General features: G+C 38.0%; 41 protein-coding genes, 7 tRNA genes, 1 rRNA gene and 1 pseudogene. 44 read left to right on the top strand and 6 right to left on the bottom strand.

The features are described from left to right. The first annotated feature begins 47 nt into the window (after window positions 1–47). The 9 genes from rrf to rocF all read left to right on the top strand — a co-directional run bounded on the left by rrf (window position 48) and on the right by rocF (window position 1,929). A 5S ribosomal RNA gene (rrf, locus tag AC1DRF_RS02135) occupies window positions 48–163 on the top strand. Between the two features lie 115 nt (window positions 164–278). Continuing rightward, window positions 279–354, top strand: a tRNA-Val gene (locus AC1DRF_RS02130). A 4-nt stretch (window positions 355–358) separates the two neighbouring features. After that, window positions 359–434 (top strand) — tRNA-Thr (locus AC1DRF_RS02125). 8 nt (window positions 435–442) lie between these two features. Beyond that, window positions 443–526 (top strand) — tRNA-Tyr (locus AC1DRF_RS02120). Window positions 527–533: 7 nt separating this feature from the next. Continuing rightward, a tRNA-Gln gene (locus tag AC1DRF_RS02115) sits at window positions 534–608 on the top strand. A gap of 4 nt (window positions 609–612) precedes the next feature. Further along, window positions 613–685 (top strand) — tRNA-Lys (locus tag AC1DRF_RS02110). Between the two features lie 9 nt (window positions 686–694). After that, window positions 695–769: transfer RNA gene (locus AC1DRF_RS02105), tRNA-Gly, on the top strand. A 21-nt stretch (window positions 770–790) separates the two neighbouring features. After that, window positions 791–866, top strand: a tRNA-Ala gene (locus AC1DRF_RS02100). 163 nt (window positions 867–1,029) lie between these two features. Next, window positions 1,030–1,929 carry an arginase gene (rocF, locus tag AC1DRF_RS02095; protein ID WP_121946293.1) on the top strand — a complete coding sequence of 300 codons (900 nt, stop codon included), beginning with the start codon at window positions 1,030–1,032 and terminating at the stop codon, window positions 1,927–1,929. An 82-nt stretch (window positions 1,930–2,011) separates the two neighbouring features. Here rocF and AC1DRF_RS02090 read toward each other — a convergent pair whose 3' ends face one another. Further along, window positions 2,012–2,182: an aspartyl-phosphate phosphatase Spo0E family protein gene (locus tag AC1DRF_RS02090; protein WP_223260213.1), complete on the bottom strand. Its 171-nt coding sequence runs from the start codon at window positions 2,180–2,182 to the stop codon at window positions 2,012–2,014. Between the two features lie 155 nt (window positions 2,183–2,337). Between AC1DRF_RS02090 and sigW the strand changes: the two genes are divergently transcribed. From sigW to AC1DRF_RS02030, 12 genes are all read left to right on the top strand, one after another. Beyond that, entirely contained in the window at window positions 2,338–2,901 is a 564-nt protein-coding gene (gene sigW / locus AC1DRF_RS02085) for an RNA polymerase sigma factor SigW (RefSeq protein WP_013054969.1), read from the top strand. A gap of 14 nt (window positions 2,902–2,915) precedes the next feature. Then, entirely contained in the window at window positions 2,916–3,521 is a 606-nt protein-coding gene (locus tag AC1DRF_RS02080; RefSeq protein ID WP_013081391.1) for an anti-sigma factor family protein, read from the top strand. Window positions 3,522–3,713: 192 nt separating this feature from the next. Then, a complete protein-coding gene (gene cdaA / locus AC1DRF_RS02075) occupies window positions 3,714–4,535 on the top strand; it encodes a diadenylate cyclase CdaA (protein ID WP_013054971.1) in 822 nt (273 codons plus the stop codon). Further along, window positions 4,528–6,081 (top strand): CdaR family protein, encoded by a 1,554-nt coding sequence (locus tag AC1DRF_RS02070; RefSeq protein ID WP_427077039.1) that lies wholly within the window; start codon window positions 4,528–4,530, stop codon window positions 6,079–6,081. The genes cdaA and AC1DRF_RS02070 overlap by 8 nt, the downstream gene beginning before the upstream one ends. A gap of 28 nt (window positions 6,082–6,109) precedes the next feature. Beyond that, complete coding sequence (glmM, locus tag AC1DRF_RS02065; protein ID WP_013054973.1) at window positions 6,110–7,456, top strand: phosphoglucosamine mutase; 1,347 nt, start codon at window positions 6,110–6,112, stop codon at window positions 7,454–7,456. A 430-nt stretch (window positions 7,457–7,886) separates the two neighbouring features. Continuing rightward, window positions 7,887–9,689: a glutamine--fructose-6-phosphate transaminase (isomerizing) gene (gene glmS / locus AC1DRF_RS02060; RefSeq protein ID WP_043977775.1), complete on the top strand. Its 1,803-nt coding sequence runs from the start codon at window positions 7,887–7,889 to the stop codon at window positions 9,687–9,689. Between the two features lie 861 nt (window positions 9,690–10,550). Next, window positions 10,551–11,267, top strand: a complete 717-nt coding sequence (locus AC1DRF_RS02055; protein WP_013054976.1) for a YebC/PmpR family DNA-binding transcriptional regulator — start codon at window positions 10,551–10,553, stop codon at window positions 11,265–11,267. A 158-nt stretch (window positions 11,268–11,425) separates the two neighbouring features. Beyond that, entirely contained in the window at window positions 11,426–12,535 is a 1,110-nt protein-coding gene (locus AC1DRF_RS02050; protein ID WP_477740287.1) for an SH3 domain-containing protein, read from the top strand. A gap of 160 nt (window positions 12,536–12,695) precedes the next feature. Then, window positions 12,696–14,588: a PTS mannitol transporter subunit IICBA gene (locus AC1DRF_RS02045; RefSeq protein WP_427077036.1), complete on the top strand. Its 1,893-nt coding sequence runs from the start codon at window positions 12,696–12,698 to the stop codon at window positions 14,586–14,588. Window positions 14,589–14,648: 60 nt separating this feature from the next. Further along, a complete protein-coding gene (locus AC1DRF_RS02040; RefSeq protein WP_477740286.1) occupies window positions 14,649–16,739 on the top strand; it encodes a BglG family transcription antiterminator in 2,091 nt (696 codons plus the stop codon). A gap of 5 nt (window positions 16,740–16,744) precedes the next feature. Next, window positions 16,745–17,887 (top strand): mannitol-1-phosphate 5-dehydrogenase, encoded by a 1,143-nt coding sequence (locus tag AC1DRF_RS02035; protein ID WP_427077034.1) that lies wholly within the window; start codon window positions 16,745–16,747, stop codon window positions 17,885–17,887. A gap of 89 nt (window positions 17,888–17,976) precedes the next feature. After that, a complete protein-coding gene (locus tag AC1DRF_RS02030; RefSeq protein ID WP_427077033.1) occupies window positions 17,977–18,462 on the top strand; it encodes a VOC family protein in 486 nt (161 codons plus the stop codon). A gap of 37 nt (window positions 18,463–18,499) precedes the next feature. Here the strand turns inward: AC1DRF_RS02030 and AC1DRF_RS02025 are convergent. Continuing rightward, a pseudogene (locus AC1DRF_RS02025) lies at window positions 18,500–19,007 on the bottom strand (L,D-transpeptidase). 253 nt (window positions 19,008–19,260) lie between these two features. On the opposite strand from AC1DRF_RS02025, the gene mscL reads away from it, so the two are divergent. The 10 genes from mscL to AC1DRF_RS01975 all read left to right on the top strand — a co-directional run bounded on the left by mscL (window position 19,261) and on the right by AC1DRF_RS01975 (window position 29,840). Beyond that, the gene (gene mscL, locus AC1DRF_RS02020) at window positions 19,261–19,656 is read left to right on the top strand and encodes a large conductance mechanosensitive channel protein MscL (RefSeq protein WP_477740285.1); all 396 of its coding nucleotides are present in this window, start codon (window positions 19,261–19,263) and stop codon (window positions 19,654–19,656) included. A gap of 195 nt (window positions 19,657–19,851) precedes the next feature. Then, on the top strand, window positions 19,852–21,921 hold the full coding sequence (locus AC1DRF_RS02015) for a sulfatase-like hydrolase/transferase (RefSeq protein WP_477740284.1): 2,070 nt from the start codon (window positions 19,852–19,854) through the stop codon (window positions 21,919–21,921). Window positions 21,922–22,117: 196 nt separating this feature from the next. Then, window positions 22,118–22,660 (top strand): helix-turn-helix domain-containing protein, encoded by a 543-nt coding sequence (locus AC1DRF_RS02010; RefSeq protein ID WP_013054985.1) that lies wholly within the window; start codon window positions 22,118–22,120, stop codon window positions 22,658–22,660. Window positions 22,661–22,680: 20 nt separating this feature from the next. Continuing rightward, window positions 22,681–23,790: an ABC transporter ATP-binding protein gene (locus AC1DRF_RS02005; RefSeq protein WP_028410433.1), complete on the top strand. Its 1,110-nt coding sequence runs from the start codon at window positions 22,681–22,683 to the stop codon at window positions 23,788–23,790. After that, window positions 23,780–24,580: an ABC transporter permease gene (locus AC1DRF_RS02000; RefSeq protein WP_016762745.1), complete on the top strand. Its 801-nt coding sequence runs from the start codon at window positions 23,780–23,782 to the stop codon at window positions 24,578–24,580. The genes AC1DRF_RS02005 and AC1DRF_RS02000 overlap by 11 nt, the downstream gene beginning before the upstream one ends. 1 nt (window position 24,581) lies before the next feature. Then, window positions 24,582–25,388, top strand: coding sequence for an ABC transporter permease (locus AC1DRF_RS01995; protein WP_043977800.1), 807 nt, complete (start codon window positions 24,582–24,584; stop codon window positions 25,386–25,388). Continuing rightward, entirely contained in the window at window positions 25,385–26,458 is a 1,074-nt protein-coding gene (locus AC1DRF_RS01990; protein ID WP_230185237.1) for an ABC transporter substrate-binding protein, read from the top strand. The genes AC1DRF_RS01995 and AC1DRF_RS01990 overlap by 4 nt, the downstream gene beginning before the upstream one ends. 218 nt (window positions 26,459–26,676) lie before the next feature. Beyond that, window positions 26,677–27,789, top strand: a complete 1,113-nt coding sequence (locus AC1DRF_RS01985; RefSeq protein WP_230185236.1) for an acyltransferase — start codon at window positions 26,677–26,679, stop codon at window positions 27,787–27,789. Between the two features lie 145 nt (window positions 27,790–27,934). Further along, on the top strand, window positions 27,935–28,612 hold the full coding sequence (locus AC1DRF_RS01980) for a response regulator transcription factor (RefSeq protein WP_013054991.1): 678 nt from the start codon (window positions 27,935–27,937) through the stop codon (window positions 28,610–28,612). Next, window positions 28,605–29,840 carry a sensor histidine kinase gene (locus AC1DRF_RS01975; protein WP_477740283.1) on the top strand — a complete coding sequence of 412 codons (1,236 nt, stop codon included), beginning with the start codon at window positions 28,605–28,607 and terminating at the stop codon, window positions 29,838–29,840. Before AC1DRF_RS01980 ends, AC1DRF_RS01975 begins: the two co-directional genes overlap by 8 nt. A 16-nt stretch (window positions 29,841–29,856) precedes the next feature. On the opposite strand, the gene AC1DRF_RS01970 is transcribed toward AC1DRF_RS01975, so the two are convergent. From AC1DRF_RS01970 to AC1DRF_RS01960, 3 genes are read right to left on the bottom strand one after another with little or no spacing between them, the layout of a single operon-like run. Next, on the bottom strand, window positions 29,857–30,744 hold the full coding sequence (locus AC1DRF_RS01970; protein WP_043977811.1) for an RnfABCDGE type electron transport complex subunit D: 888 nt from the start codon (window positions 30,742–30,744) through the stop codon (window positions 29,857–29,859). Continuing rightward, a complete protein-coding gene (locus tag AC1DRF_RS01965; RefSeq protein ID WP_477740282.1) occupies window positions 30,728–31,657 on the bottom strand; it encodes an FAD:protein FMN transferase in 930 nt (309 codons plus the stop codon). The genes AC1DRF_RS01970 and AC1DRF_RS01965 overlap by 17 nt, the downstream gene beginning before the upstream one ends. A gap of 14 nt (window positions 31,658–31,671) precedes the next feature. Beyond that, window positions 31,672–32,184, bottom strand: a complete 513-nt coding sequence (locus AC1DRF_RS01960) for an FMN-binding protein (protein WP_043977815.1) — start codon at window positions 32,182–32,184, stop codon at window positions 31,672–31,674. Between the two features lie 293 nt (window positions 32,185–32,477). Here AC1DRF_RS01960 and AC1DRF_RS01955 point away from each other — a divergent pair, with 293 nt between their 5' ends. The 4 genes from AC1DRF_RS01955 (at window position 32,478) to uvsE (ending at window position 37,814) form a co-directional block, all read left to right on the top strand. Further along, window positions 32,478–33,560 (top strand): D-alanine--D-alanine ligase, encoded by a 1,083-nt coding sequence (locus tag AC1DRF_RS01955; protein ID WP_013054995.1) that lies wholly within the window; start codon window positions 32,478–32,480, stop codon window positions 33,558–33,560. Between the two features lie 96 nt (window positions 33,561–33,656). Next, window positions 33,657–35,039 (top strand): UDP-N-acetylmuramoyl-tripeptide--D-alanyl-D-alanine ligase, encoded by a 1,383-nt coding sequence (locus tag AC1DRF_RS01950; protein ID WP_230185233.1) that lies wholly within the window; start codon window positions 33,657–33,659, stop codon window positions 35,037–35,039. 196 nt (window positions 35,040–35,235) lie between these two features. Beyond that, on the top strand, window positions 35,236–36,747 hold the full coding sequence (cshA, locus tag AC1DRF_RS01945; protein ID WP_016762753.1) for a degradosome RNA helicase CshA: 1,512 nt from the start codon (window positions 35,236–35,238) through the stop codon (window positions 36,745–36,747). Window positions 36,748–36,842: 95 nt separating this feature from the next. Continuing rightward, window positions 36,843–37,814 (top strand): UV DNA damage repair endonuclease UvsE, encoded by a 972-nt coding sequence (gene uvsE, locus AC1DRF_RS01940; RefSeq protein WP_035336061.1) that lies wholly within the window; start codon window positions 36,843–36,845, stop codon window positions 37,812–37,814. A gap of 8 nt (window positions 37,815–37,822) precedes the next feature. On the opposite strand, the gene AC1DRF_RS01935 is transcribed toward uvsE, so the two are convergent. Continuing rightward, the gene (locus AC1DRF_RS01935) at window positions 37,823–38,425 is read right to left on the bottom strand and encodes a rhomboid family intramembrane serine protease (RefSeq protein ID WP_097825545.1); all 603 of its coding nucleotides are present in this window, start codon (window positions 38,423–38,425) and stop codon (window positions 37,823–37,825) included. Between the two features lie 64 nt (window positions 38,426–38,489). On the opposite strand from AC1DRF_RS01935, the gene acpS reads away from it, so the two are divergent. The 9 genes from acpS to AC1DRF_RS01890 form a co-directional block, all read left to right on the top strand. Then, on the top strand, window positions 38,490–38,855 hold the full coding sequence (gene acpS / locus AC1DRF_RS01930) for a holo-ACP synthase (RefSeq protein ID WP_230185248.1): 366 nt from the start codon (window positions 38,490–38,492) through the stop codon (window positions 38,853–38,855). Window positions 38,856–38,913: 58 nt separating this feature from the next. Then, window positions 38,914–39,972 (top strand): LolA family protein, encoded by a 1,059-nt coding sequence (locus tag AC1DRF_RS01925; protein WP_043977822.1) that lies wholly within the window; start codon window positions 38,914–38,916, stop codon window positions 39,970–39,972. A gap of 62 nt (window positions 39,973–40,034) precedes the next feature. After that, complete coding sequence (alr, locus tag AC1DRF_RS01920) at window positions 40,035–41,276, top strand: alanine racemase (protein ID WP_425262921.1); 1,242 nt, start codon at window positions 40,035–40,037, stop codon at window positions 41,274–41,276. A 200-nt stretch (window positions 41,277–41,476) separates the two neighbouring features. Further along, window positions 41,477–41,758 (top strand): CopG family ribbon-helix-helix protein, encoded by a 282-nt coding sequence (locus AC1DRF_RS01915; RefSeq protein ID WP_013055003.1) that lies wholly within the window; start codon window positions 41,477–41,479, stop codon window positions 41,756–41,758. A 4-nt stretch (window positions 41,759–41,762) separates the two neighbouring features. Further along, a complete protein-coding gene (ndoA, locus tag AC1DRF_RS01910) occupies window positions 41,763–42,113 on the top strand; it encodes a type II toxin-antitoxin system endoribonuclease NdoA (protein ID WP_013055004.1) in 351 nt (116 codons plus the stop codon). Window positions 42,114–42,270: 157 nt separating this feature from the next. Next, the gene (locus AC1DRF_RS01905; protein WP_013055005.1) at window positions 42,271–43,107 is read left to right on the top strand and encodes an RsbT co-antagonist protein RsbRA; all 837 of its coding nucleotides are present in this window, start codon (window positions 42,271–42,273) and stop codon (window positions 43,105–43,107) included. Between the two features lie 2 nt (window positions 43,108–43,109). Further along, on the top strand, window positions 43,110–43,466 hold the full coding sequence (locus AC1DRF_RS01900; RefSeq protein ID WP_013055006.1) for an STAS domain-containing protein: 357 nt from the start codon (window positions 43,110–43,112) through the stop codon (window positions 43,464–43,466). Between the two features lie 3 nt (window positions 43,467–43,469). Further along, window positions 43,470–43,871 (top strand): anti-sigma regulatory factor, encoded by a 402-nt coding sequence (locus AC1DRF_RS01895; RefSeq protein ID WP_013055007.1) that lies wholly within the window; start codon window positions 43,470–43,472, stop codon window positions 43,869–43,871. Window positions 43,872–43,884: 13 nt separating this feature from the next. Then, a partial coding sequence (locus tag AC1DRF_RS01890; RefSeq protein WP_477740281.1) for a phosphatase RsbU N-terminal domain-containing protein occupies window positions 43,885–44,559 on the top strand: 675 nt, incomplete at its 3' end.

The following is a 44,559-nucleotide window of genomic DNA, read 5'->3' as shown; positions in this document are numbered from 1 at the left end:
GCTTTACTYAGCRAACTGTTATCTAGTTTTGAGAGAGCAATCTCTTGTCTGGTGGCGATAGCGAAGAGGTCACACCCGTTCCCATACCGAACACGGAAGTTAAGCTCTTTAGCGCCAATGGTAGTTGGGACTTTGTCCCTGTGAGAGTAGGACGTTGCCAGGCAATAAATAAGRMCCCTTATKARCCTCTGTAAAAGAGCATAGGGGTTTTTTATTTGRAAYATTCTATYATAAGYAATGAAAAYAACGCTKTTTRTAGCGCTTATATAGATTTTTTTGGAGGATTAGCTCAGCTGGGAGAGCACCTGCCTTACAAGCAGGGGGTCGGCGGTTCGATCCCGTCATCCTCCACCACCGTGCCGGTGTAGCTCAACTGGTAGAGCAACTGACTTGTAATCAGTAGGTTGGGGGTTCAAGTCCTCTTGCCGGCACCATTTATATCGGAGGGGTAGCGAAGTGGCTAAACGCGGCGGACTGTAAATCCGCTCCTTCGGGTTCGGCAGTTCGAATCTGCCCCCCTCCACCATYTTTATTGGGCTATCGCCAAGCGGTAAGGCAACGGATTTTGATTCCGTCATGCGTTGGTTCGAATCCAGCTAGCCCAGCCATARAGAGCCATTAGCTCAGTTGGTAGAGCATCTGACTTTTAATCAGAGGGTCGAAGGTTCGAGTCCTTCATGGCTCATTTTAATAAGCGGAAGTAGTTCAGTGGYAGAACACCACCTTGCCAAGGTGGGGGTCGCGAGTTCGAACCTCGTCTTCCGCTCCATTTCTATATAAAAAAGATATTGGGGCCTTAGCTCAGCTGGGAGAGCGCCTGCCTTGCACGCAGGAGGTCAGCGGTTCGATCCCGCTAGGCTCCACCATACATATAAACGTACAACCTTTAAGCAAATTGCTTAAAGGTTTTTTTGTGTAGTTTTTACAAATTAGAATTGTATATATATTCAACAAAGTGTCGAGTTGAGCCATCGCTCATTTAGCCGTTACAATAGGAGAGTAGCAACATTTGTGATGGGGGGACATATTATGAATAAGCTTTCAATTATTGGAGTACCAATGGATTTAGGTCAAACTCGCCGAGGGGTGGATATGGGGCCAAGTGCGATACGATATGCAGGTGTTATTGAACGCATCGAGAATATTGGATATAGTGTAGAAGATAAAGGGAATATTGAAATTGCCTTAGCTGAACGAGTACATAGTGATGAAAATACAAACTTAAAGAATTTAAAAGCTGTAGCAGATGCTAGCGAGAGGCTTGCTCAGACCGTAAGTGAGGTTATTACAAATAAAAGGTTTCCTTTAGTGCTAGGGGGAGATCACAGCATCGCTATCGGAACACTAGCAGGAGTAAGTCGTCATTATAAAAACTTGGGCGTGATTTGGTATGATGCACACGGAGATTTGAATACAGCAGATACGTCTCCTTCAGGAAATATTCACGGTATGCCATTGGCGGCAAGTATAGGTATAGGAGACGACGCATTGACTCGAATTGGTGGTTATACACCTAAAGTCAAGCCTGAAAATATTGTGATTATCGGAGCACGTTCTTTAGATGAAGGAGAAAAAGAGTTAATAAAGGAAAAAGGGATTAAAGTGTATACGATGCATGAGATAGATCGAATGGGTATGACAAAAGTAATGGAAGAAACAATTTTATATTTGCGTGATAAAACAGATGGCGTTCATCTATCACTCGATTTAGATGGATTGGATCCACATGATGCACCTGGAGTAGGAACGCCGGTCATCGGTGGAATAAGCTACAGAGAAAGTCATTTAGCTATGGAGATGTTAGCAGAATCTCAGCTAATCACTTCTGCTGAGTTTGTGGAAGTGAATCCTATTTTAGATGAACGGAATAAAACAGCTACCGTAGCTGTTGCATTAATGGGCTCACTTTTAGGAGAGAAATTAGTATAAAACATTAGTACCTACTAAAAGGTACATAAAATATATATGAAGATAAAAAAAAGAAGCTCTTAGTTCGGATTCGAGAGCTTCTTTATATAGAGAAAAACTTTTCATATTCATTTAATAAACCATCTAGCTCTGAACTGACTCTCACTACTGTTAGTGATGATAAAGGGTTTTCTGCTGCAAGAGTGACCATGTTATTTCTGCATTCTTCAATTTGATTCAAAAGGTTCTCTTTTGTATGAGTCAAGCTTTCCACTCCTCTTCTTTTCATCTATACTAATTACATAACCTACGTACGATCTTTTTAAACGTATTTGACAAATTTTTGTTAAAATAATTAAGCATAAGTGAAACTTTATGATAAAGTACACGTATATATACTATCCCGCAATGGGCGGAGGTAACCGTTACATGGATTTATTATTAAAAAGAAAAATAAAAAAAGTAAAAAAAGGTGACCAGGATGCGTTTGCTGACATAGTAGAATATCACAAGGATAAACTTTTTCATCTATGTTATCGAATGTTAGGAAACCGGGAAGAAGCCCAAGACGCTGCCCAAGAAGCGTTTATTCGAGCCTATGTAAATATTCATAGCTATGACACGAGTAAAAAGTTTTCCACCTGGTTATATCGAATTGCTACAAATCTTTGTATTGATCGAATTCGTAAAAAAAAGCCAGACTATTATTTAGATGCAGAAGTAGCCGGGACCGACGGGTTAAATATGTACTCTCAAATAGCTGCCGATCAGGCCTTACCAGAGGAAGAACTAGAGCAAGTAGAATTGCAAGAATTCATTCAGTCGGAAATATTAAAGCTACCTGAGAAATATCGAACTGTCATTGTCCTAAAATATATAGATGAGCTGTCGTTAAAAGAAATCAGCGATATTTTAGACCTGCCTCTTGGTACGGTAAAGACTAGAATTCACAGAGGACGTGAAGCTTTAAGAAATCGACTTCGCCACTTGTAAGGAGTGAACTAAGAATGAAATGTCCAAAAATGTATGTAAATCTCATTCATGAGCATTTAGATGGAGATATTACAAAAGAAAATGAACTGTTATTAAAAGAGCATTTGCATCAATGCAAAGGTTGTCAGCAGCATATGCATCAGTTAAAAAGAACCATTGCATTTGTGCAAAGCACTTCTCATATAGAATTACCTATGAACTTTACAGCAGGTGTTATGGCTGGGTTACCACGTGAGAAGAATCGAATTCGAATGAATAGATGGTTTACAAACCACCCGATTCTTAGTGCAGCTGCTGTATTTGTGCTGTTAATGTCAGGCACCGTGTTTTCAGCTTGGGAAACGGATGAAGACTTTTCTGTTTCAAAGCAGCCGAACTTGGTCATTCACGATAAAACAGTCGTTGTACCAAAAGGTGAGACCGTCAAAGGTGATATTACTGTGAGAAATGGCGATATTAAAATTGAAGGAAAAGTAGATGGAAACGTTACTGTTATACATGGTGATAAGTATCTAGCTTCTGCAGGAGAAGTGACAGGCAATATTGAAGAATTAGACAAGATTTTTGACTGGGTATGGTATAACGTTAAAACTCATGCCAAACAAGCTGTTGACTTTTAATAGTTGAAACATAAAACCGTCCGCTTATCTTGTTAGAGAGGAACAGTGGACGGTTTTATTTATATAAAAAGAAGGCTACATTATATAGGAACAAGGATTTAAAAATAAGATGTAATTTACAGTGTAATTTTGTTTTATGGTATAATAAAACGGTTATGTTATCTTTATTACATATATAGAGGAAGTGAGAAGATGCCTATTGGAGACCTGCCAATCCTCTCATATTTAGGAAAAATTGTTGATGTTCTCCTGGTATGGTTCGTCATATATAAATTAATTATGGTCATAAGAGGTACAAAAGCAGTACAGCTTTTAAAAGGAATTACGGTGATTTTAGTTGTTCGCTTTATAAGTAACTTCCTTGGACTAAATACGCTGCAATGGTTAATGGACCAAGCGTTAACGTATGGGTTTTTAGCTATCATTATTATCTTCCAGCCAGAGCTGCGCCGAGCGCTTGAACAGCTTGGGAGAGGACGTTTGTTTTCACGCAGTAATTTGCCTGAAGAAGACGAACGTACCGTTACGATTGAGGCGATTATAAAAGCAACGCATTATATGGCTAAAAGACGCATAGGTGCATTGATCTCAATCGAAAGAGAGACGGGTATGGGTGATTATATTGAAACAGGTATACCGCTCAACTCTAATATTTCTTCTGAATTATTAATCAACTTATTTATACCAAATACACCACTTCATGATGGAGCGGTTATTTTACAGCGGGATCAAGTAGCCGCTGCAGCATGTTACTTACCTTTATCTGAAAGTCCTTTTATTTCAAAAGAATTAGGTACTCGCCATCGTGCTGCTGTAGGAATAAGTGAAGTAACAGATAGTGTGACTGTCATTGTATCTGAAGAAACTGGAGGCATTTCCGTTACCAAAAATGGTGAATTGTATCGTGAATTGACAATTGATACATTGAGAGAAATGCTAGAAAAAGAATTAGTCACAACTTCTAAAGCAACTTCTTCCACTCGTTGGCAATGGAGGTTGAAGAAGAATGGATAAATTGATGAATCGATCGTGGGTTATGAAAATTATCGCGTTGCTGTTAGCCTTCATGTTATATTTATCTGTTAATTTAGATGATGGTGCCAGTTCATCAAATAAGATTCTGAACCGAAGCAGTTCTGCCAACACTGGAGTAGAAACATTAACAGATGTTCCGGTTCAAGTATCCTATAATGAGAAGAACAGAATTGTAAGAGGTGTTCCGGATACGGTGATTATGACACTGGAAGGTCCTAAAAATATTTTGGCTCAAACAAAGCTACAAAAAGATTATCAAGCTTATATTGACCTTGATAATTTAAGCTTAGGGCAGCATAGAGTCAAGGTTCAGTATCGAAATATCTCTGATAATTTAAACGTAGTGGTTAAGCCTGATATTGTAAACGTAACAATTGAAGAACGCGATTCAAAACAGTTTTCAGTAGAGGCAAGCTATGATAAAAACAAGGTCAAGAATGGATATGAAGCAGGGGAAGCAACTGTTAGTCCAAGAGCCGTCACGGTAACGGGCGCATCAAGTCAATTGGAACAAGTTGCTTATGTGAAAGCTATTATTGATTTAGATAATGCTTCAAAAACAGTGACGAAACAAGCAACTGTTGTCGCACTAGACAAGAATTTAAATAAATTGAACGTAACAGTTCAACCAGAAACGGTCAATGTAACAATCCCAGTGAGAAATATTAGTAAAAAAGTGCCGATCGATGTGGTTCAAGAAGGCACGCCAGGCGACGGTGTCAACATTACGAAGCTAGAGCCTAAAACAGATACAGTAAAAATTATCGGTCCATCTGATTCTTTAGAAAAAATCGATAAAATTGATAATATTCCAGTCGATGTTACCGGTATTACGAAATCTAAAGATATTAAGGTGAACGTCCCTGTTCCAGACGGAATAGATAGTGTAAGTCCTAAACAAATTACCGTTCATGTGGAAGTAGACAAACAAGGTGATGAGAAAGACGCAGAAGAAACGGATGCAAGTGCAGCTGAGACTAAGTCATTTAAGAATTTACCGGTTTCTTTAACTGGTCAATCCTCAAAGTACACGTATGAACTGCTTTCTCCTACTTCAGTAGATGCGGATGTAAAAGGACCAAAATCTGATTTAGATAAGTTGACGAAAAGCGGCATTAGCTTGTCAGCGAATGTAGGGAATTTATCTGCCGGGGAGCACACGGTTCCTATTATGATAAATAGTCCCGACTCCGTTACATCAGCTCTATCGACTAAACAGGCAAAAGTTCGTGTAACAGCGAAAAAACAATCAGGGACAAATGATGAGCAAACAGATAAAGAAACAAGTGGAAGTACGAGCGATAAAGAAACAAAGCCAGACACGGGAACTGGATCAGGAACAAATCCTGGGACGGGAAATTCAGGTGATTCAGCTGATAAACCAAGCGAAGAGACTGATACACCTGAAGACAATACAGATACACCAACAGATAGTACAGAAACTGGTGACGACAGTAGTAATAATCAAAGTGATGAAAATTCTACACCCGTAGATGGACAGACAGATAATACATCAGGAAACTAAATGTTTTGACATGAAGGAGAGAAAATTAATGGGTAAGTATTTTGGAACAGACGGAGTACGAGGAGTTGCCAATAGTGAATTAACTCCTGAGCTTGCTTTTAAAATTGGACGCTTAGGTGGTTACGTTCTAACAAAAGATTCAGAGCGACCAAAAGTATTAATCGGACGCGATACACGCGTTTCTGGTCATATGTTAGAAGGAGCGCTTGTTGCAGGATTGCTTTCAATTGGAGCAGAAGTTATGCGACTAGGTGTTATTTCAACTCCAGGGGTAGCGTATTTAACAAAAGCACTTGGCGCACAAGCAGGAGTCATGATCTCTGCTTCGCACAACCCAGTTCAAGATAACGGAATTAAATTCTTTGGTCCAGATGGATTTAAACTTTCAGATGCCCAAGAGAATGAAATTGAAGCGTTAATGGATAGTGACACAGATCAATTACCAAGACCCGTTGGGGGAGACTTAGGTCAGGTAAATGACTACTTCGAAGGTGGACAAAAATATCTGCAATACTTAAAACAAACGGTTGATGAAGACTTCTCAGGTATTCATGTGGCATTAGACTGTGCGCACGGGGCAACGTCATCTTTAGCAGCACATTTATTTGCAGATCTAGATGCAGATATCTCTACAATGGGGGCATCTCCAAACGGATTAAACATCAATGACGGTGTAGGATCTACACATCCGGAAGCATTAAGTGCCTTCTTAAAAGAAAAAGGAGCGGATGTTGGGTTAGCATTTGATGGAGACGGAGATCGTTTAATCGCAATCGATGAAAAAGGCGAGATTGTAGATGGTGATCAAATCATGTTCATTTGTGCAAAATACTTGTATGAACAAGGGCGTTTAAAGAAAAACACGCTTGTTTCTACCGTTATGAGTAACTTAGGTTTCTATAAAGCACTAGAAGCTAGCGGGATTGAAAGTGCACAAACTGGTGTAGGCGACCGTTATGTAGTGGAAGAAATGAAAGCTAATCAATATAACCTAGGTGGAGAACAGTCAGGTCATATTATTTTCTTAGATTACAACACAACAGGTGACGGTATGCTTTCAGCTATTCAGCTTGTAAATATTATGCAAGCAACGAAAAAGCCTTTATCAGAATTAGCAGCCGAAATGAAGAAATATCCTCAGCTTCTTGTAAATGTAAAAGTAACAGATAAGCATCATGTTACAGATAACGAGAAGGTAAAAGTGGTTATTGAAGAAGTGGAAAAAGAAATGAACGGTAATGGCCGAGTACTTGTACGCCCTTCAGGAACAGAGCCGTTAGTACGTGTGATGGTTGAAGCACAAACACAAGAAGAATGTGAAACTTATGTAACGCGTATCGTAGAAGTAGTAAAAGAAGAAATGGGCTTAGAGTAATTCATTAATTATATGCATAAGCGGTGACGTTTCAAGCCGTTTATGCATATTTTTATATTGTTGAGAAAAATTCTTGGAAATTATCTGATGCTAAAGGCTGTTTTTACAGATAGTAAAGAAGATAATTGACGTTTTCTCACTTCTTATTGTAATATTAAATCTGTTCGTCTCTTAATTTATGTAAAGGAGTGAACAATCTAGTTTAAAAGTGAATACAAAGCGCCTGAACTAAGTAAAGGGACGGAAACGACTTAGTTGACGAGGAGGAGGTTTATCGAAGTATCGGCGGATGCCTCCCGGTTGTTGATTATCACGGCCGAAAACTTGATGTGAAAAACAATGAGGTGACTTATTGGACAAAAGCATTGAGATGATAATCATTGATGATGAAAAGAGACTCTCTTTTCATACATGAAGGAGGATTTTATCTATGTGCGGAATTGTAGGATATATTGGAACAGAAGATTCGAAAGAAATTTTATTACGTGGTCTTGAAAAGTTAGAATATCGTGGCTATGACTCAGCGGGTATTGCAGTTGTTAACAATGAAGGCGTACACGTATTCAAAGAAAAAGGCCGTATTGCAGAATTGCGTCAGGCAGTAGATAACAGTGTTGTAGCACCAGCAGGTATCGGTCATACGCGTTGGGCGACTCATGGTGTACCAAGCCAAGAAAATGCTCATCCGCATCAAAGTACATCTGGACGCTTCACACTTGTGCATAACGGTGTAATTGAAAACTATGCTATTTTGAAACGTGAATATTTACAAGATGTAACGTTCAAAAGCGAAACGGATACAGAAGTAATTGTTCAGTTAATTGAAAAAATCGCAGCAGAAGGCTTAGATGTAGAAGAAGCGTTCCGTAAGACAGTGAGCTTGCTTCACGGTTCTTATGCACTAGCTCTTGTTGATAACGAAGATAAAAATACAATCTACGTAGCTAAAAATAAAAGCCCGCTTCTTGTAGGTGTTGGCAAAGGATTTAACGTTGTAGCGAGCGATGCTATGGCAATGCTTCAAGTAACAGATCAGTACGTAGAATTAATGGATAAAGAAACAGTAATTGTTACAAAAGAAGGCGTAACAATTAAAACGCTTGATGGTGAAGTGGTAGAAAGAGCACCTTATACAGCAGAGCTTGATGCAAGTGATATTGAAAAAGGTACGTACCCTCACTATATGTTAAAAGAAATTGATGAGCAGCCTTTAGTTGTTCGTAAAATCATTCAAGAGTATCAAAATGAGAACAATGAACTGCACATTGATGCAGACATTTTAGGAGCAATGGATGAAGCAGACCGCATCTATATCGTAGCATGTGGAACAAGCTATCATGCAGGCCTAGTAGGTAAACAATTCATTGAAACGTGGGCGAAGGTTCCAGTAGAAGTGCACGTAGCAAGTGAATTCTCTTATAACATGCCGCTTTTATCTGAAAAGCCATTGTTTATCTTTATTTCTCAAAGTGGAGAAACAGCTGACAGCCGTGCAGTATTAGTTCAAATTAAAGAACTAGGTTACAAAGCGTTAACAATCACAAACGTTCCGGGATCAACATTATCTCGTGAATCTGATTATACGTTATTACTTCATGCAGGTCCGGAAATTGCTGTAGCATCAACAAAAGCTTATACAGCTCAATTAGCAGTGCTATCAATTCTAGCGGCTGTAACAGCAAAAACACGCGGCATTGAATTAGAATTTGATTTAGTTCAAGAGTTAGCAATCGTAGCAAACACAATGGAAGTACTTTGCGACGACAAAGAAGAAATGGAAAGCATTGCTCTTCAATTCTTAGCAACAACTCGCAACGCATTCTTTATTGGACGTTCTGTCGATTATTATGTAGGTTTAGAAGGCGCGTTAAAACTAAAAGAAATCTCTTACATCCAAGCAGAAGGGTTTGCTGGAGGAGAGCTTAAGCACGGAACAATCGCTTTAATTGAAAACAATACGCCAATTATTGCATTAGCAACACAAGAGCATGTAAACTTAAGCATCCGTGGTAACGTAAAAGAAGTAGTAGCACGTGGAGCTAATCCTTGTATCATTTCAATGAAAGGATTAGAAACAGAAGAAGATCGCTACGTGATTCCGAAAGTTCACGAAACACTTTCACCACTAGCAGCGGTTATTCCTTTACAATTAATCTCTTACTACGCTGCATTGCACCGCGATTGCGATGTAGATAAACCACGTAACTTAGCAAAATCAGTTACTGTAGAATAATAAGGTTCTAGACACCCTTCTATTATAGAAGGGTGTTTTTGTATATAATTCTCATTGAACTAAAAAATATATTTGCTTGCTCAATTTATTTTATATAATAGAGTAGGTAAATGAACGAAACTCACTTATAAAAAAGGAAGTGAAAAGTATTAGTGGAGTAGCTCAAAGTATAAAGTACGTGTTGCGAGGCATTTTTTTTGTCTTGTATTTTCCCTTTTATTTTGTATTTCAAATTTTGTGTAAGCTATGGATATATTTTATCGCTAAGCCCCTCATATGGATAGGAACAAGAATTATTCAACCTGTCATTGATTTCATTTGGAGATACATTATACGTTTCTTGTTCGTTTATCCTATTTCTTGGCTATGGAGTGTCCTCATCTATCCTTTTATTCTCTTCGTTTGGAAACGATGTTTTTTGCCTATAACTAGATTTATATGGAAGTACGTTTTATACCCTGTGTTGTATCTAGTTTGTTACCCTTGTTATCTTTTCTGGAAATATGTTGTGCTGCCATTTTATAATGAAATTGTTATCCCTGTGGTTTCATTTTGTCAGCGTATATTTCTCTGTTTCTGGAAAGGAGTTAAGTGGATCGTAATTCATATGATCTACTATCCTTTACGGTGGATTTGGATGAGATGTATATACAAACCGCTTAAAAATGTATATACAAAAATCATTCAGCCGGTTATCAAATGGTTTTCTCATTTATTTAGTTAATGAAATATACCAAAAGATTGCTTGTCTTTTTTAGGTATTAAACTCGAAAGATAAGAGGGAATTGATGTATAATAAAGACGGATATATCATTGCCTATTTATTTTATTAGATTCAATTTTGAAAGAGAGTGAAACAATATGGGCCGTAAGTGGAACAATATTAAAGAAAAGAAAGCGTCAAAAGATGCTAATACAAGTCGTATATATGCCAAGTTTGGCCGTGAGATTTATGTGGCTGCGAAACAAGGCGAGCCAGATCCAGAATCAAACCAAGCGTTAAAAGTTGTATTAGAACGCGCGAAAACATACAATGTGCCAAAAGCAATTATTGACCGTGCGATTGAAAAAGCAAAAGGCGGATCAGAAGAAAATTACGATAATCTTCGTTACGAAGGTTTTGGACCAAATGGCTCAATGGTTATCGTAGATGCTCTTACGAATAACGTAAACAGAACAGCTTCAGACGTGCGTGCTGCTTTTGGTAAAAACGGCGGTAATATGGGAGTAAGCGGATCAGTAGCGTACATGTTTGATCCAACAGCTGTTATTGGGGTAGAAGGTAAGGATGAAGAAGAGACGCTAGAACTGTTAATGGAAGCAGATGTAGACGTGCGTGACATTTTAGAAGAAGAAGATTCTGTAATTGTTTATGCTGATCCGGATCAATTCCATGCGGTACAAAAAGCGTTCAACGATGCTGGTATTACGGAATTTACAGTAGCTGAGCAAACGATGCTTGCTCAAAATGATGTAACTCTTCCTGAAGATGCACAAGCTCAGTTTGAAAAAATGATTGATGCATTAGAGGACCTAGAAGATGTGCAGCAAGTATATCACAACGTTGATTTAGGATAATAGTGAAAGAGGCGGACCTATCAAAGAGGTCTGTCTTTTTTTATAGGCCGTGTGAAAAGCATCTATTGACCCTTTCCCTTCTTTTGGAATATGGTAAGATAATGAATTAAGAATAGAAAATAGTAGAATTTTATAAGAGATAAATGGAGGGAAAGCAGTTGAAAAAATTAATGGTGGGGATGGCGTTAACAGCTACACTTGCAACGGCTGTAACGCCTGGCTTTGGCTCAATCGGAGGAAATCAAGAAAAGGCATATGCAGCGACAGTTACATATAAAGTAACGGCAAGCAAGCTAAATGTGAGAAGCGGAGCGGGAACGACTTACGGGATTATCGGCAGCGTAGTGAAAGATCAAACGCTATCTGTGGTGAGYAAAAGCGGAAGCTGGTACAAAATCAACTATAACGGCCGCACGGGCTATGTAAGCAGCGATTATGTACAAGCATCAGGAACAGCAACGCCGCCAGCAGAAAGCACAACGTACACAGTAACGGCAAGCACGCTGAATGTAAGAAGCGGAGCAGGTACCAATTATGCATCCATAGGAAGTGTGACAAAAGGCCAGAAGCTGTCTGTGGTGAGCAAAAGCGGAAGCTGGTACAAAATYAACTATAACGGCCGCACRGGCTATGTAAGCAGTGACTATGTACAGGCTTCAGCTACAGCGTCTCCAAAACTCGTAGTCGATTCTTTTAAAACGTTAGGTAACGCTCAGCAAGTCATCTTGGTTACAGCAGATAACTACGATACGAAGTCTGCTAAAATTCAAACGTTTGAAAAAGTTGATGGGAAATGGAAGCAAGTTTTAACTGCGAACGGTGTACTTGGACAAAAAGGATTCGCTTTATCGAAAAAAGAAGGAGATATGGAATCTCCGACAGGGAAATATACAATTGGCACAGCATTCGGACGCTATGCAAACCCTGGAACTAAGCTTCCATATCGAAAGATTACAGCAAATGATGTGTGGGTAGACGATTCAAAAAGCTCTCTATATAATACGTGGCAGCAAAAGCCGGCTAATGGCCGCTGGACGAGCGCTGAGAACATGGACATCCCCGCTTACGACTATGGATTCGTCATTAATTATAACGAATCTAGAACGCCAGGAAAGGGAAGTGCAATCTTCTTCCATGTAGGAACAAATTATACCGCAGGATGTACGGCTACTTCTAAAGAACAAGTTGTCTCTATTTTAAAATGGTTAAACCCAGAGAAAAATCCGGTTATTATTCAATCTCCTGTAAGTGAATTAGATAAATATTAAGTTAGAAAGCAGCTGAACTTTGACAGTTCAGCTGCTTTTTTATGTAATTAAAAGCTTTGTCTGTCTGTGGTACGACAAAGTTAGTTTTCCTATTTATTGAATGAAAGCGTTTAATCTCTTACGATTAAAGTATCATCACGTAGAGAAAGGAAGAGAGCAAATGGCTCAATCTAATATAAAAGTAGCTGTACAAAAGTTTGGGAACTTTCTAAGTTCAATGGTTATGCCAAATATCGGAGCATTTATTGCATGGGGACTTATTACTGCTTTATTTATTCCAACAGGCTTTTTTCCAAATGAAAGCCTTGCCAAACTAGTGGATCCAATGGTCAAGTATTTGCTTCCGCTGCTAATCGGCTACACAGGAGGAAAGCTTGTCCACGATCAGCGTGGAGGCGTTGTAGGTGCTATCGCGACCATGGGCGTCATCGTTGGATCTGATATTCCGATGTTTCTAGGCGCTATGATTATGGGACCGCTTGGCGGTTATATCATCAAGAARTTTGATCAGTTTATTGAAGGTAAAGTCAAAACAGGATTCGAGATGTTAATTAATAATTTCTCAGCAGGTATTCTTGGAGGAATTCTAGCAATTCTAGCCTTTTTAGGAGTTAGTCCAGCCGTGGACGGATTTACAGGCGCGCTTGTAGTGGGTGTAGATTGGATGGTTGCACATGGCCTTCTTCCACTTACAAGTATTCTAATTGAACCAGCTAAAATTTTATTCTTAAACAATGCTATTAATCACGGTATCTTATCTCCGATCGGAGCAGAACAAATTCGAACAAACGGACAGTCAATTCTATTGTTATTAGAAACAAATCCTGGTCCGGGATTAGGAATTTTGTTAGCGTATTGCTTCTTTGGAAAAGGAACAGCAAAACAGTCAGCGCCGGGAGCAGCCATCATTCATTTTATTGGCGGAATTCACGAAATTTACTTCCCTTACGTTTTAATGCGTCCGCTTCTAATCATTGCGGCTATTTTAGGCGGAATGAGCGGCGTATTTACATTTGTTCTTTTAGGCGGAGGCTTACAAGCGGTTGCTTCACCGGGAAGTATTTTGGCTATTTTAGCTGCTACACCAGGTAATGCAGGCAGCTATGTTGCAAATATCTCCGGTGTTCTCGTTGCAGCCATCGTATCGTTTATTGTAGGTTCGTTAATTTTAAAAACGGGCAAGCAAACAGAAGATTTGGATGAAGCAGCTCGCAAAATGCAAGAGATGAAAGGCAAGAAGAGCTCTGTAGCAGGAAGCTTTACAAAACAGCAAAGAGAAGTACCAGCAAGCGTTCAGAAAATTGTTTTTGCCTGTGACGCAGGTATGGGATCGAGTGCGATGGGCGCCTCTCTTCTTCGCAAGAAAGTTAAACAAGCAGATTTAAATATTTCGGTAACGAATACAGCCATCAGTAATATTCCAAGTGATGCTCAAATCGTTATTACACAGGAAGAGCTAACGCCAAGAGCTCAAAACAAAGTTCCAGATGCGTATCATATCTCGGTTGATAATTTTCTATCTAGTCCGGAATATGACAAACTAATTGATCAACTAAAAAATGATCATACTACTTCTAAAGCGGAAGAAGAAAAAAGAGTATCTGCAGAAAATAATACAGATAGTAATGATGGTTTATTAAAAGAAGAAAACGTTTTCTTAAATCAGCACTTTTCTTCTAAGGAAGAAGCAATTCGATTTGCAGGGAGCGTGTTAGTAAAAGGCAGATATGTAGAAGAAAACTACGTTGAAGCGATGATTGAGCGCGACAATATGACTTCTACTTATATGGGAAATGACGTAGCGATTCCGCACGGTACGGAAGAAGCGAAAAAGAACGTTTTAAGGTCGGGTTTTACAGTGATTCAAGTGCCAGAAGGCGTTGATTTTGATGGTGAGAAAGTTCGTTTGATTTTTGGAATTGCCGGAAAAGACGGCACTCATTTAGAAATTTTATCTGGTATCGCGATTACATGTTCGGATATGGACAATATTGAAAAGATGGTTCATGCCAAATCAGCTAAAGAATTAATGGCTATTATTCAAAGTAACTAACGGGATAGAAAGGCATGGAAATGCCTTTTTATCCTTTGTTTATAAATAAGAAAAGAGTTGATGTTCTTGTTTATTACTTCAAGAGAAAAATCAATCATTGAGTTAATTATTAAAACGGCAGGAAAACATACAGCCCTTACACTTGCTACTTTTTTGAATGTAAGTGTAAGAACCGTTCACCGAGATTTGAAGGCAATTGAATCAATACTTGAAAAATTTGATTTGAAGCTGATTCGTACGCAAGATGAAGGACTAATGATTGAAGGTAAAAATGAACAAATTTTTCGCCTTATCCAAGAGCTGATGAAGATTAAAACGACGGATCAGTCTCCACAGGAAAGAAAACTAATTCTTTTAATTCTTCTTCTAGAAGAAGGAGATTCATTTAAATTACAAACGCTGGCTAAAKACTTAGAAGTAAGTATTACTACACTCACTGCTTATTTAGATGAATTAACAGAGTGGTTAACCACATTTGACGTTTTCCTTCAACGAAAGAGAGGGGTGGGAGTAGAGGTTCAAGCTACTGAAGCCAATAAACGAAAAGCATTAGCTAATTATTTTCTTGTTTACTTTAATGAAGAGTTAATTGAGTGCATGTTTTTAGCAGAAAACCAGCAGCATACGGATGAAACGATTTTGCACTATTTTTATCCGGATTATTTGGCAGAAGTAGACAGAATTGTACATCAAGCGATTAATCAGCATCATTCTAAGCTGGCTGACAGCGATTATATAGGGCTCATTGTTCATATTTGCATTATGATACAGCGAACGAAAAAGCAAATGTATCTAGAAGACGACGGCGGCCAAACGGAAGAACTGGCAAGTGAAATGTTTTTAATGAAGGATATTTGCCGCGAAATTGAACGGGTATTTTCTCTTTCTTTTACAGAAAAAGATATTCATTTCTTAGCAGTGCGGCTGCGTGCAGCAAAGTTCCAAACTACTAGAGACGTATATTACGACAGCGTAGTGGTTGGGCAGATTATTAAGAATATGATTGCTCACGTTTCTGTTCAGCTTAACACCGACTTAACCGGTGATTTTTCCCTTTACCAGGGGCTGCTCGCTCATATGGAACCGGCAATTTTTCGTCTTAAGCAAAAAATGGAGCTTTTTAATCCATTAACAGAAGAGATTAAGAAAAAGTACCCGGTTTTATTTATGGCTGTGAGAAACAGTATCGATCAAGAGCTGCCGCATTTAGTTTTTCCAGATGATGAAGTAGCATATCTTGTTTTGCATTTCGGTTCAACGCTAGTGCTAAAAGAAGAAGTTATGGAAATTCAGGCACTGATCGTCTGTCCAACTGGAATTGGCACCTCGAAAATGTTAGCTAGCCGTATTCGTAAAGAGATTCCGGAGATTAATTCAGTTGTCATTAAATCGGTAAAAGAAATCAAAGAAGCCGCGCTTGAAAGGTATGACGTAGTGATTTCAACAGTAAGACTGCCTTTTTTAAATGTCGATTACATTTTAGTCAATCCACTCTTAACCGAAGAGGATATTCAATCCGTCCAGAATTTTTTACAGAAAAACATTCAAAAGTTAACCAAAGATAAGGACTATCGCTCGTTCCAATATAAAAATAAGACTGTTTCTAAAGAAAAACCGTCTTTTGAGGAAACGATGAAGCAAATTAAAGATGTGCATGGAAGTATCGAATCAATTCTTCAAAACCTTAGAATGTATCGATTTTCGGGTGAAGTGAGTCACGATCAAGTGATTTCGCACGTAGTAAAAGCTGCTGAAAAAGAACGTTTAATAACCAATGCCAGCTGCGTTATTCATCAGCTTAAGGAACGAGAAAACAAAGGCGGTTTAGGCATTCCGCAAACGAGTATGGCACTGTTCCATTGCCGTGAACATCACGTGAACGAGCTGATTTTTCAAGTTTCACATTTAGAACAGCCTTGCACAGTTAAAGGCATGGACGGAACAAACATGCAGGCGCGTAACCTTCTATTAATGCTCGCACCTGAAGAGTTAAGTGAAGCACAGCAAGAAATTTTAAGTTTAATTAGTACCAGTTTAATTGAAGACCATGAAGCAATGATGATTTTTTCGTCTTCAAACGAAGAGATAATTCGCAAAAAGCTAGAGGATACGTTTCATGAGTACCTTCGAAATAATTTGATAAAGGAATGATTTTTGTGAAACAAGCAGTTCATTTTGGAGCAGGCAATATCGGTCGAGGATTCATTGGGGCATTGTTTTCTCAAAGCAACTATCACGTCACATTCGTAGATATTGCTGAAAAGATTATTAATCAGTTAAACACAGATGAAGGGTATAACGTAATAACAGCCGCAGAGCATCCCGAGACATTAGCTGTTCAAAACGTATCTGGTTTAAATAATCTGACACAAGAACAAGCGGTCATTAAAGCGATTAAAGAAGCAACGTACATTACGACGGCCATCGGACCGAACGTTCTGCCTCGCATTGCTCCTTTAATTGCTAAAGGTTTGGCTGAACGTGTAAAAGCAAGCGACGAAAATGTATATATTATTGCATGTGAAAATCAAATCTCTGCGACAGATTTATTAAAAGGCTATATTTTTGACGCGCTGGATGAAGAGACAAAAGCTTATATGATAAATAAGGTCTTTTTCTTCAATTCAGCTGTAGATCGTATCGTGCCTATTCAACATGATCAAGGTTCGCTTGATGTTTTAGTAGAATCCTATTATGAATGGGTAGTAGAGGCACCTGAAGATATTCCTTTTGTAGAAGGAATGACGATTGTACCTGACCTTGCTCCTTTTATTGAAAGAAAGTTATTTACAGTGAATACGGGACACGCGGTGATTGCATATTTTGGTTATTTAAAAGGAAAAGAAACAATTGATCAAACGTTAAGAGATTCAGATATTTATGAACAAGTACAGCAAACGCTACAAGAAACAGGAAACTATCTAATTAAAAGATATGACTTAGATAAAGAGGAACACAAAGCCTATATTACTAAAATCATTGAACGCTTTAAAAATCCTCATTTAAATGATTCAGTTAAAAGAGTAGGAAGAGCACCAATTCGCAAGCTTGGACCTCAGGATCGTTTGATTCGTCCAGCGCTAGAAGCAAAAAAATCGGGCCTTTCTTATACCTATTTAGCAAAGGCTATTGCCGCTGCGCTTTTATTTGATCCGCAAGAAGATAAAGAGGCTATGAAGCTTCAAGCGAATATTCATGAGTATGGTATTGAGTATGTATTAAAAGAGATTAGTGGGTTAGAGGCAAGTAATGATTTAACAAAAGAAATCATTGCTCAATATAATGCTTTAAAATCGTGAATGAATTTAGTATGTGTAAACAGTCCATTTTAAATGGGCTGTTTTTCTTTTAGCAGAAAGGGAATGTTTGTGTATAGGAGGGTGATAAAATGGTAGCTATTACGCACGTTGGATTAGCTGTACCTGATGTAGAAGAAGCCGTGCAGTGGTATGGAAAAGTTTTAGGTTTTAAGCTGATTGCCGGTCCTTATATGTTTAATGCGGAGGAAGAAAAAGCTGAAAATATGACTCAAGATTTACTGGGGTCTCATATCAAAAAAATGAAAAATGCTCACATGACAGCTGACAACCAGGTAGGCATTGAACTGTTTGAATTTAATAAGCCGCAAATGTCTCTTGTATTAAAAGACAGCGATGAGCAGTATCAAAGTTATTTTCACATGTGCTTAATAGCCGATGACGTGGAAAAGTTAGCGGATAAAATCGAACAATCAGGCGGTAAAAAGCGAAGCCAAGTATGGAATACAAGACCAGGAAAACCTTATTACTTGGTTTATTGTGAAGATCCGTTTGGGAATATTATTGAGCTATATTCACACAGTACGGAGCTCATGTATGGGAATAGAGAAGAATAAAAGCTTATCCAGATTTCTTGGATAAGCTTTTATTTTTTCATAGCTGTCCGTAGCCGTATACTTTTGCCAGCTCTTCAAAGGTTTTTGATGAATACGTAATAGTTACAGATGTTCCTACTGCCACTTTATTGAATAATTCTTCGACATCCGGATTATGCATTCGTACGCAGCCGTGGCTTACATATTTGCCGATGCTATCTTCTGAGTTATTCCCATGAATAGCGTATGTGTCGCCGGTTGTTCCGTTTGCATTAAGCCCTAGCCAGCGAGAGCCAAGATGATTATTAGAAGCGCCTCCTGCAATATGCCCTGTATAGTAAGGACGATTTTTAATTTTGTTAACAATCTTGAAAAAGCCTACCGGCGTATCGCTCCATGTTTTTCCCGTAGCTACTGAATACGTTTTTTCTAACTTTCCATTATGAAAATAAGCAAGCTGATTTGTTTTTTTTATTAATAATAATTAAATCTCCACTTGCTGTATAAGAAATGCTGATAATAGCTACGAGGCATAAAGCAGCTGCTCGCAGTATAATTTTTCTCACGTTCTTATTTGGTGAATTACATGCTATTAGTGTATAAAAGGAAAATGGACTGAATATGAATCTTTCCTGAATGAAAACTGAAAGTGCATTTTATTTATAAGCGAATATAAAGTAAAAATCTGGGCAGAAATACAACTAAAGGTCTGGTACATATCTCATGAAAAAGAGAAAAGTGAAAATGCACCTTGTATGTTTAATTTAGGATGTATTATCATGAAAGTTTGAAATGAAGGGCAGGAGGTGGAAGAAACAGATGCTTAAAGAATTTAAAGAGTTTGCTTTGCGTGGAAATGTATTAGATTTAGCTGTCGGTGTTATTATTGGAGCGGCATTTGGAAAAATTGTAACGTCTCTTGTAAATGATATTATTATGCCGCTGATTGGTTTGTTGTTAGCAGGGATAGACTTTAAAGATTTATCCTTCACGGTTGGAGATGCTAAGGTATTATATGGATCTTTTATTCAAACAATTGTTGATTTCTTAATTGTCGCATTCTCGATTTTCTTATTTATTCGTTTCTTTAATCGTTTTAAGAGAAAAGAAGAAGAGAAAGTAGAGGAAGAAGTGGCTGTTCTGTCAAAAGAAGAAGAGATCTTAACAGAAATTCGCGATCTGCTAAAAGCAGAAGCGTTGAAAGAACGTTCATAACAGCAATTTTTACATACGTATAAAACAGCTAAGAGGCCCGTCTTTTCATAAGAAAAGCGGGCTTTTTTCGTGTGAAATTTCTCGGGAAATGTTAGTGGTATGATCATGGGGAAATTAGGCGTGAAAGCGAGAGAGATAGGAATGTTAAAATCATATTAAAAGTGTTAAGATATTGTAAATAGGAGGCTTAAGGTTATGTTTAAACATTTGTATCGTTCTTTGCCAATGCTGGCAGCGTATGGGCTGCTTAGCGTTTTTTTATACAGTGTTGTTATGTTTAATGTATCAAATGACACAAAGATATTGTTTGACTGGGCCCAAATCCATACAGCTGGGTTCGTAGTATTAATAGGGGGATGCTCCCTTGTTTTATGGGCGTTCACTTTCTATTTGCTACTTCGGTTTAATCAGATAGAGAGAATACAAGCTTCGCAGTGGTATGCCATTTTTACGGCAATTGTGTTTTCAATTGCAGTAGCAGCTGTTTCTGCCATGGTTTTTGTTGTCTATCATATTGATATACATAACCCAGGCAAAACAATAGAGTGGATGCAGGCGTACTCTCAACGCTATCTCTTTACGGTATTTTTGCTTTCGCTGTTAACACTAGCGATCATTATGCTAGTAGGGGAAGCTTATTTAGGGTCTGGGATTGCCTTTGTTCTGTATTTTATTTTAGCTCTCGTAAACTATTACAAAAAAATCTTTCGAAATGAACCATTGTTCCCAAACGATTTTATTCAGGCCAGTCAGTTAAAAGAAGTTATTCCGATGATTAAAGATTCGATTTCAATTCCTATTGTAATAGGAGTTATTGGATCTATTATCGTACTGATTACTCTTTGGTTTTTCTTGCCGAAAATTAAAATTCGATGGTTTCTTCGAATTATTATGATTCTGCCGCTCATCTTTTTAATGAAATCATTTTTATTCTTTGAACACTCGTTTGCTCAAAAATATTATGATCAATATGCTGCGCTTATGCCTTGGAATCAGCAAAATAATTATTACTATAATGGACCTGTTATTGGCATGATTTCAAATGTTAAAACAGATGTGCTGCAAGAGCCGGATGACTACTCAGAAGAAGCTATGGCAAAAGTGGCAAAGCGCATTCAGTCAAAGGAAGAGAAAACACAAGAAAGCAAGACTGAAGTCAAACCAAACGTTGTGTTTGTGATGAACGAAACATTTTGGGACCCAACAAAGCTTAACGTGACGTTCTCTGAAGATCCAATGAAAAATACAAGAGAACTTCAAAAGAAATATCCTTCCGGATGGTCTTTAAGTCCTTCGTTTGGCGGGGAAACAGCTAATGTGGAGTTCGAAGCGCTGACGAGCTACTCTTTGTCTTTCTTTAACCCTGGAGGCCTTCCTTATCAGCATGTATTGAGTAAAAAAGAATATCCGTCTTTTGTTTCTTATTTAGAAAAGCAAGGCTATGCTACAACAGCTATGCATCCAAACAGCGGCATGCTTTATATGAGACAAAATGTATATCCAAACTTGGGATTTGATCAAGTGAAGTTTATTGATGAAATGAAGCATACGCAAAAAGATAACAAAGAGTTTGTTTCCGATGAAGCGGTAGTTGATGAAGTACTCGATACGCTTCGTCAGTCGAAAAAGCCTGCATTTGTGCATGCTGTAACGATTGCAAATCATCTTCCTTATTCGGCGGATAAGTATAATGGTCAGGAAACCATTAAGGTAACCGGTAAAGGGTTATCACCGGAAATGCAAAAGGAAATTGAAATTTATGCTGAAGGAATTAAACGTTCAGATGCTGCTTTAAAACGATTGAACGATGAAATTCAAAAGCTGGACGAGCCGACCATTGTAGTATTTTGGGGAGATCATTTGCCGGCGCTTGGCCAAAACCTTCAAGCTTACAAAGAAACGGGTTTTGGAAACGAGAAAACGCAGCAAACATCTCAAAAATTTTATGAAACGCCGCTCTTATTTTTATCTAATTACGATACGAAAATAGATAAAAATCTCGGTACGATGAGTCCTATTTATATTGCTCCGACGCTTGCTCAATCTCTTGGTTACAAAAGTAATCTGTTCTACGATCAGTTGAATCAAATGAAAACAGAAGTGCCGGCTTTTCGTTCAAATATGTATATAGATTCGAAAGGAAAGCTAGTCGATGATCCGGCGGCGCTATCTAAAAAAGCTGCAAAAGAACTTCAAGATTACCATGAAGTTGAGTTTGATACATTATCCGGGAAACAGTACGAAACGCATAAGTTGTATAAATAAAAATAAAAACTCCTTTTAATATAAAAGGAGTTTTTATTTTTTAAGTGTTTAAGGTTGTACTAAAAAATAATTCATGTATAATATTTTAAGGTTAAAAGTAAACTTTAAGTTAAGTAAAACAAAACTTGAGTTTGGAACAGCATGAACAATCATTCATGCTGTTTGCTAATTTTAAATACAGTTGAGGATCGAGAGTATGGAAATAGGAAAGAAAATTAAAAATTTACGATTAAAAAAAGGTTTAACACAAGAAGAGCTAGGAGAACGTACTGATTTAAGTAAAGGCTATATTTCCCAGCTAGAGCGCGATTTAAGTTCACCGTCTTTAGAAACATTTTTTAGTATTTTGGAAGTGCTAGGGTGCGAACCGAAAGAATTCTTCGAAATTGATACGCATGTTCAAAAGGTTGTATACAGAGAGGAAGACTACACGAGTTATTGCGAAGATGAAAAAGGTTACCATATTCAGTGGCTTGTGCATGAATCAAATGAAAAAGAAATGGAGCCGATTCGTCTTATTCTTCATGAAAAGGGTGCATTTAAGAGATTTGAGCCTTCCCTTTCAGAAACGTTTGGCTACATTTTGCGCGGGTGTGTGAAGGTAAAGCTTGGAGGCAGAATATATGAAGCCAAACAAGGAGAAACCATCTATTTTCAAGCTTCTGAAGAACATCAGATTTTAAATGCTCATGACGGAATAACAGAGTTAATTATCGTGGCGACAGAGTCTTATTTATAGAACAAAAGAGGTGAAGTGAAATGACATCTACGAATACAATTATTCAATTTGAAAATGTGACCAAGCAATATGATAATGATTCAGTTGTATTGGATCATGTAAGCTTTGAAATTGAAAAAGGGAAATTTTATACCCTCTTAGGTCCATCGGGATGTGGAAAGACAACGATTTTACGATTAATTGCAGGCTTTACGGAAGCCTCAAGCGGAACGATTTATTTTAATGGGAAAAGAATTAATGATGTCCCGGCTAACAAACGACAGGTTAATACGGTTTTTCAAGACTACGCGCTTTTCCCCCATTTGAATGTATTTGAAAATGTAGCATTTGGTCTTCGAATCAAGAAGATGAAAAATGCTGATATTGCAATAAAAGTTAAAGAAGCCCTTCGTTTTGTTAACTTAGAAGGATATGAAAACAGAGAAATAAAGGAAATGTCGGGCGGCCAAAGACAGCGTGTAGCAATTGCACGAGCAATTGTAAACCAGCCCGAAGTCATTTTGCTGGACGAGCCGCTTTCAGCTCTTGATCTAAAATTGCGTACAGAAATGCAATACGAGTTAAGAGAATTACAGCGTCGTCTAGGTATTACGTTCATTTTTGTTACGCACGATCAAGAAGAAGCGCTTGCGATGTCCGATGAAATCTTTGTTTTGAATAAAGGAAGAATTCAGCAGAGCGGGGAACCTACAGATATTTATGATGAGCCAATTAATCGTTTTGTTGCCGATTTTATTGGTGAATCAAATATTGTACCAGGTAAAATGATTGCTGACTTTTTAGTGGAGTTTGGCGGCCAGCAATTTGAATGTGTCGATCAAGGATTAAACCAAAATGAGCAGGTTGAAATTGTGATTCGCCCTGAAGATTTAGCCATTACAAGCTCCGATCAAGGAAAGCTGCAGGTTCGTGTAGATTCACAGCTGTTCAGAGGAGTCCATTATGAAATTTTAGGCTATGACCATGCAGGGAATGAGTGGCTCGTTCACTCTACGAAAAAGGCAACGGTTGGCGAAGAAATTGGTTTATATTTTGAACCTGAAGCTATTCATGTTATGCGATTTAATGAAACGGAAGAAGAATTCGATAAGCGACTCGAAGGTTATGAAGAGGATTACGATGCAAACTAAATCAAGAAATATTTACTTAGTCCCGTACGTGTTATGGATTTTGCTTTTTGTAGTTGCTCCCATTGTATTAGTTGTCTATTATTCTTTTTTCAACATCGATAATGAGCTGACGCTTGAAAACTATAAGAAATTTTTCACCCCAGTTTATTTACAGATGACGCTGAGTTCATTTTGGTATGCCTTTTTAATTACGTTATTTTCCTTGGTCTTTTCTTATCCTACAGCTTATTTACTAACGAAGCTTAAGCACAAGCAGCTTTGGCTTCTACTGATTATTTTACCGACGTGGATTAACCTATTATTAAAAGCTTATGCTTTTTTAGGTATATTTGGCACGTATGGTACGGTTAATAAGTTTACTGAATTTCTAGGACTTGGTACTCATCAAATTTTATTTACTGACTTTAGTTTTGTATTTGTATCGGTGTATATTTTTATCCCCTTTATGATTTTGCCGATCTTTAACTCTTTAGAAGAACTTAATCCCTCGCTTATCTACGCTTCGCGAGACTTGGGGGCATCTTCATGGGTGACATTTAAGCGCGTGGTATTTCCGCTAACGCTAGAAGGGGTTAAATCAGGTTGTCAGGCTGTTTTTATTCCAGCACTATCACTCTTTATGATTACGCGTTTAATTGCTGGAAACCGCGTCATTACACTGGGAACAGCGATTGAACAACATTTTTTAGTGACGCAGGATTGGGGCATGGGCGCCACAATAGCCGTCTTTTTAATTATTGCGATGGCCGTTATGATGCTCATAACAGGCACTGGAAAGAGAGGTGTGTAAAATGAAGAGAAAGTGGAAGTTCAGCCACCTTTATTTATTTTTTGTATTTTTCATTTTATACGCGCCCATTTTTTATTTAATGTATTACTCTTTTAACAGCGGAGGAAACATGCGTGAATTTGAAGGGTTTACGTTAGATTGGTACAAAGAAGTGTTTCAAGACACGCGTTTGCTTATTATTGTCTTGAATACTCTTATTATTGCTCTACTGTCTTCCGGTATTTCAACTATTATTGGCGTGATAGGGGCACTTGCTATCGTATACGTGAAGCGCAGACGTGTTCAAAATACGCTGTTAACATTTAATAATGTGTTAATTGTGAGTCCAGATGTTATTATTGGCGCATCTTTTTTAATTCTATTTACCATTATCGGTGTAAAGCTCGGATTTATATCGGTATTATTAGCGCATATTGCATTCAGTGTACCGATTGTGGTCATCATGGTTCTGCCTAAGCTGCAGGAAATGAGTCCGACACTGCTTGATGCAGCCCGTGATTTGGGCGCAAGCCGCTTTGAAGTACTTTCGAAAGTGGTATTGCCATTTATTCGCCCGGGTATCTTTGCAGGCTTTTTTATGGCTTTAACTTACTCTTTGGATGATTTTGCGGTTACGTTCTTTGTGACCGGGAACGGTTTTTCCACGCTTTCAGTAGAAATTTACTCGTTAGCAAGAAGAGGGGTCTCGCTGAAAATCAATGCTCTTTCTACTCTTATTTTCATGTTTACCGTGCTGATTGTGATTGGTTATTACTTTATCAGTCAGCGATATAGCAATAAAGTGAAAGGGGTGGCGACTGGAAAATGAAGCAATTAGCAAAGCCGTTTATCTTCATCGTCATCCTTTCTTTCGTTCTTATGTATGTGGTTCATCAGTTGAACAATGCCGAAGGATACTCTGGAGGAGATACGCTGACTGTCTATAATTGGGGAGATTATATTGATCCTGATTTAGTGAATCAGTTTGAAAAAGAAACCGGAATTAAAGTCATTTATCAGACCTTTGATTCGAATGAAGCAATGATGACCAAAATTGAACAAGGCGGTACGACATTTGATATTGCTGTGCCTTCTGAGTACGCGATTAGCAAGATGCGGGAAGAAAATTTACTATTGCCAATTGATCATTCGAAGCTGCCTAATTTAAAATACATTAATCCGCGTTTTTTAGACTTATCCTTTGATCCTGGCAATAAGTACTCTATTCCTTATTTTTGGGGAACTGTGGGTATTGTGTATAACTCTGATATGATTCATGGCAAGAAGATAGAAAGTTGGAATGATTTATGGGATCCTAAGCTGAAAAATCAAATTTTACTTGCAGATGGCGCTAGAGAAGTGATGGGAATGGGGCTAAACAGCTTAAATTATTCATTAAATGATACGAATAAAGCCCATCTTCAAGAAGCAAAAAGAAAGCTTGATACATTAACACCAAATGTTAAAGCCATTGTAGGAGACGAGATTAAGATGCTCCTAGCAAATGAAGAAGCGGCAATTGGCGTTGTTTGGTCAGGCGATGCTTCTGAGATCATGAGTGAAAACGATAAGCTGAATTACGTTGTTCCAGAAGAAGGTTCGAATTTATGGTTTGATAACATGGTTATTCCAAAAACGGCTAAAAACGTAGAAGGCGCACATAAATTCATGAACTTTATGCTAGATCCTAAACATGCTGCTCAAAACGCGGAATATGTAGGGTATTCYACCCCTAATAAAAAAGCGTTAGATTATTTGCCGAAAGAAGTAGCGGAAGATGAACGTTTTTATCCAGAGGAAGAACTAACAAAAAAGCTTGAAGTATATAATAACTTAGGCAAACGAATGCTTGCTTATTACAATGAATTATTTTTAGAATTTAAAATGCACCGTAAATAAAAGGAACTTAATTAGGTATTTGTACTTAAGTTCTTTATTGTTTTTGTAAATTCAGTTGCGTGATAGCAAGAGGAAAGATAAAATACAAACGAGTAAAGCTAATAACATTTATTTTGTGTTATTAGCTTTTTTATTTGTAAAACGGGAAAGATAAGAAAAAATTGAATGTTCTATTATTCATCTAGAAGTTATATTTCACATTATATAGGAGAGAAAAAGTGAAGCAAAAACAAAAGCAGCATATTCAATCCATTTATTTTTTACGATTATTCGCTATGATGATGGTTGTGCTCGTACATGTAACAGCAGCATATGCAACGGTACTGCCATTTGCAAGCGAAGCTTATCAGAAATATCATTTTCTTAACCGAATTGTTCGAATTGAAGCAGGAATCTTTATTCTGATCACAGGTTTGGTTTTCTTTTATAGTTATATTAACAAGCCTTTAACAAAGACTTTATGGAAAACGTATTATGCTCGAAGAGTGACATATATTTTGGTTCCCTATATTATTTGGGCACTTATTTATGAATTTTATTCGTACTATGTAGGAGCAACAGAATTAAATGCAGCTGATATTGTGAAACGTATTTTACGCGGAGAGTCCTACTATCAGCTTCATTTTATCTTTTTAATTGTACAAGTTTATCTCGTGCTGCCGGTTTTTGTATGGCTAGCACAAAAAGTAACCATTTTTAAAAAATACATGTGGCTGTTTGGCATCATCATTCAGCTTGGTTATTTAATGCTTAACAATACGTATCATATCACTTCATTTAATTTATTTTTAAATACAATGGCTACGTTTTTACTCGGCGGTTGGATTGGCATTTATTATCGCGAGCAAGTGGATAAAAAGTACAGTCGTTCGAATATTGTATTATTTCTAGTGACGCTCGGATCGGGAATAGCTATTTCACTGTTGAATTATCACTTGTACACAATGAAGACAATCCACATTTCAGGCTTTACGTATGAGGCTGTTAATACGCTTTATTTGGTTGCTGGAAGTTATTTCTTCTTCCGAATTGCAGAGATATTAGCTGAAAAGCTTTCTGCGAAGTCCGTGACGGTTGTTAAAAATATTGCCATGTACTCGTTTGGCTTTTACTTGATTCACCCAATGGTTTTAAACTTTGTGGCAAAAGCAGTACCAATACAAGGCAACTATATGTTTCACATTGAAATCTTGGCACGCTATATTCTAACATTAGCGGGCTGTTACCTCATCATTTGGGGATGTCATCGTCTTTTACCGTTTGCTAGCTTTTTGTTTGGTAAACTGCCAAAAGAAGCGGTGTTCATTTACCGACGTCCTGATCATAAATAGCGTTTAGTTAAAAGTTATGTCTGCTTGCAGACATAACTTTTTTTATAAAGTATAAGAGATGATAACACGTTAGTTTTAAAAAATTTTTAAAAGTGACATGCTAAGATAATGCTTACTTAGGTACTCACAAAAGGGGGAATTTGATATGCGTGTACTTGTGGTAGAAGATGATGCTTCCTTATTACACGGTATCGTAGAAGGCTTAAAAGAAGAAGGATATGAAGTTGATTGTGCGTCTGAAGGAGATGAAGGTTTGTTTTTAGCAGAGCAGAATATTTATGATGCTTTGATTTTAGATATTATGCTGCCGGGTATGACAGGACTTGACATACTGAAAAAACTAAGAAAACAAAAGGTGCTGACGAAAGTTATTTTTCTCACTGCAAAAGATAGTGTAGAAGATCGAGTGAAAGGACTCGATTATGGAGCTGATGATTATTTGGTTAAGCCTTTTGCTATGGCTGAACTTTTTGCGAGGTTAAGGGTGATGCTCAGAGACTTGCAGGCAGAAGAAGGCATGATTTCATATGGTCCCATTTCTATACGAGAAGCCAATCATGAAGTTATGATAAATGGGAGTGCCCTAACGTTAACGATTAAAGAATTTCAGCTTTTGGAATACTTTATTCGAAATAAAGAACAAATCCTTATTCGAGATCAAATTTTTAATCGCGTATGGGGATTTACATCTGACGTAGGAGTGGGTGTAGTAGACGTCTATGTTCACCATTTAAGAAAGAAGCTTCAGCCTTTTAATTGTGACGGTTATGTACGTACAGTGAGAGGCGTAGGCTTTATGTTAAAAGGGGAAGAGCATGTTTAAAAAGACGAGAATCAGGCTTGTGTTATTTAACACAATCGTGCTGATGGTTATTTTGAGCATTTTTAGTTTAGTTTTATATTTTTATATGCAGCATGTTATTTTTTTAAATCCAGACAATCGGTTAAGTGAGATGAGCGAGCAAGTTAAAAAAAGAAACTTACATGAGATTCAGGAAAATAATGAGAGAGAAACAGAAAGACGGGTTGCGTTTTTACTTTGGAGCAGTGATAAAAAACTAATCAAAATCACACCTAAAAAAGGGTTATATACAAACGATATTGACGACTTTAAGCCTGCGCTCTCAGAAGGGAAAGCCCAAACGTCGCAAGAGGTAAACGGTCATGCTTATCGAGTGATGAATGTGAAAAACGAAGGGTATATAAAAGATCAAGACGTTTCAACGATTCAACTTGTCTTAAACGTAGATCCAGAAACTCAAACCTTAGAGCACCTTGCTTTTCTTCTTATCATTTCAGCGTTTATTGGACTGCTTCTTTCGCTTGTGGCTGGCTTGTTTTTAGCTAATCGAGCGCTTGTACCTATACAAAAGTCGTGGAACAAACAGGTCGAATTTATTGCAGATGCTTCCCATGAGTTAAGAACGCCTCTTTCCGTGATGCAAACGCATCTCGAGCTATTGTTTAGACGGCCAAATCATACGATCGAGCAAGAAAGCGAAAATATTTATCAAAGCTTAAACGAAGTGAAGCGGATGACGAAGCTGGTGGGTAACTTACTAACACTGGCTAGATCTGATTCAAGTGCGCAGCTGCTAAACAAAACGGTCTTTAATATGGGCGAGCTGGTTGATAAAGTAGCTAATCAATTTGAGCCCATATTTGAACTGAAGGAGCTGCACTTTACCAGGGAAATTGAATCGTTAATGTGCGGAGGAGATCAAGAACGACTTCATCAGCTATGTATGATTTTATTAGATAACGCTTTTAAATACACTCCATCGGGAGAAAGCGTTCACATCAGTCTAAAGAAACATCATCACTCTATGACGTTAATCGTTAGAGACACAGGCATTGGAATTGAAGCGAAAGACCTTCCATATGTGTTTGATCGCTTTTATCGAAGTGATAAGAGTCGAGCACGTGCCGAAGGAGGGTCAGGTTTAGGTCTCGCGATTGCCAAATGGATTGTACAAGCTCACGACGGAGAAATTAAGGTTTTTAGCCAGAAAAACGTGGTTACGGAATTTCATGTGAAAATTCCGCTATGAAAAAAGCTGCCTATCATCAGGCAGCTTTTTTCATCACTTTTTTAGTGGCGGTCTTCCACGCTTTCCATGCATTAGCAAGTAACAGGCCAATTAATAAATAGGCAAGGCCGCCAAAAACTAAGTAATCTATAGCGCTAATCGCCCCCGCAAGCAGCCCGAATTTTATTTGGTCTTTATACTTGGCAGGAGAAGTTGGCGGATCCGTCACCATGAAGAAGGCTAAAAATAAAGCGGAATTAACAAAAGGAGCTCGTAAAGCATCTGCTACATCGCCTACTCCTATTAATGACATAATCGTGAAAATAGCAAAATACACGCCCAAAAACGCAAATACTTGAGGGAATTTATTTACCTTACTCGTCACAAGGTAACCCGTCACAAACACGGATACAATGAGCCATACGGGTAGTAAAGATAAGCTTCCCCACCAGCTTTGGCCGCTTGAAAAGACAATAAGTGAAAAGAGAAGACCAAAAGCAGCAGGGTTAAAAATAGGCTTCTTTTTTACTTTTACGAAGTGCTTCGATAAAATCGCAACAGCTACAGTGCAAAATGTGACCCAAGCAGGTGTAGAGGTGCTGAGTACTAAGGCAATAATTAATCCAGTAATAATTCCGCCGTCAGGAAGCTGAATTTTCTTTTTATAAGCAAAAGAAAATCCTAAATCTAAGGCAGCCGCCGAGCATACGGCAAGCAGTAGGTGTCCTAATCCTTGAAAGGCAGAAGAGTTGAATTCACCTAATAAAGTTAAAAGCAGAAGCATAGCGATTACATATCTTTTAGGGGTTTTAACTAGCTGCACCCAAAGACTTATTTCTTTTGGTTTGTTTTCATCTACAGTAATATAACCTTTTGGTGTACTGATATATTTAACACCGCTTCTTCGTTCAGAACGTGTGGTCATAATTTATTAATTCCTCCATATCTGATGTAAAAAAAGGAGTGAAACTAGAGTCGAAGAGCACGCCGCGTATGTCGGCATCATTCAATAAATTTACTCCTTTTTCCGCTCCTAAAATAAAAGCTGACGTAGATAATGCATCGGCCAGCATGGCAGAAGGAGCAATAGCTGTGCAACTCAACAGACTGCTTCGAGTGGATGGAGATAAGGGATTAACCAAATGATGCGTTGATGGATGTGTCTTATTTTTTCTAGCATAATTTCCTGATGTGCAGACAGCCGTATCTGTTACACGTAAAGTCAGTAGTGACTGCGTTTGAATCACAGGGTGCTGAATCCCAACTTTCCACAACTCTCCGTGTTGATTGCGTCCTTTAACTAGGATGTCTCCTCCTGCATTAATCATAAAATGCTGATAAGGAAGGGAGCGGGCAGCTAAATCAATCGCCAACCCTTTGGCGACCGCTCCAAGATCTATAATCATCGGTTTTTGTAAACAAACCGTTTTTTTATGTGTATCCAATACGATGTCTTTATAACTTCCAGAATCGACTGCTTCGTTCACTTGTACGGGTTTTCCATATAAGTAATGTTCATTAAAACCGCGGTTTTCTAATTGCTTTCCTACCGTTGGGTCAAAGATTCCATGCGTTTCATTTGCTACTAAGACAGCGAAATGAAGGGCTTCAAATAATAGATGACTAACAGAAACAGGCTCTTTGACATGTCTAATTAGTTTCATAACTTCGCTTTTGGCATCAAATCGACTGCATGTCGTTTCAAYGGTTTTAAAAATAGTAAATGCCTTTGAGATATGGTGAAGGACATTTGCTTCTTCTGATTGGGGAGCAATTACTTGAATGGAGACGGTTGTTCCCATACATAATACGGAGCGGCTATATGTTTTTATGGACATCATTCGTTTCTCCTTTATGCATTCATTGCTTGCTGAAGTGCGTCGTCCACGGCATTTTGAAAATCTTCTGTACTAAGCGTTGCTCCGCTCACGACGTCGACATCTGAGCTTTGTCTTTGTACGACTTGAGCCGGAAGGCCCTCAATGTAACTTTGAGAATAGTGAGTATCTGCTTCTGTAATTTCAACTGTATCAATTCGGTCGTTTTTAATGGTCACGGATACGTAGACAGTTCCGATACGGTTGCTTCCTTGGCCAGAATACGTTCCATCTTTGTATTTCGTTTTAGGAGCAGAACTTTCGGCACTCGCTGATGAATGGTTCCGATTAGAAGAAGCTATATCTTCTCCCCAGCTGTCATTGACAATCGTTTGATTGTCTGTTTGATCCGTCGTTTTCTTCTGATGATGAGCCGGGGTGACTTGAACAGCTTGTGCATCAGATAGAGTGTTTATATAACCAGTTGCATAAATACTTCCAATGGCTACGCTGCATGCAGCAATCATCGTTTTTCCCATTTTACTCATGTTTGTTGAACCTCCTGATTTATACCAGAACTATAGTTTCGATTATTGATGGTGATCTTTAGTATAAATAAACTTTACAAATAAACTTTTAAAAAAGATTTAAAATCAAAAAAGTTTTTTCGAAAATAAATGATCCAAGTGAAAAGGTCATTTTAAATAATGAAAGGAGAAGCTGGAATTTCTTTCACAAGCCTAGCTATTTTGACATACGTAATAATAGTTAATATTTCTGTTTACTATCTAAACGTGCATGATAAAATAGAAAAGATGAATATGTGTTAGGAGGAACATCAGTGAAAATTAAGCTTGGCCTTTTATACGGAGGAAAATCCGCTGAACATAAAGTATCTTTACAAACAGCTCTAGCAGTTTCAAAAGCAATTAATCACGATAAATATGAAGTGCATCCAATTTACATTACAGAAACAGGAAAGTGGATTCGCGGCACACAGCTGACTGGTCCGCTTGAAACAGTTGCTCAATTAGAAATTCAAGATAACGGAACTGCTATTTCACCAGTTTCATTGAATACGGAAATGTTTGCATTAACAGATTCAAAAACAGATGATCAGCTAGATGTTATTTTCCCACTTCTTCATGGTCCAAATGGAGAAGATGGTACGGTACAAGGATTATTAGAATTATTGAATATTCCTTATGTTGGAAACGGTGTATTAGCTTCAGCAGCTGGTATGGATAAAGTTGTAATGAAGCAGCTGTTTGCACAGGCAGGTCTCCCTCAAGTAGAGTACGTATCATTTATCCGCCGCGAGTGGGAAGCAGATCGAACGGCTGCTTATGAAAAAGTAGAAACACTTGGATACCCTTGCTTTGTTAAACCAGCAAACTTAGGTTCAAGCGTTGGGATTAGCAAATGTGATAACCGTGAAGAGTTAGAAGCGGCATTTGTTGAAGCTTTCTTATTCGATCGGAAAATCATTGTAGAAGCAGCAGCAGTTGGTCGTGAAGTTGAAATTGGTGTGTTAGGTAATGATGAAGCAGCTTGTTCAGTAGTTGGAGAAATCTTACCTAAAAAAGCGTTTTACGATTACAAAGCCAAATATGAAGACGGCGATACAGGCCTTATTATTCCAGCTGAAATTACAGAAGAACAGCATCAAGAAATGTCAGCACTAGCAATCAAAGCATTTAAAGCAATTGATGGATCTGGTCTTGTACGTGCAGATTTCTTCTTAACATCAGAAGGTAAATTCATTATTAATGAAGTGAATACGATGCCTGGTTTTACACCTTTCAGTATGTTCCCGTTATTGTGGAAACACGCAGGTGTTGAATATCCAGATTTAATCGAAAAACTTGTATCACTAGCAATTGAACGTCATACCGAAAAGCAGCAAATTAAACACACAATGTAACTCACACAACACTATTCATCATGAATAGTGTTTCTGTGTTTAGTTTCAATTAATGTTATCCATAGTTAACTTTATATCGAGAGGAGCAAACCAACAATGATTAAACGTACGCTTACACAGCTAGCTACAATGATTCCAGGAAGTGTATTTCATAGCGGAAACGAAACAGCTGTAATTGAGGGAGTCTCAATTGATACGAGAACCATTCAGCAAGGTAATTTATATATCCCAATTAAAGGGGAACGTTTTAACGGGCATGCATTTGTTCATAAAGCAATTGAAAACGGAGCGGTCGCTACACTGTGGAACAAAGATGAAGAAAATCCACCGACAGACATTAGTGTTATTTTAGTCGATGATACGCTAGAAGCTCTTCAGCAATTAGCGAAATCCTATCGTCACGAGTTAGATATTAAAGTAGTGGGCATTACAGGAAGTAACGGAAAAACAACAGCAAAAGACATGGTAAAAGCTGTGCTCGATACAACTTACCGCGTTCTGAAAACAGATGGAAACTTTAATAATCATATTGGTATGCCGCTTACTATTTTGCGTTTAGATGAAACTCATGATATTGCAGTTTTAGAAATGGGCATGAGCAGCCGAGGGGAAATTGAGTTTCTTTCTAATTTAGCGGAGCCTGATGTAGCCATTATTACAAATATCGGAGAATCGCACCTTCAAGACTTAGGAAGCCGTGATGGAATTGCGGAGGCAAAATTAGAAATTACAAGCGGCTTAGCGCCAACAGGTCAGCTTGTCTATAATGGTGATGAGCCACTTTTAACGTCGCGCGTTGTTAATCCAGTATTTGAAACGGTGACATTTGGCAGCTCAGAACAAAACGATTTGTATCCAAGTGCTATTTCAGCTGAAGAGTTAGGCACAACATTCATTGTTTCACGTGAAACAACATATCCATTCTTTATCCCGGTATTAGGTAAACATAATGTTCACAATGCGCTTTCTGCTATTGCGGTAGGTCATTATTTTGGACTAGACAATGAAACAATCGCTAAGGGGTTAAAAGAATTAAAGCTAACCAATATGCGTATGGAGCTCGTGAAACGAACAGATGGCTTGACCTTCATTAATGACGCATATAACGCAAGCCCAACGTCCGTTAAAGCTGCTATCACGTTGATGCATGATTTAGAAGGCTATAAGCAAAAAATTCTTGTTCTCGGGGATATGCTTGAATTAGGCGATCAGGAAAAAGAGTTTCACAAAGAAGTGGGAGAGTTTATTCAAGCAGAAAAAATTGATTATGTTCTAACATACGGCCCCTTATCTGTTGAAATTGAGCAAGGAGCAAAAAATAATTTTGCAGAAGATAAGGTAATGCACTTTGAGGAGAAAGATGAGCTTGTTAAAAAATTAACAGCGATTACAACAAGAGAAGATGTGGTTTTAGTGAAAGCATCTCGAGGGATGAAGCTTGAGGAAGTTATCTCAAAAATGATGCATAAATTACCGTGATATTAAAAAGAGTATAAGTAAGCTCTATTGCAAACGGAAAGCCATAGTGTTATGATGTAGTCTGAGTGTCTTGAGGCGCTTATACTCTAAACGTTGAATTTATTGAAGTAGTCGTTTAGAGCATTTTCCGTTTCCTCGGAGAATGCTTTTTTTTGTAAAATATAGATAGTCTAAATATAAAAGGAGTTTGAAAAACTTGGCATTATTTCAAGATTTAGGATTAAGTCAACAGCTTAATAAAGCTGTGAGTAAAATGGGTTTTGAAGAAGCAACACCAATTCAATCAGAAACTATCCCATTAGCACTAGAAGGTCACGATTTGATCGGACAAGCACAAACAGGAACAGGGAAAACAGCGGCATTTGGTATTCCTCTTATTGAAAAAGTTGATGTAAACGTAGATGCAATTCAAGGGTTAATTATTGCTCCTACTCGTGAACTTGCTGTACAGGTATCTGAAGAACTTTACAAAATTGGTCAAACAAAGCGCGTACGCGTGCTATCAATTTACGGTGGTCAAGATATCAGTCGTCAAATTCGTGCATTGAAAAAGCACCCTCATATCATCGTAGGGACACCAGGGCGTATGCTAGATCATATTAATCGTCGTACACTTCGTCTACAAGATGTTCATACAGTTATTTTAGATGAAGCAGATGAAATGTTAAACATGGGATTCATCGAAGACATTGAAAAAATCTTATCAAACGTACCTGAGAACCACCAAACACTTTTATTCTCAGCAACAATGCCTACTCCAATCCGTCGCATTGCTGAAAAATTCATGAACGAACCAAAAGTGGTAAAAGTACAAGCAAAAGAAGTAACGATGCCAAACATTACGCAGTATTATTTAGAAGTACAAGAAAAGCGTAAATTTGATATCCTTACTCGTCTTTTAGATATGCAATCACCTGAATTAGCTATCATCTTTGGTCGTACAAAGCGCCGTGTTGATGAGTTATCAGAAGCATTAAATATGCGTGGTTATTCTGCACAAGGTATCCATGGTGACTTGACGCAATCGAAACGTTTATCTGTACTACGTCAATTTAAAGAAGGTTCTATTGATGTATTAGTTGCAACGGACGTAGCTGCACGCGGACTTGATATTTCTGGTGTTACTCATGTATACAACTTTGATATCCCTCAAGATCCAGAGAGCTATGTACACCGTATCGGACGTACAGGACGTGCTGGTAAAATGGGTGCTGCTATGACATTTGTAACGCCAAGAGAAACTGGACAGTTACACAATATTGAGCGTACAACAAAACGTAAAATGGAGCGTCTTACTCCTCCAACGCTTGATGAAGCAATGGAAGGTCAACAGCGTATTGCAGCTGACAAATTAACAGAATCTGTGACACAAGGCAACTTATCTTACTACAAACAGTTGGCAGAAGAGTTACTTGAAGAGCACGATTCAGTTTCATTAGTGGCAGCAGCGATCAAATTATTTACAAAAGAACCAAACGAATCACCAATTCAATTAACTGCTGAACCACCGGTAATTGCAAAAGGTGATAAAAACAAACGTGGAAATGGCGGAGGTCGTTCACGTTCTAACTCTAAAAACTACTCACAACAAAATCGTCGTGGAAACTCAAAACGTTTTGGTGACAAGCGTCGCGGTGGAAGCAACGGCAGTGATAATAGAAATCGTAATAGCAGCAGTAATCGTAAAGATTCTCGCAGCAAAGCGTAAAATAAAAACGAGCCGTAACAGGCTCGTTTTTTTTATGTGTTAATTGCTATTTTATTGGTGCACACTATGAGTAAAATAAAATGGGGTGTTCACTGATGTCGACCATTGTTCGGTTAGGTTATGTGGCGATGAGCGTTCATTTGGAAAATAGTTCTCCTTCTCAAACAATGACTTTTGCACAATTTCAGCGTGTGAAAGACCATGAAGCGGCCATTCGCAAGCTCGAACGTATTGCAATATCCAACTTAGAAAACTGCTTACGTTTATTAAAACATAATGCGTGGAGTGAAATTGAGTTTTTTCGATTCAGTTCTAAGTTAATTCCATTAGCTAACCATGAGGCGCTAAAAGAGTGGAACTACATAGCTCCTTTAAAGGATGCTCTTCAGCGTATTTCTGTATTTTTGAAGGAACATCCAATGCGAGTAGATTTTCACCCGGATCATTTTGTTGTTTTAAACTCAACGGATAAAGAGGTTTTTAAGCATTCTATCCAAACTCTTCGCATGCATCAAAAGTTGCTAAAAGGAATGGATATTCCGCTTCAAAATCGCTGTGTTTTACATGTCGGAGGGGCTTATAATGATAAAGAAAAAGCATTGGAGCAGTTTATTCATAATTGGGGGCTTGTACCTCAATCCCTTCAGCAAATGATTATGTTAGAAAACGACGATACAACCTTTCATATAAAGGACGTCTTGTATTTATGTGAAAAACTAAATGTCCCAATCATTTTTGATCTTCATCATCATCAGGCAAACAACGATGAAACTTCATGGCAAGAGCATTGGGACCGTATCACTAGAACGTGGGAACAGGAAACGCTTCCTCTAAAAATGCATATATCTAGTCCTAAAAGTGATAAAGAATTTAGAGCCCATGCAGATTATATCGATGTTCATGGGTTTTACAGCTTTTTAAAAGAAGTAAATGGAACGATACCGCAAATTGATTGCATGATTGAAGCTAAGAAAAAAGATGAAGCGCTCTTTCAGTTAGTAAGAGACTTGAAGTCTTATGAAGATGTGGAATTTATTAACTCATCCACTTTTTATATTAAATCTTAAACCAGGCCTCATATCTGTGGCTTGTTTTTCTGTTTGAACGCGAGAAAAGCGAGAAGAAATCCAGCAATACCTCCAACGAAATGAGCTGTGTTGTTGGTTCCTGGCGTTAGCAGACCTGAAAGTAATCCAATAATTAAGAAGACGATAATGATTTGCTGGTTACTTTGAGAAAGCATATGTTTTTGTTTTATTACAAGGTAGAGGTAAAACCCGAGCAGCCCGAAAATGGCACCGGATGCACCCACATGGCTGTAAAAAGAAGATTGGGTTAGAAATGTAACGATATTTCCAAGAAATCCACACGTAAGGTAGAATAGAAGAAACTTATAAGAAGAAAGAATACGCTCAGCACCTGGCCCTAACAAGAACAATGAAAATGAGTTAAAAAGAAGGTGTGAAAAGCTTAGATGCAAAAAGATAGGTGTGAAAAGTCGCCAGTAGTCTCCTTGAGAAATTAAGCTATTCACACCGATAAGCTGATGTATAAAAGATTCTGCAAGGTTTGAGGGAAGAGCGGCAAGTAACCATAGCGCAATGTGAATGCAGATAAGCGTAAAGGTAACAGGGTAAAAACGTTTAAATTCAGCTGCATTTTCTGTGCGTACGAACATATTTGTCACTCCTTTTTATAAAGGCATTTTTATATACTATTCTGTAAGAGAGGATTAAATGAAAATGATTATAGGAACTGGAATTGATATTACAGAGTTAGAGCGGATTGAAAAAATGGTGCAGCGTCAAAGTGCTTTTGTTACTCGGATTTTAACAAAAAATGAAAAAGAACGCTATGAAAAGCTATCAAGCCGACGTAAGATCGAATTTTTAGCAGGGAGATTTGCTGTGAAGGAAGCATATTCGAAAGCTCTTGGAACAGGAATAGGAAAAGATTTCAGCTTCCAAGATATCGAAATCGTGAATGATGAAAGAGGAAAGCCCCACATTGTTACAAAACAACCACTGGACGCGTCCATACACGTATCTATTTCCCACAGTGCGCACTATGCGATTGCTCAAGTAATTATTGAACGCTTGTCAAGCTAGTCTGCATATTCACTATTTCTTGTTCATATATTCATAGTGTGGATAGGGGAGACAAGATATGTTCTTGCTTCTCCGTTTAGCTGTGAATATACGAAATAAAGGAGTTGGGGAAATGCATAAAAAATGGATTGGCTTATTTGTTTGCGCCTTTTTTCTCTTAGCCTTATCAGCATGCGGTGAAAAAAGTCAGCAGGATGTAACAGATGCATTGGATGCCAAGGTACAAGAAATGGCGGGGTATAAATCAGATGCTAAGATGACATTGAATACAGGGAAAGATGCTCAAGTATACGATGTAGAGATTTGGCATAGTAAGCCTATGTATTATCGAGTGAATTTGAAAAATACAAAGAAAGATCAAAGCCAAATGATTTTGCGTAATGATGAAGGGGTTTTTGTTTTAACGCCCGCCTTAAATAAAAGCTTTCGTTTTCAAAGTGACTGGCCACAAAATAGCAGTCAAGCTTATTTGTATGAATCTCTTGTCCAAGATATTGTGAAGGATGAAAAGGCAAGTTTTAAATCAACAAATAAGCATTATATTTTTGAAACAAAAACCAACTATCAAAATAGCACGATGCTTCCTAAACAAGAAATTACGCTGAACAAAAGTGATTTAGCGCCTGTTTCGGTTAAAATTATGGATACGGATAACAAAGTGTTAATAAAAGTTGATTTCTCTAAGGTGAAATTCGATTCTAAGTTTGATAAAGGGGCTTTTGATACAAAAAGAAACATGACAAGTGCAAAGATTGACGTTCCGACATTAGCTCAGCAGAGATCATTTAGCGTCCTTTATCCTAAGGATGTTCCAAAAGGTACAAAGCTGTCCAAGGAAAAGAAAATTGAGACGGAAAATGGCGAGAGAGTCGTTTTAATGTACAAAGGAGAAAAGCCGTTTACGCTTGTACAAGAAAAAGCACAAGTAGCTAAAACAGCAACATCTACAGTTACTGCCGGAGAGCCATTTGATTTAGGTTTTACTGTGGGAGCTTTAACGGATAAAAGTCTATCTTGGACATATAATGGAGTAGACTTTATGCTGGCTTCTGATCAGCTAACACCAGATGAATTGAGTACAGTTGCTAGATCTGTGCAAAGTCAGATGGGAAAATAAGAGAAGCTTACAAGCCTGCATATATGTAGGCTTGTTCTTGCGTAATTTGAATAAAGATCGAGATGAAGTTTGACTATAGATGTATTATACTAACAGAGGAAAGTACGTTTAGAATGGTTCTGAAAAAAGGAAGTGTCGTAGTAATGGATGCATTTTATAGAGAAACATGGGCAGAAATTGATGTAGAAGCCATTTTTCAAAATGTGAATCATGTAAGAGAACTGATACCGGGGCATAAAACGTTAATGGCCGTAGTGAAGGCGAATGCGTACGGGCATGGAGATAAAGAAGTAGCAGAGATTGCGCTTCAAGCTGGTGCTGATATGCTAGCTGTAGCTTTTTTGGATGAAGCTATTGCTCTTCGGAAAAAAGGAATAAAGGAATCCATTTTAGTATTAGGCGCCGTGCCTACCCTACACATTCAAACTGCATTGGAGTGGGATGTAACGGTCACTGCTTATAGCAAAGCTTGGATTGAAGAAGCGGCTTCCATTCTAGGTGAAAACAGTCAGCTGCATATGCATTTAAAAATAGATACAGGCATGGGTCGCTTGGGAGTTAGAACAAAAGAAGAATTACACGAAACAATGAAGATCATCGCTTCTCATTCGGGATTCGTGCTGGATGGAGTGTTTACACACTTTGCAACAGCAGATGAGCTAAACTCGACTTATTTTGAAGAACAATACACATTCTTTGAAGAAATGGTTCGAATTGTGAAAGAATATAATTTTACACCTCCGATGATTCACTGTGCAAATAGCGCAGCCTTGCTTCGTCGTCCGAAAGATATCTTTAATGGCGTACGCTTAGGTATCTCTATGTATGGCTTGAGTCCTTCTGAGGAATTAAAAGAAGTCTTGCCAATTCCGTTAAAACAAGCTTTTTCGCTGCACAGCCGTATTGTGCATGTTAAAAAAGTCAAAAAAGGGAGTCATATCAGTTACGGAGCTACTTATGAAGCTAAAGAAGATGAATGGATTGCTACTATTCCAGTAGGATACGCAGACGGCTGGATTCGTAAATTAAGCAATTTTGAAGTATTAGTAGATGGAGTTAAAGTGCCAATTGTTGGTAGAATCTGCATGGATCAATTGATGATTAAATTACCTAAAATGTATAAAATGGGTACAAAAGTAACATTTATTGGAAAACAAAAAGGTGCTGAAATTACAATTGATGAAGTAGCGAAGCATCTTGAAACAATTAATTATGAAATCCCTTGCATGGTTGCAGCAAGGGTTCCGAGGGTTTATACAAGAGATTCGCAGCACATTGATGTTAATAATTATATCTTGCGCTGAATATACATCTTCCTGAGTCAACATAAAAAGTCTGCTAACACAAGACAATAAAATAATAACTTCCATGCATAAAAGAGGGTATCAATTGACGATAATAGTGTAGAAATTGACAGAATTAACTTTCCATTAAAGCTAATCAATGTTATGATAAGGAAAGATGAGACTATTGGTGTGTGTATTGATGTTGGAGGTGTATGTTTGTGTCTGAAGCGAGCGCAACTACAGAAATCCTAGTAAGATTACCGAAAAATTTAGTATCGGAGCTCGATCTTATGGTTAAACAAGAAAATGGCAACCGAAGTGATTTTATTCACCAAGCAACAAAATTGTACCTTCGTGAGCGAAAAAAACGCCATATTCGCGAATCAATGAGACGTGGATATATGGAGATGGCAAAGATAAACTTAAATATTGCTTCCGAGGCTTTTCTAGCAGAGTATGAAGCTGATCATACTGTGGATCGTTTAGTAAGCGGGGGGTAATGACTTGGTAGTCAAACGTGGCGACGTTTATTTTGCTGACCTATCTCCTGTTGTTGGCTCAGAACAAGGAGGCGTTCGCCCTGTACTTGTCATTCAAAATGATATAGGCAATCGTTTTAGCCCAACTGTTATTGTAGCTGCGATCACTGCTCAAATTCAAAAGGCAAAGTTACCTACGCATGTTGAAATTGATGCAAAGCGCTATGGATTTGAGCGAGATTCAGTTATTTTACTAGAACAAATTCGTACTATTGATAAACAGAGGCTAACAGACAAGATTACCCATTTAGATGATGAAATGATGGACAGAGTGGATGAAGCCTTGCAAATCAGTGTAGGACTTATCGACTTTTAGAATTATACTTCCATTTATGCTAAGTTGCTCCTTTATGAGCAACTTTTTTAATTTGACTAGGAATAATCAGTAAACGTATATTGTAATAAGAAACGTTTTAAAAATGATAATATATATATAGATATAAATGAGTGTATTGACTCACAAGGAGGACCTCATGAATCAAGATTTATTCAATTATATACAAAATCATAAATCAGAAATTTTTGATCGATGGCTAGTGTTAATGAATGATGTGGAAACAGAGCGCATTAAAAACATTGTATCCGAGCAAGTGTACGTAAATGTAAGCTCTGATTTTGTAAATTTACTTTTGGCAAAAGCATTCCGTGATCAGGAAAATTTTGCAGAGGAACTAGAGGAAGTAGTAGGACGAGTTGTGAGTTTAGGATGGCCTCTTGCTTATTTAACACAGGGTGTACGTAACTTGGGTCACGTAGTGGTCGAAGGGTATGTAAACAGTGAACATGTAAAGGCTGACCAAACTCATTCTGAATTATTCTATCGGTTTGACAAATGGTTAAGCCCTATTTATAACAAAATAGTAGAACAATACTCCAACTCGTGGGAAAATACAGTTATGTTGCAAAAAGTTGCACTTCAAGAATTGTCTGCTCCATTAATACCGGTATTTGATAAAATTACAGTAATGCCGCTTGTAGGAACAATTGACACTGATCGCGCAAAGAAAATTATGGAAAACTTACTGCAAGGTGTCGTAAAGCACCGATCAGAGGTCGTATTAATAGATATTACCGGAGTACCAGTAGTGGATACGATGGTTGCCCATCATATTATTCAAGCTGCTGAAGCCGTACGTTTGGTTGGAGCCAAGTGTTTGTTAGTAGGAATTCGTCCGGAAATTGCTCAGACTATTGTGAACTTAGGTATTAACTTAAACGAAATTATTACGAAAAATTCATTAAAAAAAGGTGTAGAGTTTGCGTTAGAAATGACTGAGCGGAAAATAGTTGATATAGAATCGGAGGAATAAACGTGAGAATACCCATTTTGAAATTGTACGACTATTTATTGGTATCCATTCAATGGGAGCTGGATGATCAAACGGCTATTCAATTCCAAGAAGATTTGCTAAGTAAAATTCATCAAACTGGAGCAAAAGGAGTGGTAATCGATTTAACTTCAATTGATATGATCGATTCATTCATCGCAAAAGTTTTAGGTGACGTGGTTAGCATGTCTAATTTGATGGGGGCTAGAGTAGTATTAACAGGTATCCAGCCTGCAGTAGCTATTACACTTGTTGAGTTAGGGATTGGCCTAAATGATGTTCTTACTGCACTCGATTTAGAAAAAGGTCTTGAGAAACTCCAATCGGAATTGGGGGATTAGTATATGGAATTCCAATCCAGCGTAAAAATCGTAACAGAATGGGACATCGTAGCGGCACGCCAATTAGGTAGAAATGTGTCGAAAGAGCTAGGGTTTGGAACAGTTGACCAAGCTCGTATTACAACCGCCATTTCTGAATTAGCTCGTAATATTTACCTATATGCGGGTAAGGGTCAAATCTATATTGAGAAATTAAATCGTGGAGGAAAAAACGGTCTTCTTGTCGTAGCAACAGATGAAGGGCCAGGTATCCCCGACGTTCGCAAAGTAATGGAAGATGGATACTCAACATCGGGTGGACTAGGAGCTGGGCTTCCTGGGGTAAAACGATTGATGGATGAGTTTGACATCGAAACAAATGTCGGAGAAGGTACTGAGATTAAAGCAGTTAAGTGGCTCCGGTAGGAGGAAATAGATAATGTCTTTTGATAAAGAGATGAGAGATTTATACAAAGATATTTTGGGGAACTATATCCAAACACAAAATGAACAAATTTTGTATCAAGGACAAAAACTAAGTAGAAAATCTTTAGAGAATGAAATATCGCCAGAAGATATTGTGAGCATTCATAAAGAAGTGATTGAAGAAATTTATTCTGATATTCCAGAAAAAGTGCTGCATTCTCTGGACTTTTTACTTGAGGTAATGATTAGCTACGGTCTTGCTCTTCGTGAGCATCAAACATTAAAAAATAAGCAGCGGGAACTTCGTTCTGAAATTGAAGTTGCCGCTAACGTCCAGCAGACGCTGTTGGGGACAAAGGTTCCGGCTAGTTCAACTTTAGAAATTGGTGCGATTAGCGTACCGGCTAAACAGATGAACGGAGATTATTTTCACTTTGTAGAAGAAGAGCACGGCGGGTTAAGTATTGCCATTGCCGATGTGATCGGAAAAGGAATTCCAGCTGCAATGTGTATGTCTATGATCAAGTATGCAATGGACAGCTTACCGGACTCAAGAAAAAATCCAAGTTATGTATTAGAGAACTTGAACAATATTGTAGAGCGAAACGTAGATCCAAGTATGTTTATTACGATGTTCTACGGAAGCTATAATCCCGAGACAAACTTATTTGATTATGCATCTGCAGGG

It is taken from the genome of Priestia sp. P5_B4 (assembly GCF_056400385.1).
Note: the sequence above shows the minus strand (reverse complement) of the source record. Positions and strands in the feature narration are given on the sequence as shown.

Excerpts from the sequence above, each read along its gene's own strand:
- rocF (WP_121946293.1), top strand. The coding sequence starts at position 1,030 with ATGAATAAGCTTTCAATTATTGGAGTACCAATGGATTTAGGTCAAACT.
- sigW (WP_013054969.1), top strand. The coding sequence starts at position 2,338 with ATGGATTTATTATTAAAAAGAAAAATAAAAAAAGTAAAAAAAGGTGAC.
- AC1DRF_RS02080 (WP_013081391.1), top strand. The coding sequence starts at position 2,916 with ATGAAATGTCCAAAAATGTATGTAAATCTCATTCATGAGCATTTAGAT.
- cdaA (WP_013054971.1), top strand. The coding sequence starts at position 3,714 with ATGCCTATTGGAGACCTGCCAATCCTCTCATATTTAGGAAAAATTGTT.
- AC1DRF_RS02070 (WP_427077039.1), top strand. The coding sequence starts at position 4,528 with ATGGATAAATTGATGAATCGATCGTGGGTTATGAAAATTATCGCGTTG.
- glmM (WP_013054973.1), top strand. The coding sequence starts at position 6,110 with ATGGGTAAGTATTTTGGAACAGACGGAGTACGAGGAGTTGCCAATAGT.
- glmS (WP_043977775.1), top strand. The coding sequence starts at position 7,887 with ATGTGCGGAATTGTAGGATATATTGGAACAGAAGATTCGAAAGAAATT.
- AC1DRF_RS02055 (WP_013054976.1), top strand. The coding sequence starts at position 10,551 with ATGGGCCGTAAGTGGAACAATATTAAAGAAAAGAAAGCGTCAAAAGAT.
- AC1DRF_RS02030 (WP_427077033.1), top strand. The coding sequence starts at position 17,977 with ATGGTAGCTATTACGCACGTTGGATTAGCTGTACCTGATGTAGAAGAA.
- mscL (WP_477740285.1), top strand. The coding sequence starts at position 19,261 with ATGCTTAAAGAATTTAAAGAGTTTGCTTTGCGTGGAAATGTATTAGAT.
- AC1DRF_RS02015 (WP_477740284.1), top strand. The coding sequence starts at position 19,852 with ATGTTTAAACATTTGTATCGTTCTTTGCCAATGCTGGCAGCGTATGGG.
- AC1DRF_RS02010 (WP_013054985.1), top strand. The coding sequence starts at position 22,118 with ATGGAAATAGGAAAGAAAATTAAAAATTTACGATTAAAAAAAGGTTTA.
- AC1DRF_RS02005 (WP_028410433.1), top strand. The coding sequence starts at position 22,681 with ATGACATCTACGAATACAATTATTCAATTTGAAAATGTGACCAAGCAA.
- AC1DRF_RS02000 (WP_016762745.1), top strand. The coding sequence starts at position 23,780 with ATGCAAACTAAATCAAGAAATATTTACTTAGTCCCGTACGTGTTATGG.
- AC1DRF_RS01995 (WP_043977800.1), top strand. The coding sequence starts at position 24,582 with ATGAAGAGAAAGTGGAAGTTCAGCCACCTTTATTTATTTTTTGTATTT.
- AC1DRF_RS01980 (WP_013054991.1), top strand. The coding sequence starts at position 27,935 with ATGCGTGTACTTGTGGTAGAAGATGATGCTTCCTTATTACACGGTATC.
- AC1DRF_RS01975 (WP_477740283.1), top strand. The coding sequence starts at position 28,605 with ATGTTTAAAAAGACGAGAATCAGGCTTGTGTTATTTAACACAATCGTG.
- AC1DRF_RS01970 (WP_043977811.1), bottom strand. The coding sequence starts at position 30,744 with ATGACCACACGTTCTGAACGAAGAAGCGGTGTTAAATATATCAGTACA.
- AC1DRF_RS01960 (WP_043977815.1), bottom strand. The coding sequence starts at position 32,184 with ATGAGTAAAATGGGAAAAACGATGATTGCTGCATGCAGCGTAGCCATT.
- AC1DRF_RS01950 (WP_230185233.1), top strand. The coding sequence starts at position 33,657 with ATGATTAAACGTACGCTTACACAGCTAGCTACAATGATTCCAGGAAGT.
- uvsE (WP_035336061.1), top strand. The coding sequence starts at position 36,843 with ATGTCGACCATTGTTCGGTTAGGTTATGTGGCGATGAGCGTTCATTTG.
- AC1DRF_RS01935 (WP_097825545.1), bottom strand. The coding sequence starts at position 38,425 with ATGTTCGTACGCACAGAAAATGCAGCTGAATTTAAACGTTTTTACCCT.
- acpS (WP_230185248.1), top strand. The coding sequence starts at position 38,490 with ATGATTATAGGAACTGGAATTGATATTACAGAGTTAGAGCGGATTGAA.
- AC1DRF_RS01925 (WP_043977822.1), top strand. The coding sequence starts at position 38,914 with ATGTTCTTGCTTCTCCGTTTAGCTGTGAATATACGAAATAAAGGAGTT.
- alr (WP_425262921.1), top strand. The coding sequence starts at position 40,035 with ATGAAGTTTGACTATAGATGTATTATACTAACAGAGGAAAGTACGTTT.
- AC1DRF_RS01905 (WP_013055005.1), top strand. The coding sequence starts at position 42,271 with ATGAATCAAGATTTATTCAATTATATACAAAATCATAAATCAGAAATT.
- AC1DRF_RS01895 (WP_013055007.1), top strand. The coding sequence starts at position 43,470 with ATGGAATTCCAATCCAGCGTAAAAATCGTAACAGAATGGGACATCGTA.